The following is a 57,671-nucleotide window of genomic DNA, read 5'->3' on the forward strand; positions in this document are numbered from 1 at the left end:
CGCGTTATTATCCGCGACAGTGAGAACCGCCAGATGTTTCAGCGTGGTCAGGTGGAAATGACCCCCTATTTTGAAGACTTGTTATTAAAGCTGGCGCCTGTGTTTTCCCGCATCCACAACAGGCTGCTGATCTCGGGTCATACCGACGGTACAGCCTTTAATAGCAGCCAATACAGTAACTGGGAATTATCCGGCGACAGAGCCTTACAAGCGCGGCAGGTCTTAGCCGCTGGTGGTATGCCGGTACAGCGTGTGGCTCAGGTCAGCGCTTTTGCAGAAACTATGTTACTCAACAGAGCTTTACCAGGCGCCAGTGAAAACCGCCGTATCGAAATTCTGATCCTGACCAGCAAAGCCGAACAGCAGTTAAAAGACATGTTCTCCAGCGACAATAAACAAAACGAACTGAACAAGGCCTCTGATGCTGCACGTCAGAATCAGCCTGTGTTACGCAGTAGTTATCAGGATTGATATGCCGTATTTACGCCAACAACCAGGCCGCAATTATTATCGCTGGTATTTTTATGACCCACAGCAGTCGTTGCAAACCCAGACCAAGGGCATAGCAGTGAAATTAAAACGCCTGGGTTGGTTTGGCAGCGAGATTGGCAGCGCCGTAGTGAAAGACATGAGCATGGGTGGTGCCGGTTTGCTGGCCCCGCTGAAAGACAATGTGCCAGACCAGTTTTGGGTGTTGTACGACAAAAATACCAAGGTCAAAGCCAAAGTCTGTTATCGCAAAAGCATTAACGACAAGCTGGAGTTTTTAGGTCTGGAGTGGCACGGCAAAGACAATTCAGTGCGGCTGAAGTTATTACGCAAACTCAGACGACGCGCTTTTGTATTAAAGCAGGACAACTTTCGACTGGTTGAAGTTAACCAACAGCAGAATTTAGGGTAGCGGATGATTCTTACAGATACAGAACAAAAGCTGTTAAGCGGGGATTTGGCAGAGGCCGCAGTGCCTTATGCCTTAACCCGACAGCAACGCAGTTTTGAGGCGGCCAGCCAAAGATGCAAAAGTCGATTGGCTGATCTGAGTAAAGCCCTGCAGGCCGAATTATGCCGGATGCTGACCGATGTGGTTTTTGATCTGGACGTCAATTTATGCAGTGGTGTGGGTTTGGAGAACTGGTTATCAGAGCCAGGTATTTTGTTGCTGGACGCCGCATTACCTCTGGATAAAGACCGGCTTTGTTATATGTCGATTGACCATCAGGCGGTGCATAACATGGCCGATTTATGCCTGGGTGGACAACTGACCGACAAAACACAAATTCAGGAAAAAGTGGAGTTTAGCAGCTCTGAAAACCGCATTTGTTGTCGTTTATTGCAAAAACAGGCGCAAGCCCTGATGCAATTGCTGTTTAACCAGCATTTACCGCTGACCGCGCATTTGTATAAGCAAAAGCTGCAACTGGATGCTTTTAGTTATTTACCGCTGAAAGTGCGTTTGATTCTGGAGAAAGAAGCCGTCAGTTGGTTCTTATGGCTGCCGATTGAGTTGTTATTGCAGGAAAGTGATGAGCTATTCAGCGCAGTTGAACCTTTGGCTGGGCCTTTGTCATTGGATTGGCAGCAGGTTCCGGTGCGCTGTACTGTCGAAATGGCGCGTAAGCAAGTCACGGTCAAGCAGTTGCAAGACTGGTTACAGGGAGAACTATTGGCCATAGAGTTGTTTAGTTCTATGCGCTTCCAGTTAGGTAAACAAGTGCTGTTTCACGGCACTGTGGCCGAAGAAGGTCAGGTTTTAATGTTCCAAGTGACTCAAAAACAGGAGAAATGATGATGAGCGAAGTGCAAAGCAATACAGACAGCATGATGGATGACATCACTATGTTGGATATGGGTGAGTTATTTGGTGAAGACAAAACAGATAAACCCCTGGGTGCTATGGGTATGGATATGTTCCGTGATGTACCTCTGACTGTGACCTTAGAAGTGTCCAGCACAGAAGTCACATTAGGTGAACTGAGTGGCGCCGAAGCGGGCGATGTATTGCCATTGGATAAACCTATTGGTGAGCCTCTGGATGTCAAAGTGAACGGCGTACTATTTGCGAAAGCCGAAGTGGTGATGGTGAATGGTAAATACGGCCTGAAGTTTGTGTCCACGCAAAATAGCCCAACCCGTCATGCCTAAGGTCTTACTGGCTCTGGCCGCACTGCTGTTGCCATTGGGGTTATCAGCTCAGGATCTGACGTTGTTGTCTGTTACCGACAGTGCAACAGGGCAGGATTACAGCGTCAAACTGCAGATTTTGCTGTTAATGACGATATTGAGTCTGATCCCCGGCATAGTGCTGATGATGACCTCTTTTACCCGCATTATTATAGTGCTGGCGATTTTGCGTCAGGCGCTGGGCTTGGCCCAAAGCCCACCCAACCGGATACTGATAGGCATAGCGCTGATGCTCAGCCTGCTGATTATGAAACCTGTCTGGCAGGATATTTACCAGAACGCCTTTAAGCCTTATCAGGCGCAAAGCATGACACTGGAACAGGCAATAGCACGGGCTGAACAGCCGGTGCGGCAATTTATGCTGGCGCAAATTCGCGAAAACGAACTGCATCAGGTATTAAAAATTGCCAATGAGCCTGCCACCAAATCCGCAGCAGATTTAACTTTTGATGTGTTGTTACCGGCTTTTGTGCTAAGTGAACTGACCACAGCTTTTCAGATTGGCTTTATGTTGTTTATTCCGTTTTTAATCATCGATCTGGTGGTTGCCAGCGTGCTGATGTCTATGGGTATGATGATGTTGTCACCGCTGATTATCAGTTTGCCCTTTAAGTTGATGATTTTTGTGTTGGCTGATGGCTGGTCCATGGTGGCAGGTACTCTGGCCGCAACCTTCGGAGCAGCTCCATGAATCCGGGTATGGCGACACAGCTGATTAGCGACGCCATTTTTACCATTATCGAAATTTTACTGGTGCTGATAGTGCCAGGTCTGGTGCTGGGTATTTTGGTGGCGGTGTTTCAGGCGGCAACCTCTATCCAGGAACAAACCCTGACCTTTTTGCCCCGTATGTTGCTGACGCTGTTGATGGTGGTGTTTGCCGGACATTGGCTGATCCAGAAGTTACTCGACTGGTTTGCCAATTTAAGTCAGATGATCCCGGCCATGTTGGGATGAACAGCTAAATGAGTTCGTTATTAAGCCTGACAACAGATCAGCTGATGGTTTGGTTTGGCACCTTATGGTGGCCTTTTGTCCGGCTGGCTGCATTTTTCTGGGCTTTACCTGTATTTGATAACCCTGCTGTCGTGCCAAGAGCCCGTATTATTCTGGCGCTGTTTTTAAGCTTTTTGCTTGCACCTTCAATTGAGGTGAAAGCCATAGATCCGTTTTCACTGGAAGGTGCTGTGGTGACACTCGAACAGGTGATTTTTGCTGTCATTATGGCAGGTGCAGTGCGGATGTTATTTGAAGTACTGGCCTTAGTGGGCCTGATGATTTCAATGCAGATGGGTTTATCGGCAGCCATGATGAATGACCCCGCCAGCGGTGATGCGGTGTCGGTGTTGAGTCAGTTATTCTGGGTGATGACAGCCTTGCTATTTTTTGCGTTAAACGGCCATCTGATCAGCCTGCAAATTATGGTCGACAGTTTTAGTTTGTGGCCAGTAGGCGCCAGTTTGTACCAGCTGGATCTAATGCTGCTGGTGAACTTGTTTGGCTGGATGTTTGGTGCTGCTTTGCTGGTCGCTTTACCCGCCATTATTGCCATGCTGTTGGTGAACTTAACTTTTGGTATCGCCAGCCGCTCCGCTCCAAGTATGAACGTGTTTTCTTTAGGTTTTCCAATGACGCTGCTGTTGGGTTTTGTCTGTGTATTTTTAACTTTAAGCCAGATGGGTAATCACTTTTCTGTTGTAGCCGAGCATGTGCTGGGCGTGATGCAACTAGTGATGAGCTAAGGGGCTAAGCCGTTATGTCAGAAAATACCGGTCAGAACAAAACCGAACTACCCACAGAGCAGCGACTCAAAAAGTCTCGTGAGGAGGGGCAGGTTGCCCGCTCAAAAGAGCTCAATACTGCATTATTGCTGTTGCTCGGCAGTGCGTCTTTATTGTGGTTTGCCGACTTGTTTATGCAGCTGTTTTATCAGTTGGTACAAAGCAGCTGGCAACTGGATAAAGACTCGTTAAAACAAGGTGATTTAATGACGGGGGCTTTGGCTGACGCCTTGTTGGCGATGCTTGGCGCAAGTATGCCCTTTTTACTGACCTTGTTTATTGCCAGTTGGGTCGCGGGCATGCTGCCGGGTGGGGCTGTTTTTTCCGGCAAATTACTGGGGCCCAAATTCAGCAATATGGATCCTATTGCTGGTTTAGGCCGGATGTTTGGCAGCGAAAGCCTGGTTGAGCTTTGCAAATCCATTTTAAAAGTGCTGCTGCTGGGTTTGTGTTTATGGGGCCTGATGAGCCATCTGGCGACCCGCCTGTTGTTTTTACAGCGTATGGATTTAGCCACAGCGGCTAAAGACGGGCTGGAAGTATTGTCCTTCAGTCTGATGATGCTGGCGCTGGTGCTGTTAATAGTGGCTGCTATCGACGTGCCATTTCAGCAGTTTAAAGTAGCCAGCAAGCTGAAAATGACCAAGCAGGAAGTCAAAGACGAACGCAAATCCACAGATGGTAATCCGGAAATTAAAGGCCGGATCCGGCAAATTCAGTACCAGATTGCCAACAGACGTATCGAAGACCGAGTGCCCACTGCCGATGTGATTATTACCAACCCGACTCATTACGCTGTTGCGTTGAAGTACTCAGAGCAAAAAGCCAAAGCACCTTATGTAGTGGCTAAAGGGGTCGATCAGATGGCACTGCGTATTCGTGAGCTGGCAGCGACCCATCAGCTGGAAGTGATTGAATTACCGCCTTTGGCACGGGCGATTTATTTCTCCACCCGCGTGGATCAGGAAGTGCCAAAAGGCCTCTACACAGCTGTAGCTTATGTGCTGACTTATGTAATGCAACTGAAAGCTTATAAACAGGGGCGGGGTCAAAAACCTGCTCCTATTCCCGAAATTTTTATTCCGTCCAGCCTGCAGAAACAGGCCAATGAGCGAGGAAGTACATTGTGAACTGGCGTTCTTTAACTCAACCTTACACCGCAATTCCTGTGTTATTGCTGGCTATTCTGGCCATGGTGGTGTTGCCTTTACCGGCCTGGCTGCTGGATGCGTTATTCACTTTTAACATTGTGCTGTCGATCATCGTACTGCTGGTGGCCGTGTCGAGCCAAAAGCCGCTGGATTTTTCTGTGTTTCCGACCGTGTTATTAGTGGCGACTTTAATGCGTTTGACGCTGAACGTGGCGTCGACCCGGGTGGTGTTATTGCACGGCCATGAAGGCACTCATGTGGCTGGGAATGTGATCCAGTCTTTTGGTGAAGTGGTGATAGGTGGCAACTATGTAGTAGGTATGGTGGTCTTTATCATTCTGATGATCATCAACTTTGTCGTGATCACCAAAGGTGGTGAACGTATTTCTGAAGTCGCTGCCCGTTTTACCCTGGACGCTATGCCGGGTAAACAAATGGCGATAGACGCTGATTTAAATGCCGGTTTAATAGCACCGGAGCAAGCCAAAGAACGTCGTCAAACTATAGCCAAAGAAGCCGACTTTTATGGTTCTATGGATGGTGCCTCTAAGTTTGTCCGCGGTGATGCGATAGCGGGTTTAGTGATCTTAGTGATTAACCTGTTGGGTGGTGTGGCCATAGGCGTCTTTATGCATGGCCTGGGCTTAGGTGAGTCTTTCCAGCGTTTTGCCTTATTAACCATAGGTGATGGTTTAGTGGCTCAGGTGCCTTCGCTACTGATGTCTGTCGCTGCAGCTATTATTGTTACCCGGATGAATGACGAAGGCGAAATGTCGGACGAAGTAGGTCGTCAGTTGCTGGCGTCCCCTCGTGTTCTGCTGACTGCTGCCTTGATTATGACAGTACTGGGTTTAGTGCCTGGTATGCCAACTGCCGCTTTTTTAATTTTCGCAGCCCCTTTGTATTTTGCCGCCTGGCGTCTGCAGCAAAAAGCTGATGGCCGCAGTTATACCGAAGTGGAAGCGCTGACTGAAAAAATCAGTCAGGAACCCGCAGCTTTAGTGTGGGAAGATCTGCCTTTTATCGACCGTATTTCGGTGGAACTGGGTTTCCGTCTGGTGTATCTGGCTGATAAAGATCAAGGCGAAAGCTTGCTGCAAACCTTGCGGGGCGTGCGTAAAACCTTGTCTGAACAGTCCGGATTTTTATTACCTGAAGTGCGGGTACGCGACAGCTTAAAGCAGAATCCGCAGGAATATCGCATTAAGCTTTCCGGAGTGCCGCTGGTGTCGGGCAAATTACAACCGCAAAAGCTACTGGCATTGAACACTGGCGATATTTATGGGCAGATGGATGGTGAGCTGACGGTCGACCCGGCTTATGGCTTAGAAGCAGTCTGGATTGAACCGGAACAAAAGGCCAAAGCTCTGAATTTAGGTTATTCAGTAGTAGATGCGGCCACTGTCATAGCTACTCATGTCGGCAAAGTGATTAAAGAAAATCTGGCCGATTTGTTTTTATTTGAAGATATTAAACAATTTAACAAGCGCCTGTCTGTTGTTGCGCCGACTCTGGCTGAGAGTTTGGAAAAAGCACTGACGCCTAATCTGCAGTTAAAAGTCTATCGCTTATTGCTCAAAGAGCAGGTCAGTTTAGGTGATGTGGTGACCATAGCCACAGCCTTGGTTGATAGTGCCGAGGTGACCAAAGATCCAATCTTACTGACCAGCGATGTGCGCTGTGCCTTGCAAAGGGTGCTGGTGAAACAAGTGCTGGGAGAGCGTGAAGAATTAGCGGCATATAGCCTGGATGAAAAGCTGGAGCAAACCTTACAGAGTGCGTTAAATCAGGCGATGCAAGCAGGTAAAGTGGCGCTGGATAGTTTCCCTGTGGCACCAAATTTATTGAGTCAGTTCCAGCGCGCTATGCCACAAGTAAAAGAACAAATGCAGCGACAGGGTTATCAGCCTGTGCTGGTTGTTTTACCACAATTACGGCCTTTACTGGCGCGTTATGCCCGTACTTTTACCCAAGGATCTCTGGTTGTGTTGTCTTATAACGAAATTCCAGAGCAAATACGGGTCAATGTATTAGGAACTTTGGGATAAAAAGCGACTAAATAACAACAAAAAAGGATCTGGCGTTGATCCGTTCGTCGCTTGAAAACTGAATTTTAACGCAATTCAGCCTGAATTCAGACTAAGGTCTGATTTTGTCACCAAAAGGTCATGTACTATAGTTACAATTCGCATGTTATTGAACTGTAAATGTTTTTTGAACATGCTTTTACAATAAACCCGACTGCAGACCTATGCTTATTTTTTGACTAAACGATTGAAGGTCATGAAATAAAGCTTGCAGCCAGTTTTTTTTTGTTTATTGTAGAGTATTAAGTGAGAGTTCATTTTTGTTCTGAACCTCATTTTTCTAACAAGCTTAGAAATTAAAAGGCAAACTGGCTTAAAGGTCAGGACGCAAAGCCTCCGGTCTAAGGATCCGCAAGGATCTACGATAGCGGGGTTGCATTAGCAAGCGGTCACCCAAAAGGTGGACCTGAAGGTTGATCTATGATGGTCAAGCCTTGGTTTCGCCTGTTCAGGTGGATACAACACAGATCCGTCCAGGATTTGGCTGTATGCCTGTCTGCTTTTTTTGCCTTTTAATACTGTTTGTGGTTGGCGTTTTGTCGATTGCGGTTATGCGGTTTAAAAGGATGAACCTGTGATTACTTCGTTATTAGGTCTTTGGCTAACATCGGCTGTAGCTACTGCCCCGCAGTATACGCCCGCTATGGATCAATCGCAGTGGCGTATCAGTGGTGATCAGTTTCAGTGCCGGATGGAGCAGGATTTAGGCGCTATGGGCACGCTGGCTTTTAGCAAAGAGCCAGCCCGTGCTATTGAAATGCAGCTAACCATGCATGCGGCTCATCTGGAATTACAGGATGTGCAAGGCCATGTAGTCACTGCTGGCTGGCAACCTGAACAACTTGCTCCTGCAGTACAGTTTTCTCCCACTTTTATTAACGCCAAAGTAGCCCGTTTTATTGAACAGGTACCTGTTGTAATGCAGCAATTACAGCAAGGTTATTGGCTACAACTGATACTGGATATGCCAGATCAGGAAATCACCCTGACAGTTCCTAATATCAAATCCTCAGCAGCCTTAGCTGAATTTCAGAGCTGTATCGACGCTTTATTGCCTTTGTCCTGGGCCCTGGCCCGCGAATTTCAGTTGTTTTATCCGGTGAATCAGCGCCAGCCTTCAGCCGATGATGCGGCTTTCCTGAAAACTCTGGCGCTTTATATTCAGCAGGATAAAGCTGTAAAAAAAGTCTTGATAGACGGATATACCGACGATATGGGAACCAGCATCGCCAACAGAGTGATGTCCGAAGAACGCGCAGATGAAGTCGCGTCACATTTAATTGAATTTGGCGTTAGCAAAAACAAACTGGAAATCCGTGCCCATGGCAACAGATACCCGGCTGGTGCTGGCAACAAAACACAATCGCACAACAGGAGAGTACTGGTCCGTTTGATTCGTACTCAAAGCTGAAAGACAAGAGTGAACCCATGAACATGAAACATTTACTTTGGATTGAACAATGCCAGCCAGGACAGGACCTGATGCTTTGTGTCAAAGCTGAAGGTTTTCAGTTAAACCACGCCACCAATCTGAGTGCCGTGCTGAACTCTTGCTCTGTGCATCAACCGGATATAGTGGTGATGGCTGCTGAACTGGCTGAGATGCGTACAAGAGACTTAATGGTTCTGCTGAAAAAGCAGCACCCTTCTTGCCAAATCATAGTGCTGGTCGAAAAAGATCAACATGCAGTGGCCGCTGAGAGTCTGAACTACGGCGCTATTGATTATCTGCTGAAACCTTTTAACCAGCAGCAACTGCAAAACACCATCCGCAATGCGTCTTCAATCAGCCGTGGTTTAAAAGACTTAGTAGCTGTGTCTCTGGGTAGTCGTCAGGTGTTGCAACTGGCCAATCGCGCAGCACAAACCGATGCCACAGTGCTGTTGCATGGTGAGTCAGGCACAGGTAAAGAGCGTTTGGCTCGTTATATCCACAATGTCTCAGCACGCCGTGACCAGACCTATGTGGCAGTGAACTGTGCCGCTATCCCGGACAATATGCTCGAAGCCATGTTGTTTGGTTACAACAAAGGCGCTTTTACCGGTGCGGTCAGCCAGCAAATTGGTAAGTTTGAATCGGCTAATGGTGGCACTTTGTTGCTGGATGAAATTTCAGAGCTGCCACTTCCGTTGCAGGCCAAATTACTGCGGGTATTGCAGGAGCGTGAGTTAGAGCGTTTAGGCAGCAACAGCAAAATTAAACTGGATGTGCGTGTGATTGCAGCCAGTAACAAAGATTTACGTCAGTTGGTTGATCAGGGCCTGTTCCGCCAGGATTTATTTTATCGCCTGGATGTATTGCCACTGAGCTGGCCTGCACTTAGAGAACGCAAAGACGACATAATTCCGCTGGCTGAGTTTTTTGTGCAGAAGTATGCCGATGGCAAATATGTACTAAGCAAAGAAGCTAAAGCGGCGCTGTGCCACTACCACTGGCCAGGCAATGTGCGGGAACTGGAAAACGTGGTGCAGCGTGCTTTGGTGATGGCGCGGGGCATTGAAGTACAGGCCATTGACCTGAACTTACCTCTGCCAGCAGTGACAGCCCCGGAATCAGCCAGCATTAACCATCTGAAACTTAACAAAAAGAATGCCGAATTTGATTACATCCTGGGTGTACTGAACCAATTTAATGGTCACAGAACCCGGGCTGCAGAGGCTTTGGGCGTCAGCACCAGAGCTTTACGTTACAAACTGGCCGCTATGCGTGAGCATGGTGTCGATATTGATGCAATAGCTTAAGCAGCAGGAAGGATTAGCTATGATTTCTCCGTTAAATACCCAAGATGTGTTACTCAGCCAGTTTAGCCAGTTGCAACAAATTGCCAGTAATGAGCAAGTGATGCCAAGCAACAATGACAGTTCGGTGTCGGGCGATTTTGCCTCTGCTTTACGCTCTATCAACGCTCAGCAAAATCTGTCGTCTGACATGATGGCCGCCGTAGACGCTGGTCGCAGCGATGATGTGGTGGGCGCTATGGTTGCCAGCCAAAAAGCTGATTTGAGTTTTTCGATGTTGCTGCAAATCCGCAACAAAGTGATGAATGGTGTTGATGACATCATGCGTATGTCTCTGTAAGGCGGGTTTTGAATGAAAACTGAATTGGCAAAAGCTCTGCCTGTGGCGGCTTCAGACAACAGACTGCGGGAAAGAGTGATTAACTTATCCAGCAAAATGAACTGGTTACCTAATGGCGATAAGAGCCTGGCGTCCATTGCACTGCTGGCGACTTTAGTGGCGGCCACTATAGTGGTGATCCTCTGGACTTCGGCTAAAAACTTTGTGCCTTTGTACGGCAATCAGGAGCATTACGATAAAGCCGGTATAGTGGAAATTCTGGATAAAGAGCAGTTTCCATTTCGTATCGATACCGACAGCGGCAATATTATGGTGCCACAGGAACGCTTAGCCGATGCCCGTATTACGCTGGCGGCCCGCGGTATCAAGGCTGCAATGCCTGAAGGTTTGTCTGCTATGCAGGACAAAGTCACCATGGGCACCAGCCAGTTTATGGAGTCGATGCAATACCAACACGCCTTAGAAGGTGAACTGGCCCGAACTATTATTACTATGGATGGAGTGCGTAATGCCAGAGTGCATTTAGCTATTCCTAAACGTAATTTGTTTGTTGGCCGGCAGGAAGAAAAATCTGCAGCTTCTGTGATGGTGGATTTAGCTCCTGGTTATAACCTCAAACCTGAACAAGTCGAAGCTATTGTCAGCCTGGTTGCCGGCAGTATCCCTGGCCTGGATAGCCGCAATATTTCTGTTGTGGATCAACGCGGTAAGTTAGTCAGCGGCGATCTGTTTGATGAAACTCCGGTCGGTAAAGAAACCGACAAAAAACTCGCCTTTATTGAAAAAGTGGAACGTTCTGTCGAAGAGCGGGCCTCTATTATGTTGCTGCCTATTTTAGGCGATGGCAATTACCGTATTCAGGTGTCTGCTGATGTCGACTTTAACGTGGTGGAAGAAACCCGTGAAGCGCTGGATAAAGAAGGCGTTTTAAAAAGTGAAAACAGCAAAACCGACTCGATGTTGGATCAATTGGCGATGGGTATTCCAGGCTCTTTAGCCAACCAGCCGCCTGTGCCAGCTCAACCTGGTGCTGCCGCAGCACAACCTGATAACAATGAACGTACCTCACAACGTAATGAAATGCGCCGTGAATTTGATACAGGCAAAGCCATTACCCATACCCGCTATGAAATAGGCCGGGTGCGCAGTCAAAGTGTGTCTGTGCTGGTGAATGAAGCCGCAGCAGGTGCAACACCATGGACTCCGGAGCGTTTAGCCCAGTTAGGTGAAATGATTAAAACTGCGACTGGCCATCAGGCCGAACGGGGTGATCAATTTAATATCACCAGTTTTGGTTTTGTGCCCAGTGATGCGGCAACTCAAATGGAAGGCATGGCCTGGTGGCAAATGCCTGAAATGAAAGAGTATTTACGGTATCTAATCGGCGCCATTATTGGCCTGGCTCTGGTGATTTTTGGTGTCCGTCCTTTAGTCAATCATTTGGTCAGCCGTAAAAACAAAGAACAACACAATGCCGCAGGGTTCCAGGGCATGGCTGGGGCACAGAACCTGACGCAGATGCAAAACGCTGATGCCGCTTCAGGACCTGCAGTCCTGGATGCGAAGGCAGACCCTGCCTTAACCAACGCAACATCCAACGGGCCACAACATAATATTCATTTACCTGAAGTGGGTTCTGAATTTGCTCAGCAAATCAACCACCTGCAATTGCTGGCCAACCGTGAGTCTGACCGGGTGACAGCGGTAATCAAATACTGGATAGAACGAGGAGTCAGCATTGAATCCGTTAAGAGCTGAACAAAGCAAGCAGATCTCTGATCTGGACAGAGCCGCTATCCTGCTGCTGAGTATGGGCGAAGAAAATGCAGCCTGCATTATCAAGAAGTTAGGCCGTAATGAAGTACGGGCTTTGTCGGAGCGTATGGCAAAAATTGCCAATGTAACTCAGGACGATGTGGCCACTATTTTGACTGACTTTTTTGATCAATACCGCACCGAAAGTGGCGTCAGCGGTGCTTCACGTGTTTATCTGGAGCGGGCTTTGGATAAAGCTGTTGGCCGTAAGTTGGCCCGTGGCATGCTGGATGATATTTACGGTGGCGCTTTAGCCGATGACGTACGCCGGCTGGAATGGGTGCCTGCTGAGCTCCTGGTGCGTTTTATGGAGCAGGAACATATTCAGATGCAGGCGCTTATTCTGGCCTTTTTACCTGCAGAGCAAGCCAGCACTATACTGAGTTTATTTCCGGCGCAAAAACACGATGATATTTTGTTCCGTATTGCAAATATGCGGGAAGTCAGCGAACACGTGATTGAAGATTTACGTTACACGCTGGAGCGTTGTATTGAGTATGTTGGCGAACAAGTGGGCGCCCGTATCAACGGCGTGCAACAAGTCGCTGACATTATGAACAGATACAGCGGCAATAAATCTGAAGTGATGGATCTGCTGAAAAAACACGACATCACTATGGCCGATGCTATTGAAGACAAGATGTATGACTTCTACAGCTTAAGCCGCCAAAGCGAAGATGTGCTGAATCAACTGCTGACGGATATACCGGACGAGCTTTGGGTGACTGCACTCAAAGGCGCCGATGTGTCGCTGACCGAAAGCATTTTGGCTGTGTTGCCAAAACGTCTGGCTCAGGTTTATCGCCAGCAAATTGAGACGATGAAACCTCAGCCTGTGCGTAAAGTTGAAGCTGCCCGCGCTGAAATTATGACCATAGTCAAACAAATGATGGCGGCAGGACGACTGGAGTATCGCCTCTATCCTGAAGAGACGGTAGGTTGATATGAGCGCCGTGTTGCAGCAGGACCAACAATTTCGCTTTCCCGCTTTGCAGCGCAAAGATGGTAATGCCACAGTGCAGCAATTGAGTGAGCAGTTTTATCAGCAGGGCTTTCAGGCTGGTGTTGCGGCGACTGAACAAGAGGCTTATCAACGTGGTGTCGCCGAAGGTCAGCAGCAATTAGAGCAGTTCTGGCAAAAAGAGCTGGAAAAGCAGCAAAACGAATTGGCGCAAAAACAGCAACGTGCTTTGGATTTTTTAACCGAACAATTTAATCAGCAGTTGCAGCACAAAGAACAGCAACTGGGGCAGGAATTGTTATTGCTGGTGCAACAGCTGGCAAGCACAGTGCTGCAAACTGAGTTGGTGTTGCAACCTTCGTTGTTACAACTGGCTATTGATCAGTTATTACCGCAACTGGGTGCTACAGATCCTCTGGTGTCCATTCAGTTGTCCCAGGCCGATGCGCCGCTATTTAACGGTATCCGCCATATTCAGCAAATTCCGTTGCAGTTTGATGCGGCCTTGCCTTCAGGCCGGGTGCAGTTTAATGGTCGTCAGCAATTGCATCAGCTGGATTTTCAGCAGCGTTTAGAGCAAGCCATGTTGCCTGTGCGTCGCCAGTTGTTGGGCGAAGATGCGTAAGTCATTTAGCGACAGCCTGAGTCTGGCGAGGGCACAAATTCAGCCACCGGATTGGGTGCATAGTTACGGCCGTTTGTTGCGCGTCAACGGCATGATTTTATCTGCCGCTGGTCACAGTTTTACTTTAGGTCAGCGTTGTCAGATTGAAAGTGAAGATGGCCATTGGTTTGATGCTGAAGTGGTAGGTTTTGACACCGATCAGGCGTTTTTAATGCCGCTGACTGCTGTGGATGGTTTAAGAGCAGGCGCCCGTGTTCGTACTGTAGCAACAGCCAGTCAGTTGCTGGTTTCCACTGAGCTGTTAGGCCGGGTGCTGGACGGGCTAATGTGTCCGCTCGATGGCAAAGCAGCCATTAAAACCGGCGATCGTATCAATGCGGCTTTACCCGCTGTTAACCCTTTGCAGAAAAAAGGCGTCAGTGCCCCCCTGGATGTAGGCATCCGTGCTATCAACTCGCTTTTTACTGTAGGTCAGGGCCAGCGTATGGGCTTGTTTGCTGGTTCAGGCGTAGGGAAAAGTAAGTTGCTGGGCATGATGACCCGCTATACCCAGGCCGATGTGGTGATCGTCGGTTTGATAGGGGAACGGGGCTGGGAAGTAAAAGATTTTATCGAACACAGTCTGGGCCCTGAAGGGTTAAAAAAGGCCATAGTCATTGCAGCACCGGCCGACCAGTCGCCTTTGCTGCGGTTAAAAGCGGCAGAGTTGAGCCACAGACTGGCGGCTTATTATCGTGATTTAGGTTTTAACGTCTTGCTGCTGGTCGATTCATTGACCCGTTACGCCCATGCGCAGCGCGAAATAGCTTTGTCTGTTGGTGAACCTCCTGCGACTAAAGGTTATCCGCCTTCGGTCTTTAGTAAGCTGACGCAATTGGTTGAAAAAGCAGGTAACAGTGCAGATAGCAAAGGCAGTATGACGGCTATTTATACCGTATTGGCTGAAGGCGATGATCAGCAGGACCCAATAGCGGACGCAGCGCGCGCTATTCTGGATGGTCACGTGGTATTAAGCCGTACTCTGGCTGAACGTGGGCATTATCCGGCCATTGATATAGGTGCTTCGATCAGCAGGGTCATGCCACAAATAGTGCCGGATCAGCAGCTGAAGCATGCTTATGCCTTAAAACGATTGTATTCACGGTATTTACAAGTGCAGGAATTGATCCCTTTAGGTGCTTACCAAATGGGTAAAGATCAGGAGCTCGACAGAGCGGTGCAACTCTATCCGGCCATCGAACATTTTTTATGTCAGGGTTTACAGCAAAGCTCTGATTTTCAGCAATCCCAAGCCGATTTAACTAAATTGTTGAGTTAAGCCTATGTTGAAAAAATATCTGGAACAACAGCAAGCCAATTTAAAGCAAATGGGACAACGCCAGCAGCAACTGAATCAGCAGGCGGCCAATGAAGAACGGCGTTTGCAACTGCTGACCGAGCATATTTCTGGTATGGAACGCAGTTACCAGATGAAATCGGCTTTGAGTTTACAAAATCTGGCGTCAATGAAAACAGTGTTGCAGGACATGCAACAGCAGCAGCAGGAAAAAGTAGGGGCTGCTTTGTCTGAACTGCAGCAGCAACAACTGGTGTGTCAGAAACAAGTGGCTTACAGCAAAGGCATAGAAGCTGTGATCCATAACCGTGAGTACAGTGCGCTACAAAAACAGCAAAAAGCTGAGCAACAGCAGGCCGATGAAATTGCGATGCAGCTGTTTCAGTTGAGGCTGAGAAAGCCAGCCTGAAAAATAGCATAGGTTAAGTCACTCTTTTCTAAATCAAAATTTTCGGGCTACACTGGTGAAAGGCTGCGTTTAGCCTTTATAACCAGAAGAGAGTCCTTATGAAACTTATAAAAATAATACTAATTGGTTTTTTACTGGCTGTTGCTGTGCTGCTGCTTGCCGCTTTGGTGTTGCCTTCGTCTTATCAGGTCGAACGCAGCGTCAGTATCAATAAACCCAAAGATCAGGTGTTCAGTTATCTGGTGCTGTTAAAAAATCAGGATAACTTCAGCGTCTGGATGGCTTTGGATCCGAATGTGAAAAAAACCTACCAGGGTGAAGATGGCACTGTAGGTTTTGTGTCGGCATGGCACAGCGAAAAAGAGCAAGTCGGTACAGGTGAACAGGAAATTACCGCCATCAAACCCGGTGAACGTATTGATTACGAACTGCGTTTTTTAAAGCCTTTTGCCTCGGTATCTCCGGCTTATCTGCTGCTTGAACAAAGCGCTGCCACCGAAACAAAAGTCACCTGGGGTTTTCAGGGCGACATGCCTTATCCGATGAACCTGTTATTGCTGGTGATGGATATGGAAGGGCTGATAGGTAAAGATCTGCAACAAGGTCTGGATAACCTCAAAAATCTGCTGGAACAACCTGCGGCAAGTTAAAAAAGGGGGACTGTTCCCCCTATTTTTGGTCAAATGTTGTGATAAGTGTCGATACTTCACTGATTTTTTGCAGCAGCAAAGCACGGTCAGCTCTGGTTTCAATATTCAGGCGCAGTAGAGGCTCAGTATTGGAGCTGCGTAAACTCAGGCGCCAGTCTTTAAAAATTAAATCCAGACCATCTAATAGGTTGATCGTCAGCAATTCTGCCTGATAATGCTGCTGAATATGCTGCATCACTAAAGTGGCATCTTTGACTTTAAAGTTGATTTCATCACTGCACGGGAATTGCTGTTGCAGCTGTTTAACCATGGACGAGAGCGGCACTGACTGTTGCGACAATAGCTGCGCGACCAGCAACCAGGGAATGGTGCCGTTGTCGCAGTAAGCGAAGTCACGAAAATAGTGATGTGCACTGATTTCTCCGCCATAGAGTGCATTTTCAGCGCGCATTTTTTCTTTCATATAGACATGACCGGTCTGACTCAGTACCGCAATACCACCACTTTGGGCGACACTTTGCTGCGTTGCCCAATATAAACGGGGGTCATGCACTATTTTTTGCTGTGGATTGATGCTCAGCAAAGCCTGAGCTAACAAACTGACCAGATAATAGCCATCAATAAACTGGCCCTGTTCGTCAAAGAAAAAACAGCGGTCAAAGTCACCATCCCATGCCACACCAAAATCGGCCTGATGATCAAGTACAGCCTGGCTGGTCACAGCGCGATTTTCCACTAACAACGGATTTGGTACTCCGGTTGGAAAAGTGCCATCAGGTTCAAACTGCAGTGGAATAATCTGTAATGGTAACAGCGGTGCTAATGCATTGACCACCAGCCCTGCACCACCGTGGCCTGCATTCATCACTACTTTTAATGGTTTTAGCTGGCTGACCTGAATGTAAGTCAGCAGATGCTGGAGATAAGCGGGCAAGGTTTGCTGCTGCTGATAAACGCCAGGCGAAATGCCTGATTGGGTAAAGTCAGCACTGGCGACTAAGTGTTTAATCTGCTGCAGTTCGTCTTGCGCATTCAGTGGCACTGCATCTTTACCCACCAGCTTCATACCATTGTAATTGGCTGGATTATGGCTAGCAGTGATACAAATACCGGCGTCTGCATTCAGGTGAAAGACTGAAAAATACACTTGTTCCGTGCCGCAAAGGCCTATATCAATGACGTTGGCGCCACCTTCGGTTAAACCTTTGGCTAAAGCTGCGCTTAATGCCGGGCTAGACAGCCGGATATCATGGCCTATGACTACAGTTTTAGCTGATAACACCTGACATAAAGCTCTGCCAATACGCCAGGCTAACTCTTCATTGAGCTGTTCTGGCACAGTGCCACGAATATCATAAGTTTTAAAACAAGAGACAGGCCACATAAGCTATTTTCTTTTGAAGCAAATAATGCCCGAGTATACCGCTTTTAATACCTACAGACATCACCAGGCACTGATACCAAACTGATGCGGCACTGAGACTGACCTTTTTTATGGAGTGAGTAAGCTCTTTGTACCCAAAAATATCAGCCATTCAGGCCGACATTTAAGGGATCAACAGCAACTCACCTAACTGTCTGTTTAACTATGAAAAAGGAATAATCATGTCTCTTATCAATATTCTTGTCGCAGTGAACGCTTCTGAACTGGCTGAACGTTTAGGCGATGGTTCTATGAAACCTGGCTCTGTCAGCAGCCCAACCAACTTAGGTGCATGGGGCGGTTCTGATGTGTTCGTATCGATGATTGCTCAAAACAGCTATGTTTCCAGTAATCAGGGTGGTTCTGAACTGGATGTTAAAGCCAACTCAGGGGATACAGTGCGCTGGACCGTCAGTACTTTTGATGGTGACACAGATTACACAGCGTTTTTGTACAGCGGCAGCTTTAACCCATCCGCCAGTATTACAGCGTTAAGTTACTTTAATATGCATACCAGCGTGTATCTGCCAAGCGGTTCAGATCCGGTCAATGGCACTTTGCAGTTGTTCCACAACAATGCCTACGCCACTCAAGGTACTGTGATTGAACCTGGTCAGAAAATTCAGTACACCCTGAGCTTTAAACTGGTCAACAACAGCACAGGCGCCATTATTGGTTACTTCACCTGGGATCCGTTTATCAGTATCTCCAACTAAGTTTTCTCCTTCTGACACAGGCCTGAACTTCAGGCCTGTTTTTTTATATTTACTCCATACCCTATACTTTTTTGTCATGATTTTGAGTGTCCACCAGGCTTCAGTGCTGAAATGGCGGTATCAATTTAGTATCACGTTGGTCTCTGGTTAATCATTTGTAAATTTCGAACTGGACTAAAAATAGTACCAGGTTCATAATTTTGTCTCTTTTTTGAAAACAAAACCGTCTAGACTCAAGGCTGGTTTTGCTGATGCCATTCTCTTTTTCAATTCGTGGAGTGAACGCCTTATGCAAGAAGCTCTGGTATTAAAAGTTGAGTTGCTTAAATCACTGCGGCAACAACGTTTTCTGAGCCAGGAAGATTTGTTTAATGCCTGCCAGCAACGTTCATTACGGGTGTCGCTGGCGACCATTAAAAGAGCGGAAACAGGTAAAAAAGTGAGTTACCGCACAGTACGGGAATTATCCGCTTTTTATGCAGTGCCGGCTTTGTCTTTGGTGATGCAGGAATCAGCTGACTCCGGTTTAGTCTGACCGGAGTCTCTGATTTATTTTTCAGGAAAACGTTGTTTCTCGGCCATACATTTTGCTTGGGTCAACGCAAAAACCTGTCCTGATTTATTGTGTTTTAACTGACATTGCCCTTGCTCAATCTGCAGGATAAAGAGGTTGGCTAAATCCATATGACGACCATCTAAAGGACGGCCTTTGTCATCTTTTAGCACTACGGATTCGACCCAGATCTGGCTTTCAAACAAATAAGCATTGTCTGCCAGCTTCACCAAAGGTCCGCCTACGGCTTTTTGGATTTGTTGTTGTAGCTCCAGCTTCACTTCTGGTGATGTTTCTGTCAGCACAGCAGGTTCTGCAACCGCCTGAACCTGCTGACAAGCACTGATAATCAACAACATGCTTCCTAAAGTGGCATATTTTAAAAACAAGCTGTTACTCACTATTGTTGGTCCCTGATGGGTTGACGAATACTGTTGGTTAATGTCCTGTCAGACGGATCTTTAACTGCTAAGCCGTCTGTTTTGGTAGAGCCTGATACACCAGCAGCAATGCCGGATCTCGCCCCCAAAGCTTTATTTACTCCTGATCCTGGCAAAGTCAGGCAGCTGTTATTATCCACATAATACAAAGCAGCTTCCAACATATCTTCTTCCGGATCACCCAGGGCTTTAGAGAAATCATCAGCAACAGGGCAGCCTTTTACATCTGCAGCAAAGACAGGGCTGTTGGTTGGATTAAAACCATCAGCGTAGTCGCCAAATCCTTTGAAGTTAATTCCACTGAACTGGATAGTAAAGTAGGTGGTGCCGCAGTTATCTTGTGGGTAAAAACCATAAGGTTTACCACAGGTTTTGCCGCCTATCTGGATCACTTCTACATCTATGCCGCGAAGACCATTCATAAAAGCTTCGCTGGCGGAACAGGTATTGTCTGTGGTTAACACATAGATCCGGCTTAAATTTAAACTAGGCAAAGTAGTGTTAGTTAAAGTCCCCGTTTCATAGTTGATTTCACGGCTATAAAAAGGCGTTGGGCTTAAGCTGTCACCTGTAATAGGATTGGTATTAGGATATTTATCATTAAACTGCAGGCGCTCGAAATACCGGCCCTGAATAATATCCGGACCCGTCACCATATACCCCAATTGTCCGGCCAAGGCTAATAAACCACCACCGTTGTAGCGCAAGTCCACCACCAGTTCTGAGATGGCTGCATCCCGGAATAATTCAACAGCATCAATCAATTGCTGCTGAGCTGGCACTATATAACTATTAAACTGGACATAACCGACCGGGCCTGAGTCCGTAGTGATCACCTTCGCATTCTGCACAGGGGTGGAAGCTACATCCGCTGATCTGAGCTGATAGCTAACTTCGGTATTTTCAACAGTACGGAATTTAAAACTATGTGTTTCACCGGCATTGGCAGGGAACAGGCCTGCATTTAAGGTATTGACGCCGCTGCTGGTGCCGTCATTCACAAAATCTATACCATCAACTTCAAGTAAAAAGTCACCTCTTTTGACTCCCGCTAAGGCAGCAGGAGAATTGGGCTCGGTATACGCCACTGTAAAAGAACGTGGTGCGCTGGTTGATACAACAGACCATTCAATACCATAACCTGAACTGACACCGGATTGGGATTGTTGCTGGTATTCAGCTGTGTTTTCTGTGAAATGAAATTGGTCTTTAGCGACACCTGAATCAGTGACAGCTGTGGTTTTTAGCAGGTTAAAATAGGCGGCAATGCTGTAACTGGTTGGATCCAGATCGGCAACTTCGCTATACCAAAGATAAGTTCTGTTGTTCCAGGACCTTAGCCACATTTTTTCATGCATAGCTGTACCGGCTTTATCCGGATAAACACCACCATTAAATGGATCAGCGCCTGAACGAGGGGCTACGCAAAAGTTTTTGAATTGAGATTCGTTGTTGAATTGGCCTGCTGTCCAGACTGGTGCTGTCGGAGCTCCGCCTCCTGTTCCACCTGTTCCACCTGTGCCGCCTGTATTCCCTGTGCTACCGCCACCACCTCCGCATGACACCAGGGTGACCAGAGTAATAAAAAGGGGCAGGGTTAATTTGATAGTCTGCTGCATCACATCTCTCCATTTGACTGCACTATAAGGCTGGCGCTAAACGCCTTATTCCTCAGAGGATCTTTCGCCAGTGTAAGCTAAGTTTGTCATTTTGGCTTGTTCAGTTAGAGCAGGTTTTCAACCTTTTTGTGTCGCTATATTTACATCAGACTGTATATACGTCAAAAAGGCTTAGCAATTTGTCTCCTGATATCTTTACATCAGGCGCTATTAAGACGAGCTGTGTGACAAAAAGTCTTAGCGATCTGTACCCGGATACTTACGTTTTGCCGCACAAACAAATGCAAAATTTCCGGGCATAACTAAATCCGGATGGCGGATTTTATTAAATAAAGCCCATCCGCCTTTGTAGCGACCAGGTTCAATACGATGCATATACTGGCCGCCTTTTTGGCCATCCAGCATGGCAATAACCCTGTTGCCTTCGACGACAAAACCATCACCAAACTGATCGACAAAATGCCCTTTGGTCAGCAAGACTCTGTCATTGCAAAGCTGAGCGGTAAACTGTAAGCGGCGTTGTTGGTCTCTGATCTTCAGGGTATTCACTTCATAGCTGTATTCCCAGTGTTCAGGGCTTTGTTGCAGCTCGCCTTTTTCTACTTTGATAAGCGTCTGTCCTGAGGCATCGGACATCATAAAAGAAAAACATAACCAGCCTGATTCAGAGTGCAGCGTAAAAAACTCCTGCCCATTGACCCAGATACAGTGCTGTTCACTATCGCCAGGGACGAAGTCAGCATACACAGTGTTCATCCCGACAGACACCTGTACTCTGCGGTTTGGATCAAAACTAAAACCGGGTTTATTGATACGTTGTTGGTTAAAAGGCTGATTGATACGTTCCACTAAGGTATTGCGGCTGAGTAAAGCACTGCGCAATTGTTTGGCGTGTAAGGGGCAAATCAGCACTGCAGAGGAACTAGTGGGCTGCTGACCAGGCTGATCACTGGGCTGAGCATAGTAGCGAAACACCGGACTGCCGCAGAACACACAGCCATAAAAACACTGCTGGCGTGTTTGCAATTTTTGTTGTTCTGTTAAATCTGCTGCCAAAGTTAATTCTGGTCTATGTTCCTCAACTGGCTGCATATCGATAAAACCTGCATAAATAGTAATGTAAAACTCAAGTCTCTAAATTAACTGAGGATCACGAGCTTTCACAATGCCTGAAAAGGGAAAAAACACAATAAAGAGCGAAAAAATGAAAAAAAGCTGAGCTATGTCAACTGCGGCGGTTTTCAGCCTGCAGTGCTTTTGATCTGATCAAAATAAGCTGGATGCTGGCGCCATAACTCTTTAGCAGGTTGTTGTTGGTATTTCCGCAGTAAAGGGTCGAATACCGGAATCTTCAGCAGTGCATCCAGTGAGCTTATTAATTGCTGCAGGTTTTTATCTTTCAGGCGATTCTGCCGTTGATAACGCTGTATCAGCTCGGGCAGGTTGGTGTTTTGTTGTTGCAGTTTCTGGTTGGCCTCAATAAAAAACAAGGTGCTGCCCCAGTAGGCTGCTTTATAACGTCTTTGTTGTAGCCAGAGTTTTAACTGCGCCACCAACGCCAGCTCTGAAACCTGCAGTAATGGTGCGACCTGCTGTAGTTTTTGCAGATACCAGGACGCCGGACTGCCCGTTAATTGTTGCTGTTGCTGCAGCACCTGATATTGCATATAACTGGCAAAACCTTCGGCAAACCATAAGTCTTCTCTATCCAGTAAGGGCAATGCCAGATGACTAAACTCATGGGCGGCTGTCCAGTCTTGCTGAAATGCAGTCAAATCAAAACTGCTGTCCACCTGAAAAAACACTTTCTGCTTGTCCATACGTTGGGTATAAGCCCAGGGCACAGGTTCTGATGCTGTGCGGCGCGATAAATAGACGTGAGTGAGCAATGGATAAGGGCCCAGTACCTGATGAGCAGCGTTAAAGCTTTGATCCAGCCAGAGTCTGAGTTTCTGCTGCTCTGCTTTGGGGAATTCTTCAATGCCATTAAGCTGCATAGCGCCATTGGCCCAGGCAAAGTTGGAAATCAGTAATAACACCGCCAGTAAACGCATACCACTCCACAAAAGTCAGAACGAGGTGCCAAATACCTGATTATAGAGTTCAGTCAGTTGAGCCCGGTCAGCAGCATCAACCCAGCCTAAATGTGCATCCAGATAACTTTTCTGCTGCGAGACTTGCTTCAGGCGCTGTTGGAAAAACTGAGCGAGCTGCTGGCCTTCCGGTGTTTTAGCACACAGGATATAGCCCAGCATATAAGGTTCTGCTTCTTCTATGCTAAAACTTGTCAGCTCCGTATGCTGACTGTGCTGTGCCAGATAGTGCTGCATCACATTAGGGTATTCAATCAGCAAATCGACTCTGTCTTGCACCAGCATATCAATCAGCCCGGCAGACATGTCGACAGAACGGCGTTGCCAAAACTTATCTTGCCATTGGGGTTGTTTAAGCAATGTATCCAAATGGTCGCCATAAGAGCGGCCCCCACCTACTGCAAAATGCAGTTTATTGTCGTTTTCAAGCAACTGCTGCAAACTGATTTTTTGCTGCTCATTTAGTTGTTGTTGCAGATACTGCGTTGTTTTGGATGATGTTTTGCTGTAAAGCCGCAACCCTGGAAAGACAGTATGAGGAATAGCAGTCGCATAGCTGAAGGTTAAACGTTCAGTGTTTTTGACTCTGTTGCCAGCGCAGGCTGATGCTTCTGTTTTTAACATCGCCATAGCTCGATCTGTTGTAGTCTGGACTGGCTCAGCCTGAAAAGCAGTCACATCCTGCATCAATAGCTTTAACGTTAAGCCATTGACATCCAAAGCCTGACGGTATTGTTTAGGGTTTTGATGGATGCTGCTGTCCGTTAACCAGATAAATTTCTGCACTGCCGCACAAGGAAAAGCCAGCACCAATCCGAACAAAAGAATAAACAGCGATTTTTGCATCTACATCATATCCTGCACTACATCTGAAATTCAGCATAGAGCAGGATCTGTTGGAATCACAATGCTATTTTATGAAGCTACTTTTTATGAAACCAGTTCTGTTACAGGTTTTTTCCCTGCAGTCAGGCTGCTGCCCAGGGATGCTGCTATCACAGAAAAGATGGCCAGCCACTGTAAAAGACTTAATTGTTCGGCCAGAATAATTAAGCCAGCCAAAGCAGCGATAGCTGGTTCTAAGCTCATTAATATGCTGAAACTCTGAGCCGGTAAACGTTTTAACGCCACCATCTCGAGGCTGTACGGAATAGCACTGGATAACAGCGCTACAGCAAAAGCAAAAGGCAATACACTCCAGCTAAAGAGTGTGGTACCTGCAGAAACTAAACCTATAGGAAACAAAAACAAAGCGGCCACTGCCATACCTAAAGCCACAGCTGTTCCGCCATGCAAAGCACCACCTGTTTTCTGGCCAAAGATAATATAACCAGCCCAACAAGCACCAGCCCCTAAAGCTAAAGCTACACCTAAGGGATCTAAAGCGCTGGCTTCGGTTTGCCATGGCAACAACAGGGCTATGCCCGCCATCGCCAAAGCAACCCAGAGTAAATCCAGTTTACGTTTAGACGAGAGCAGCGCCACAGCCAAAGGACCGGTGAATTCCAGCGCTACTGCTATACCCAGAGGAATTCGTTCAATTGCCAGATAAAACATCAGGTTCATGCCACCCAGACTAACGCCATAAAGCCAAAGCGCTTTTTGGTCCTGTTTAGCTGGCCAGTTTTTCCAGGGCTGAAAGACTAAAGACAAGATCAAAGCCGCAAAACCCACCCGCAAGGCCGTAGTGCCTTCTGGCCCAATCACAGGAAATAAGGTTTTAGCTAAAGATGCACCGGATTGGATCACCACCATAGCAACTAATACACTGGCAATGGCCCACCAAAACGAAGCATTACGGCTTTGTGGCATAAGATTCTCGTAATAAGGATAAAAAGGACGCTATTTTACCACTCAAGCTCAGCTGGTAGCGACAGGAAAAATTAGCTATTTCAAAGCCTTTGGCTGGTGAGCTGATTCAGTTTGCGCTAGTCTGCTGCATTAATTTTTGGGGTTTTCAGGACTGTTATGAAGTTATTTCGTATTCCGCTCTGGCTTTGGCTGTTATTTGTACTTGCAGGCCTTGGTTATGCTTTTCATCCTTATCTGTTAGAACAACTGAACCAAATGGAGCAAAAACGCCTGTTGGCTCAGCCTCAGCCTGTGGTGGCTCAGATGCCGCAGCGACTGGACTTTGTGCAACAAATGGCTGATTTAAGTTATTTAGCATCCACCGAACTGGCGGGTCGTGGCACAGGGCAAGCTGGCGGCGCAAAAGCTCAGCAATGGCTGGTCACAGAGTTCACTCAAATAGGTTTAGTTGCGGCTGGCACAGAAGGTTATTTGCAGTCATATCAACCGACCACAGGCAAAGCTCAACTGATGAAGGGGGCTGCTAATGTGTTGGGCCGGATTGAAGGCTCGGATCCTAGCTTACCTATGCTGGTGCTGACAGCGCATTACGATCATTTGGGTTTGCACCAGGGAAAAATTTATTTTGGTGCTGACGATAATGCGTCAGGTGTTGCCGCTTTGTTGGCGATGGCGCGTTATTTTAAGCAACATCCACCCCGCCATACTCTGTTGTTTGCCGCGTTGGACAACGAAGAAACCGGCATGTGGGGTGCCCGCATGTTGTTTGAGCAAGAGCTGCTGGCACCACAACGCGTGAAGCTGAATATCAATATGGATATGCTGAGCCACGACACCAATAAGCAGTTAATTGCTGTGGGTTCTTATCATTATCCGGAGCTGGAAAAGCCATTGCAGCAACTGCAGCAACAAAGTTCAGTGCGTTTATTATTGGGTTATGACAGACCAACATGGTTGGTTGGCACGCATCAGGACTGGACCTTAAGTTCAGACCACAGAGAGTTTCACAAAAGAGCAGTGCCTTTTGTCTATTTTGGTGTGCCGGATCACGCCGATTACCACCAGCCAACGGATACAGTGGAAAATATCGATCAAGAGTTTTACCGCGAAGTCAGCGAAACAGTGTTGGATGCGGTGCTGTTATTTGATGCTGGCTGATGAATATTATATGCCTGTGGTATGCTGAGTTCATTCCGGCATACCGCGGCGTCTCTAAGTTTTTATGCGTATTCTTCATAGCTCCGACTGGCATTTAGGTCAGCATTTTATTGGCAAAAGCAGAGCAGACGAGCACAGGGCTTTGTTTGGCTGGCTGAAGCAACAAATTGAATTGCATCAGGTCGATGCCTTGATAGTGGCCGGAGATATTTTTGATACCGCCACTCCTGCCAGTTATGCCCGCGAGCTGTATCATCAATTGATTGTTGATTTGCAATCGACAGGCTGTCAGTTGGTGATGCTGGGTGGCAATCACGATTCGGTGGCTGTGCTGCAGGAAGGCAAAGAGTTACTGGCCTGTTTACATACCCAAGTGGTACCAGGCTGGTTGGGCGCTGCAGAATCTCATCTTATCGTTCTGAATACTAAGCAAGGTGAGCCCGGCGCCATTTTGGCTGCCCTACCTTTTTTACGTTCCCGCGATCTATTACAAAGTCAGAGTGGTCAGCAGGCCAGTGATAAACAGCAGCAGTTACAACAAGCCATAGCAGATTGTTATCAGCAGTGTTTTGTTAAAGCTCAAGCGCTCAAAGCTGAACTTGGGCTGGAACTGCCGTTGTTAGCTACAGGGCATTTAACCACAGTGGGGGCCAGTAGCAGTGAGTCGGTGCGGGAGATTTATATTGGCTCTTTAGAGGCCTTTCCTGCCAGCGCTTTTCCGGAATTTGATTACATCGCCCTGGGTCACATTCATCAGCCGCAATTGGTGGCTGGCAAAAAGCATATTCGTTACAGCGGCTCGCCTATTCCATTAAGTTTTGATGAAGCAAAACAGCAAAAATCCATGGTGTTGCTGGATTTCACCACTGCTGAAGGTGCGATTGAATTGTTGCCTATCCCTTGTTTTCAGCCGCTACTCAGCCTGAAATGCAGCTTACCTGAACTTCATTCCTTGTTGCAGCAACCATTGGCAGAGCTTAACCCAGAGCAAAAACTCTGGCTGGAGCTGGTGTTAACCGGCAGTGATGGCTATCTGAGTGATTTACAAAGCCAGGTACAGCAGCAATTGGATGGATTACCAGTGGAGCTGTTGAAACTGCGTCGCGCCAGACAAGCTGCAGTTGGAATTTTAAGTACAGAACAACAAGAGTCTTTGCATGAAATGACACCGGATTTGGTGCTGGAGCGCAGACTGGCAGCGGAAGATCTCACTGACAGCGAAAAAGCAGAATTTCAGCTGATGCTGCAACAGGTTATGACGCAGTTAGAACAACCTGATCCGCAGGTGCTGCCATGAAAATTTTATCGGTACGGCTGCAAAACTTAAATTCACTGAAAGGTGAGTGGAAAATTGATTTTACTCAGCCACCTTTTGATCAAAGTAATCTGTTTGCTATTACTGGTCCAACGGGCGCAGGTAAAAGCACTATTCTCGATGCGATTTGTCTGGCTTTGTATCACCAGACGCCGCGCTTAAAACTCTTGTCGCAAAGCAGCAACGAGCTGATGACCCGCCATACCAGCGAGTGTCTGGCTGAAGTAGAGTTTCAGGTGCGCGACCAGCGTTATCGCGCCTTTTGGAGCCAGCGTCGTTCCCGTGGTGCAGTGGACGGCAATTTGCAGGCCGCCAAAGTAGAACTGGCCAAAGCCGATGGTGAAATACTGACAGATAAAAGTAACGAAAAGCTGAAGCTGACTGAGCAGATCACAGGCCTGGATTTTGGTCGTTTTACCAAGTCGATGCTGTTGGCTCAGGGTGGTTTTGCCGCCTTCTTAAATGCCCCTGCCAATGAACGGGCTGAACTATTGGAAGAGCTGACCGGTACTGAAATTTACGGTCAGATTTCGATGCAGGTGTTTGAACAAAACCGCCAGCATAAAACGGCATTGGAATTATTGCAGGCCAAAGCGTCGGGTGTGGTGTTGCTGGATTTAGAGCAACGACAGTTGTTGCAGCAGCAGTTGGCAGAGTTAGAGCAACAACAGCAGCAATTGAAAATAAAACAGCAGCAACAAGCTCCTTTATTAGCCTGGCGTCAGCAGCAACAGCAGGCAGCGGTGCAGCTGCAACAAGCAGAGCTGAAGCAGCAGCAATTTGAGCAAGAACAGGCCATGCAACAAAGTGCGTTGGTCAAATTGCAAAGTTATCAAAAAGCCGCAGTGCTGTTGCCTTTGTACAAAGAGCTGCAGCAGCAACGCTCGGCTGTAACAGAAACACAAGAACAGCAGCAACTTCAATCCCGCCAGGTACAGGAGTTAAAAAATCGGCAGCAGCTGCAATTGCAGCAAGGTCAAGGCTTAGCTCTGCAAATACAGCAGCAGGTGCAGCAACAGGTTCAGCAACTGCAGCAACATTGTCAGACCTTAACAGCGCAACTGGCACAGCAGCCTCAGGGTGCAGACCTCGCGGCAGCAGTCGCTGGTTGGAAACCTTTATTGCAGCAACGTCAGCAGGGCTTAGAGCAGCAGAAAAATCTGCAGGCGCAAGTTGCGAATAATCAGACTCAGGCTTTACAGCAGCAGTTGCAGCAAATCAGCGCTGAATTACAGCGACTGGATCTTCAATTGCAGCAGAGCACTCCGGCTTTCGCCATTGAACTGCCACAATTGCAACAGCAAATACAGCATTACAAAACTCAGTTGCAGACCTATCCATTGTTACTGAGGGTGGCTGCGGCTTTACAACAAAAACAGCAGCAACAGCAAAAAGAACAACTGGAACTGCAACAAAAACAAAATGACAGCAAGCAGCTGCAGCAACAGGTTGCGGGCTTGCGTGAGCAGTTCAGGTTGTATAGCGACAGAGTGTTGGATAAACAAAAACTGGTGTTGCAGGAGCGGCTGATTGCAGAGCTCAGCAGTCACAGAGCCAAACTGCAACCAGGCGACGAGTGTCCGCTTTGTGGCAGTACCACACATCCTGCTATCACTAGTTATCAGGCACTGGATTTAACACAAACCGAAGCAGAGCTGGCGACCTTAACGGCTGAACTGAAGCAAGTCGAAGAACAGGGTAAGGCTTTACGCGAAAAGCAGCTGCAGCTGGAAGAACAACAAAAAGCTCAGCACTATCAGTTGGAACAGCTGGCTCTGGATATTAAGCAGCAAAGCGAGCAATGGACTGAGTTATTGCAGAACCTGCCAAATGTAGAGCAGCAACAACTGCAACAGGCCAGCTTAAAAAAAGCTTTATTGCAGCAATTTCAGCAGCAGACTCAATTGGAGCTGGAGCAGCAGCAACAACTGGAGCAGCAGCTGCTACAGCGCCAGCTTTGGCAACAACAGCAGCATGAACTGGCACATCAGCAGCAATTGCTGCTGCAGCAACTGTCTGTGCAACAACAGCAACAGCAACAGCTAGGCGAGGCTTTGCAGCAAAACCAAACCTACTTGCAGCAACTGGAACAGCAGTGGCAACAAGAGCTTCGGCCCTTTGGTTTTGTGTTGCCCACAGTGGCTCAACAGCAGCAGGCTTGGCAGCTTTGGGCGCAGCAGGCACAGCAATGGCAGCAGTGGCAACAGGAGTTGCAACGACAGAGCCAGCAGTTGGATAAAGCGCTGATGCAGCAGCAACAGGCCGATGTGCAGTACCAAAGCTGGTTAGATAAGCTACAACAGGCAGGTTTAGCGCAAGTATCGGCCAGTCAGAGTGCAGCGCCAGAGCAAGAACTTGAGCATGTGTTGCAACAGCTCACGGTCTTAAGCAATGAACTGCAACAAAAAACCGGACAGCAGCAACAAAGCGATGCGCAGTTACAGCAGCTGCAATTGAAGTTAACGGCATTGCAGCAAGACTGGCAAAAACAGCTGGAACAGCAGCAGTTTGGCAGCGAAACCAGCTTTTTAGCTATGTTACTGACCGAACAACAAGTACAGCAATTGACAGAGTTAAAAGACAAGCTGGCGAGCGAAAAAATTCGTTGTCAAAGCCAGTTAGAGCAAGCCCGGCAGCAGATTGAGGCTTTAGCTAAACAACAACTGACAGAACAAAGTCTGGAGCAATTACAGCAGCAAAGCACAGAGCTTGAGCAGCAGTTATTTAGTGCACTGGAGCAGGCTGGCCAATGCCGGCAGCAGTTGCAAAGCGATCAGCAGCATCAGCAGCAGCAACAAGAGTTATATAGTCAGATTGAACAACAGCAACAGCTGGTGCAGCAATGGCATAAGTTCAACAGCTTAATAGGCTCAGCCGATGGTGCTAAATTCCGTCGTTTCGCTCAGGGTTTAACTTTATTGCAGCTGGTGGGACTGGCCAATCAGCAGTTGGATAAACTGCACAGCCGTTATCAACTGGCTCGTAAAGCCGATGCTGAACTGGAACTACAAGTACTGGATAGTTGGCAGGCTGATACCACAAGAGACACAAAAACTTTATCCGGTGGGGAGAGCTTTTTAGTCAGTCTGGCTTTGGCTTTAGCTCTGTCGGATTTAGTCAGTCATAAAACCCGCATTGAATCCTTATTTCTGGATGAAGGCTTCGGCACTTTGGACCCGGACACGCTGGAAACTGCGTTGGCGGCTTTGGACCAACTGAACGCCAGCGGTAAGATGATCGGTATTATCAGCCATGTGGAAGCATTAAAAGAACGGATTCCGGTGCAAATTAAACTGCAGAAGCAGCAGGGTTTGGGGTACAGCAGTTTAAGTTACTGACCATACCCTTCGTACTTGAAACTGCAGCTTTGTTGACTGCGTGCTCTCGCCCCAGTCACATAGGTGAACTATGCTCCTGGGGTCTCACGCTCTTGTCGCCTCCCTGCAGCTCCAATTACTTTGGGTATGTATTGCAGTTAGTTGGGTGACAAAAGTCATGCTCAAGTCATGACTTTTGTGTCTGATGTTTTTTTAGTGATTCTCCGATACTGATGTCACACCACTGAGGTGAAACAGCACAAGGACTATCAAGATGAAAACTTTACTGATTGCTTTAAGCGCTTTAACTTTTAGCCTGGCTCAAGCTGCAACTATTGAACAAATTGATGCAGCCTCTAACAGCATGGATCTGAAACAACTGGCTGTTTATGCTGCTGAAAATCCGGCAGATTACAACAAAGCCTATGCCAACTACCGCTTGTCTATTATGGCTGGTTTAGCAGGTCAAAAAGATCAGGCAGAACAAGCTTTAGATGTGGCGCAGTCGACGCTGGAACAGCTAACCGCAGCCCAGCCTCAAGCGGATAGCTTTGCCTTATTAGCCGGCGTTTACGGTATGCAGATTGGTAATAATCCGCTAAAAGGCGCTTTGTATGGCCCTAAAGCCGGCATCGCCATGAAGCAAGCGACAGAACTGGAACCAGCAAATCCCCGGGTCGTATTAATCAAAGCCATCACAGCTTACAACACACCGGCGGCCTTTGGCGGCAGTAAACAAAGTGCTGTTGAGCTCAGCAGCAAAGCCATTGAGCTTTATGCTTTGCCTTGTCAGCTGATTTGCTGGGGCCATGCCGAAGCCTATACCTGGCGTGGTTTAGCCAAGCAGGAACTGGGAGATAAAGCTGGTGCTATTGCTGATTGGACTAAAGCGGTGGAGCTTGACCCTTCCTACGGCTGGGCTAAGTTTCTGCTGACGCAGCAACAAAGTTATAGTCAGAATCGTTAATTTTTCTCTGACTGGGGCTCTTTTGAGCCCTGGTTTTAACCTGTTGAGGCTTTTATGTTAGAGCTGGAAAAGCGCCTGTCCTGGGTCTATCTAATCAATCTGGTGTTCTATATAGCGCCATTTTTTTACATCAATTACAGCCCTGAGCAGTATCTTTGGATGACGCTTGCTTTAGTGGCCTTTATTGGTTGTTACTACTGGATTTACCGCAGTCCCCCTTCACGGATGTTCTTGCCTATCCTGCTGATGGCTTTCATCGCCAGCGCCATTACCCCGCTGAATTATGGCTCTATTTCGATGTTTGCCTATGTCAGTTTTTTTATTGGTTTTGCTTATAATTTCCGCCAGTTTTTAGCTGGTGTTACTGCATTGATCTGTGTGCTGGTGCTGCTGGATCACTTTTTTGTCAAAGGTGCGCCTTATTTCCTGTTGTATGGTTCTGCTTTGGTGATGGCTATAGGTGTATTTGGTGTACTCGACAGAGCCAGACGAGCCAGTCTGTTAAAAGAACAGCGCAGTGCAGAAGAAATTAAACAGCTTGCGACCATAGTGGAGCGCGAACGAATAGCCCGCGACTTGCACGATATTATGGGCCACAGTTTATCCGGTATTGTGCTCAAAGCAGATTTAGCCGATAAGTTATTGCAACAGCAGCAGTATCAGGCTGCCAGTCAGCAATTGCAGGAACTGGCTTTTATTGCCCGCGAAAGTTTAAGTCAGGTACGCCAAACGGTTTCAGGATACAAACACAAAGGTTTAGCTGGTGAAGTACAGGCCTTAAGCAACAAATTACGTGAGGCGGGATTTGGTGTGGACGTTCAAGGCGAAATACCGACTCTTTCGGCCAGAGAGGAAACTGCGGTGGTATTGATCCTGACCGAGCTGGTAACCAATGTGTTAAAACATAGCAATGGCGATGAAGTGAAAATCTGTTTTAGCGAAAATCAGCAAGGACATCAACTGATGGTGTCGGATAACGGCAAAGTCAGCGAGTTGCATCAAGGCCATGGTTTAACCGGCATTCAGGAGCGCCTGGCGGCGCTGAACAGCACTCTGGAATGGCAATTGTCACCCAGTTGTTTTAGTTTCATTTTGCCCAGGGAGGCCTGATGCGTATTTTACTGGCGGAAGATCAGGCTATGGTACGAGGCGCTTTGGCGGCTTTGTTAGGCTTAACTGGCGAGTTTCAGATCACTCAGGCGGCTGATGGCGATCAGGCTTTTGCTTTGTTGAAACAGCAGGACTTTGACCTCTTGTTGACCGATATAGAGATGCCGGGCCGCAGCGGCCTGGAACTCGCGCTTTATCTGCAACAGCAACAAAGCCAGATTAAAGTGATAGTGATCACCACCTTTGGCCGCTCTGGTTATATTCAGCGCGCTATTGCCGCTGGGGTGCAGGGTTTTTTACTGAAAGACGCGCCGTCAGAGCAATTAGTGCAGGCTATTTATCAGGTGATGGCTGGAAAACGAGTGATAGATACTGAACTGGCATTGTCTGCTTTAGGTCAACAGGACCCTTTAAGTGACAAGGAACGCCGGGCTTTACGATTAGCCTCTGAAGGCAAAAGCACAGCTGAAATTGCAGCAGCACTTTATATCGCTGAGGGCACTGCACGGAATTATTTGTCGGAAGCTATTAGCAAACTAAATGCAGCGAACAGAGTTGACGCAGCCAGAATAGCTAAGCAAAAAGGTTGGTTGTAACTTAGCCGTCGTACTTGAAGCTGCCGCTTTGTTGAGACAGAGGGCGCGGATTAACCGCGGCCCATGCGAAAACAGACAGATTAAAACGAATAGACAAAAGTTAAGGACGTTTGTGTATCGGTTTTCTTTTTGCCTACCGGTACTTTCGAGTCGTTCTGCACTAAGAATGCAGCTTTCATTTGCATCCGGCCATTAATCTTGGCGGTTAAAGACGATTCGGCGATAGAACGTTTATTGTCTTCACCATATTCCAGACTGACGGTTTGTTTAAAGCGGGCTGACTCACTGATCTGCCAGCGATAAGTCGCAGCACTACGTAAAATCATGCCATTTTCAGTTTCTTCTAAATCCGTTTTGCCTCTGTAGTAACCCGGACCTATTTCACCTTCCAGCGACATGGTGTCAGTTTTAAACAGCTCATCACCGTAACCAATAGCGACGGTGGTGTATTCAGTGTAAGCACCAAAACGGTCGTCGACATGAGAGCCAAAGACAAACAAGCGGGCTGTGTCTTTATTCAATTTATAACCACCTTTGGCCGAGGCGGCATATTTTTCGGCTGAGGTTTCTACTATGGTTTGGCCATCATCTGCTTCGGTTTCGTCGCGCTTAAAGAAAGCGCTGAAGGTGTAGTCGTTTGACCACTGTTCCAGCTCTTGTTTTGAGTCGATTTTACCGGTAATGGACGTACCCTTAGTGTTACCCGAGGTAGTAATGGCGCCTAATTCAGCGGATGTGCTCCAGCCCAGTTTGGTCTCATTCGACGTACTTTCTTCGGCCTGTACTGTCAAAAGGCCGCTTAAAACCAACAGACTGCCCAGAGCTGACAGAGAGCAGAGAGTTTTTTTCATACCTTACTTTTCCTTTTTGAAGTGCAGGTCCATTTGTGGAAACGGAATCACAATCTGGTTCTCGTCAAAGGTCAGTTTGATTTTTTCCAGAGTGTCCCAGTACACAGGCCAGTAGTCGGCCGCATTTACCCATGGACGTATTAAAATATTGACTGAACTGTCGGCTAAAGCGCCAACAGCTATGACAGGGGCGGGTTCTGCCAGAATACGACTGTCTGCTTTGAGTATTTGTTCCAACAATTGTTTGGCTTTTTTCAGATCAGATTCGTAACTGATCCCTACTGTTAAATCCACTCTGCGGGTTTTTTCGGCAGAATAATTAATGATGGCAGAGCCTGTAATTTGCGAGTTCGGCACAATAATGCGTTTGTTATCTGCACTTTTCATCACTGTCTGGAAGATTTCAATTTTTTCCACAACACCTGAAACCCCGGCTGCGTCTACAAAGTCACCAGCGCGGAAAGGGCGGAATAAAATAATCAGCACGCCGGATGCAAAATTGGATAAAGAACCTTGCAAGGCCAAAGCTATAGCCAGACCTGCTGCACCTAAAATAGCGATAAAAGACGCAGTCTGAATACCCACTTGTGACAAGGCAATCAGAATAGTCGCGACCATAATAGCTGCCTGAATGATGCCACTTAAAAAAGACACTACGGCTCTATCCACTTTACGGTGGATTAAGGCTTTTTCCAGCATGCGGGTCAGACTTTTTGATAACCAGCGACCCAGGTATAAAATGACTAAAGCGACCAGTACTTTGACGCTATAACTTAAAATTAATTGCTGATTTTTTTCCAAAAAATCCAGGAATTGTTGCATATCTTTCTCCATTTTCGAGCCACTGGTCTGATGAATGTCAGTTAATCTGACGGCCATACCCTAGCATAACCAGTGTCCTGACCCAAGCCAAACGCGGCTTCTGGCTTAGTTTTGTAAAAAATAACTTTGCTTCAGCACAGAATTTCGCTAGAATCCGCGCCGCTTGTGGTGACTGTAGCTCAGTTGGTAGAGTCCCGGATTGTGATTCCGGTTGTCGTGGGTTCGAGCCCCATCAGTCACCCCAATTCCTCTATTATAAAAACCCAACTCTGGTTTCGAGCTTCGTTAGTCACCCCAATTCCTCTATAAAAAAACCACTCTGGCTTCGAGCTTCGTTAGCCTCTCAATTTCCCCTAACAGTCTTCTGTTGTTATGCTCTGCAAGTCTCTCGCTTATTAGTTGCGCCATCATGGATTTAAAACAACTGCAGCTGTCTTTACAGCAGCCTCATTTAGCCCCTGTTGAACTTTGGGATCCAGCCTTTTGCGGTGATATCCCCATTCGCATCGATCGACAGGGTGATTGGTATTACCTCGAATCTAAAATCCAGCGACCACAATTGGTTCAGCTTTTTGCTTCAGCACTAACCCGGCAGCAACAGGAGTATTTTTTACTGACTCCGGTTGAAAAAGTCCGCATTCAGGTTGAAGACGCCGCTTTTATCATTGTGGCTATAGAACAACAACGAAGTGCAGCTGAACCTGTTCTTATCGCGACCACTAATTTAGGTGAGCAGGTATTAATTGATGCTGAATATCCTTTGTTTTTACAGGCTCAATCGGATGGTCAGTTGTTACCTTATTTGCACTTATGGCGGGGCTTAACGGCTAAATTCGGCAGATCGGCTTATTACCAGCTGGTTGATTTGGCGTTGACTGTTCAGGTTGAGGGAAAAAACAGGCTGCAAGTTTCTTCCGCCGGGCTACATTTTGAGCTTGGTACGCTGGACTAACCATTGGTCCCGGATCTAAGGCTCTGTATCGCATTCATTTTTTCTGCCCTTGCCGCTTTGCAGTTCCTGTTTCATAGTCGATACCAATCAGCTGGAAAAAGCTGTGCTCATCCAACAGGAGATAGAATGAAACTGCAACTAAGCCTTATCGCCAGCGCTGTACTGCTAGCAGGAACAGCCCAGAGCGCGACCTTAATTCATGCCGGAAAACTGATTACGGCTGATAGCGACAAAGTGCTGACACAACAGACTGTTGTTGTTGAAAACGACAAAATTATTGCCGTCGAATCTGGTTATAAAACTCCGGCCAACGGGGATCAGGTTATAGATTTAAAAAACCATACACTGATGCCTGGTCTGATGGATATGCATACCCATTTCTCCACTCAGATGAGCCCGGGTACTTACACTGAAGACTTTTTCCTGAATGAAGCCGATGTGGCGCTACGTGGAGCTACTTTTGCAGAGAAAACCCTGATGGCAGGTTTTACCACAGTGCGGGAACTGGGAGATATCCATCACACCAGCACAGCGCTGCGTAAAGCTATCACAGCTGGTTATGTCAAAGGCCCTCGTATTTATACGGCGGGTAAATCTATAGCCACTACAGGGGGCCATGCCGATCCAAGCAATGGTGTTGCTTATGCGCTGATGGGCGATCCTGGTCCAAAAGATGGCGTGATCAATGGCCCTGAAGAAGCGCGTAAAGCGGTGCGGCAGCGTTATAAAGAAGGTGCAGACCTGATTAAAATCACCGCCACTGGTGGTGTGCTGAGTGTGGCTAAAAGCGGTTCCAATCCGCAGTTTAACAGCGAAGAGCTGAAAGCTATTGTAGAGACGGCTAAAGACTATGGCATGACAGTGGCTGTGCATGCGCATGGTAAAGAGGGCATGGACAGAGCTATTGAGGCAGGTGTTGATTCGATAGAACACGGCACTTTAATGGATAAAGCCACGATGAAGCTGATGAAAAAACATGGTACTTATTATGTGCCAACCATCAGTGCCGGCAAGTGGGCCGCAGAAAAAGCCGCTATGCCTGGTTTTTTCCCTGAGCTGGTCCGTCCTAAGGCTCTGGCTATAGGCCCTAAAATTCAGAAAACTTTTGCTGATGCTTACAAAGAGGGCGTCAAAATTGCCTTTGGTACTGACTCCGGCGTAGGTGCTCATGGCGATAATTGGCGTGAATTTGTGTTTATGACTGAAGCTGGTATGCCGGCTATGGAAGCTATTCAGTCCGCCACTATTGCTTCAGCACGTTTATTAAAAGTGGATCAGGAGCTGGGTTCTGTCACTCCGGGTAAAATTGCTGATTTAGTCGCAGTACCTGGTGATCCGCTGCAGGATATTCAACTGATGGGGAAAGTTAGTTTTGTGATGAAAGCCGGGGTTGTGTACAAAGAGTAACAGCAGTTCAAAAACAACAAAGGCAGCCGTGGCTGCCTTTTCTATTGCTATTTTGAGTTCTGGAAAAACTCCAGCAACTTATGTACGTCGGCCACAATTTCAGCCTTTAAATCAATTTCAGCTTGTTCGCGCAGGTGATCCAGATGGCGGATCTCCTTTTTATCCCGCTCTTTACGAGCCTGATGGGTCGGCATATCTTTAACTACGTCATACATCTTAAATAAGCCAGGGTAAGTCTGAACTGCATTGGGTTTATTGGGTAGCTGCAGATGGTCCAGCAATACCCAAATCCTTAAAGCACCTTCAGACAACTCACATTGCTCTTCACGCATGGCTTTGGCAATTAATACTATGCTTTGCGTCAGGTCAGCGTTTTTAGCGTCAACCACCTGTTGCTGCTTTAACTTTTGTTGTTGAATGAGCCACAACAAACGACCGAGGTAAAAACTCAGGCCAGCAATAATCAAAACGGCAGCTAAGGTGGCCAGTATCCAGTTGAAGGTCAAACTTTATCCCCTATTCGCCTAAAAACTCTTTACGCCAATCAGTACGTTCTAATTTGGCTAACGGATCCTCGTCTTCCTCTGCTTCGTTTTCCTGATCTAAACCTAACAGGGCAACAAGCTCCGCATGACGTGCCGTTTTGGCATTAAAGTACTTCGCGTCTTTACCCGTCAGGATTTCGCCTTTATCGACCAGATCCAGTAATTCCAGCAACTTCTCATCGTTTTCGAGCAGCGCTAATTCCTGTTCAGCTGGCATTTCCGGCTCTTTGGCTTTGCTCAGTTGTACTACTGGCTTGAACTGCTTTGGCTGAGCCATCAGCTTTTGTTCTGCTTCTGTCACTACTAAAGCAATAGGCTTCTTACTGCCATGGCGCGGATCTTTAGAGCCTTTGCCTGATTGCTTTTCCTTATCTTCAGCGGACGGAGAATGGCGACTACCGGATTTTAAGCCTGCACCTTTCTTTTTGGTTTCAGGCGCGCGCGTGCGATCCTGACGGGCTTCTTCAGCCGGTCTGTGCCTGGTACCAAGTGGGCCTGAGGTGCGAGTTTTTTTAATCCGGGTCATTATGTGTTACCTACAAAAAAGGGCGCGTATTTTAACCAGTTTATGCCAGAAAACCTAGGTATTTCGTTTTTTAAATAGAACTACGTCATCGGCCGGAAAATTCACAGTGAAATTATCCCGTTTCGCCAAAAATTCAAAAGTGTCCTGGTGGAAAAAACTGATATGGGTGGGGTCGTTTTTATAGTGCCAGTTGCTGAAGCTGCTTTGGTCTGTGTAACGTTTGGTCATTAAGGCCAGCACAGCTTCCGGCAATAGTAAATCCAGCCATAAACTCCATTCTTTCGCCGGATTAATGAAATGTTCTATGGCTTCAGTGCAACTGACAAAATGATATTTTTGCTGCAAAGCTTGTGGCTCTGCTGCATAAAAAGGATCCCAGACTTGCATCTGTTTACCTGCTTCGCTGAGCATTTGCGCTAATAAAGGCCCGGGGCCACAACCGAAATCTAATCCGGTGTTTTGTTCAGGCGTGAGGCTGCTCAGCAGAGGCACAGATAAGCGAGATAAGAATTTGCGGTAGCCTGGGTCGTCTAATTGATTTTGATGTAAATCGTATTGAGCTTTTTCCTGTTCGGCAGTCAACAAGCTAGTGCGATCAGCAAAGACTAAAAAACACTGCTGGCATTGAAAATAAGCGCGTCTTTTGTCGCTGCAAAAAATCTGGATTTGTGAATGCTGGCATAAAGAGCAAACTGAATTCATGGTGAGGATAAATAAAAAGGGCGGTGTAAGATGTTACCGCCCTCTATATAAGGTGTCTAGCGCGACACATAATCTGCTTTAAGTCGTCCTGACGGGAGTTCAACACCCTGTCTGCACAAATTCCCTATATTTTTACGCAAATTCCCTATATTTTTACGCAAATTCCCTATGAAAATAATTATTCGCGATCATCCTGATACTTAGTGGTCCTTCCATGCGCTGTGTAAAATACACATTGTCATCATCTTGATGCTGAAAAAACGTACCGATGCACTGCTGCTTTCCGTGCCTGCTTTCCGTGTTTTTAAACGTTACTAAATGTAACGGACTTAAATCTACTCCGATTTTTCAGAATGGCAATACAACGGTATAAAAAAAATACAAAAAAATTGAACTTTTTTGTAATATGATTATAAATCAATTGGTTAGGTTGTTGTTTTGTGGTTTTTAGGTCGCGTGAGTCATATCTTACAAGGTTGTGAGATATATCTCACAAATAGAACATAATCAGCTGGTGATTGGTGCGGATGGCGTTGCACAGATAAAAAAACCAGGCATGGAGCCTGGCTTTATGCAGAGTCAAAGAGCTGTTAGTGTAAACCGCCCACATATTTAGATAATATTTCGATATCTTCGTCAGTCAGTTTTTTCGCAACATCACGCATCATGCCATTCATGTCGTTGGCACGTGAACCATTACGGAAAGACTCCAGCTGAGTTTTAATATAAGCCGCATGCTGGAATGAAATTTTCGGGAAGCCAGCCAAGCTGTGGCCTACACCCCGTGGACCATGGCAAGCGATACAGGCAGCAATACCTCGCTCCAGATCACCACCGCGGAATAATTTTTCACCTTTAGCGACCACATCTTCCGGCGTGCTGCCTTCTTTCATGGTTTGGCTGGAGTAATAAGCCGCCAGATCTTTCATGTCCTGCTCAGATAAAGCTGCAACCATGCCTGCCATCACAGCATTGTTACGGCCTTCTTTGCCGCCGGTTTTAGCACCTAATTGAAATTCTTTTAATTGCTTAAAAATATAACCAGCATGTTGACCAGCAATTTTCGGATATAAATCTGTTGGGCTGTTCCCGTCCATGCCATGGCAGGCAGCACAAGTCACGGATTTAGCTTTACCAGCTTCTGCATCCCCATCGGCTGCATAAACTGAACTGATTAACCCTAAAAAGAGCGTGAGTGGAAGTGCGAATTTTTTCATTTTTTTTCCGTCTCTGTCCGCGTTGAACCGCCAGTAATCTGGCAACCAAGTTGAATAACCCTATATTTTATGTCTATTTTACACGAATCTTGCACAGATAGAATCCCATAAATCACAGTAAAGCTTCTGTGGATCTTCAGGATCCGTTACACTATAGCCAAATTTACAGCCGGAGCTGACAGTGTACAAAGCGATCATCAATTATCAGAAAGCAACTTTTCTGACCAGTGCCCCTGATATTAAGGCTCTGCCCGCAGATACAGGTATCGAAGTTGCCTTTGCTGGTCGTTCTAACGCCGGCAAGTCCAGTGCGTTAAATACGCTGACGCGGCAAAATGGTTTAGCCCGTACCAGTAAAACACCAGGTCGTACTCAGTTAATTAATACTTTTGCTTTAGCTGAGAATCAGCGCCTGATCGATTTACCTGGCTATGGATTTGCCAAAGTGCCTTTAGCCGTCAAAGAAAAATGGCAAAAAGCCCTGAGTGAATATCTGATGAAACGCGAAAGCTTAAAAGGCATAGTGATTTTAATGGATATCCGCCATCCACTGAAAGATTTGGATCAGGATTTAATCCATTGGGCAGTGCAAAGTGATTTGCAGGTTTTATTGCTGTTGACCAAAGCTGATAAATTAAGCCCTGGGCCACGTAAAAAAGTATTGCTGGAAGTAACAGAAGCTTCTATGGCGTTTATGGGTGATGTAACAGTTCAGGTGTTCAGTTCACTGACTAAATTGGGTTTGTCTGAGTTAGAACAAAAACTGGACCAATGGTACAGCGCAGAACAAGAATAAGTTTTTACCAAGTCTTAAATTGAGAAAAGCAGAGCATAGTCTCTGCTTTTTTTATTCGCACTATTTCTGGCTCTCTTAGGTCTCAATCATTTTTTTCATAAAAATCAGCGCGCACAATAAGCAGCACCCTGGCTAATCAGCTGGAATTGGGTAATGTTGAACATTTTTGCTTGGTCAGAAAAAAGAAAACCGGCCCTTTTTGAGGAGGCCGGTCATAGCAAACGGGGAGAAGCTATTCAATAATTTCAAATCAACAGGGTGTCTTGGATTAACAAGACAGAGCCATTATACATGGAATTATGAATGTTTGAAGTATTTGCTCTAAAAAATCTAGTTTTATTTCAGTTTTTCTGATCAGCAGACAAAAAAAACGCCCCACTGCAAGCAGTGGGGCGGCTAAATAAGCCTTTCTTTCTGGCCACTAAACAAGCGATTAAGCTGATTAGTGCTGAAAGATAGAACATCTTACCTCTGTACCCTACGAAATTGATTCTACAAGTGTTGATTAAAAATGCAAGTGAAGAGCTGTAATTAAACTACAAATATTTAGTGAAACCTTCATTAATCTGAAAAAATGTAGCTTAATTACCAAAAGAGATTGGTTTTTTTTGCATAGAAATCATACAGATTAGAGTGGAAGTTGCAGGATTTGTGTAATTCAGCACTGTTTTACATCGAAGCGATACGACTATGACCGAAGTGATAAGTATGAAGAAAAAAGCCCCAAGCAAGTTGGGGCGAAAAATCAAACTACCAGGAATGGGCATTTACACGCTTAGTAAGACTGGGTGTTTTTTACTAAGTTCAGCACAATTCCATTTTTTTTAATGAGCCTGATCCCAGTTGGGGCCAGAACCAGCTTCTGCCAGTAAAGGCACATCCAGTGATGCTGCAGATTGCATGATTTCAACCAGTTCAGAACTGACCCGCTCCAACTCTTCAGTTTTCACTTCAAACACTAGTTCATCGTGCACCTGCATAATCATGGCAACGACACCCTCAGGTTGTTTGTCCTGCCAGGCTGATACTTTAATCATGGCCATTTTAATAATATCGGCTGCAGTACCCTGCATAGGTGCATTGATGGCCGCTCGTTCGGCACCTTTTTTCCGGGCCATGTTTTTGGCATTAATTTCAGGCAAATACAAACGACGACCAAACAGAGTTTCAACATAACCTTGCTCATGCGCCTGAGTGCGGGTGCGTTCCATATAATCCAATACGCCAGGGAAACGTTCGAAGTACAGATCAACATACTGCTGTGCTTCCCCTCGACTAATGCCTAACTGGCGTGCCAGACCAAAAGCTGACATGCCATAAATAAGGCCGAAGTTGACGGCTTTAGCGCGACGGCGTTGTTCTGAACTGACCTGGTCCAGCTCTACACCAAAGACTTCAGCTGCTGTAGCTCTATGGATATCTTTGCCTTGCGCAAAAGCATTGAGCAGAGCAGGGTCACGTGATAAGTGCGCCATGATGCGTAGTTCAATTTGTGAATAGTCGATGGCCAAAATGGTTTTACCCGCTTCAGCAATAAAAGCCTGACGAATACGGCGACCTTCTTCACTACGGATCGGAATGTTTTGCAGGTTAGGCTCAGTGGAACTTAAGCGGCCAGTGGCAGCAACAGCCTGATGATAAGAGGTATGTACCCGGCCTGTTGCTGGATTGACTGACAACGGCAGTTTGTCGGTATAGGTGGATTTGAGCTTACTTAAACCCCGGTGTTCCGTAATAAGTTTCGGAAACTCATAATCAAGCGCCAGCTCAGCCAGTACTTCTTCTGCGGTGGACGGTGTGCCCGTGGGTGTTTTTTTCAGTACAGGTAAACCCATCTGTTCAAATAAGATTTCCTGCAATTGTTTAGGAGATGACAGGTTAAATTCTTTACCAGCCATCTGATAGGCTTCCTGCTCTATCTCGCCTATACGTTTGGCTAAATCCAGACTTTGTTGCGCCAGCAGCTTGCCATCAATTTTTACCCCAGTGCGTTCCATTTTGGACAAAATTGGCACCAATGGCATTTCGATATCACGGAATACTTTCTGCAAGCCTGAATGTTGCGCAAGCATCGGCCATAAGGTTTGGTGTAACCGCAAAGTCACATCCGCATCTTCTGCTGCATAAGGCGACGCCTGTTCCAGCGCAATCTGGTTAAAGGTGATTTGTTTAGCGCCTTTGCCTGCGATGTCTTCAAAGCCTATGGTTTTATGACCAAGGTACTTCAGTGACAAGGAGTCCATATCGTGGCGGGAGGCAACACTATTTACAATGTAAGACTCGAGCATGGTGTCAAAGCGAATTCCGCGTAGAGTTATGCCATGGCGCGCCAGTACACTTTGATCGTACTTCAGGTTCTGACCTACTTTGGTTTTGCTTTCATCTTCCAGCCAGTCTTTCAACTGAGCTAACACCCATTCACGGTTCAGCTGTTCAGGCGCGCCGACATAGTCGTGTGCCAGTGGGATATAACAAGCGTCACCGGCTGCTAAAGCCAGAGAAATACCCACCACATCGGCCTGCATATAATCCAGACTGGTGGTTTCGGTATCAAAAGCCACCAGTTCCACTTCTGGTAGGCGTTTTAACAGTTGCAGAAAATCAGCTTCGGTTAAAATGCATGGGTAGCTGCTGGTATCAATGCCGCTGGCAGGGATTTCCGCTGGGTGCTCTTCATTAGTTTTTGCCGCTTCTGTCGCTACTGCTGTTGCAGTATCTTTGCCTGCTAACACTTCACTTAACCAGCGTCTGAATTCACAGGCTGCAAACAGCTCGGCCAGTTTAGTCTGATCCGGTGTTTTGATATCCAGGCTGTCTGGCTTCAGCGACAATTCGACATCGGTTTTGATGGTGGCGAGCTGATAAGACAGCATCAACTGATCTTTAAATTCTTCCATTTTGGCTGCTATGGTTTTGCTGCCACGGAAGTTCAGCGCTGCAATCTGATCCAACTGCTGATATAGCTTCTCTATCGAACCAATACCTTGCAGCAAAGCCATGGCAGTTTTTTCACCTACACCTGGCAAACCCGGAATATTGTCGGCTTTATCGCCCATCAATGCTAAATAGTCGACAATCAGTTCTGGCCCTACACCAAACTTTTCGGCAACTCCTGCAGGGTCCAGAATGGTATCAGTCATGGTGTTAATTAAGGTGACATGTTGATCAACCAACTGTGCCATATCTTTGTCACCTGTGGATATCAACACATGACGGCCTTGTTGGCTGGCCTGCACTGCCAAAGTACCGATGACATCGTCTGCTTCAACGCCACTGATACAGATCAGCGGTAAACCCATAGCCTCAATGATTTGATGTAAAGGTGCAATCTGGCTACGCAAATCATCCGGCATTGGCGGTCGATGGGCTTTGTATTCGCTGTACATTTCATTACGGAATGTCGGACCTTTGGCATCAAATACCACTACCATCTGACTGGGTTTATATTGGCGTAATAAACTTTTCAACATGTTGACCACGCCATAAATAGCGCCGGTTGCTTCCCCTTTGGAATTGGTCAGGTGTGGTGGTGAATGATAAGCACGAAATAAATAAGAAGAACCGTCGACCAGAATAAGAGGATTGTCCGGTATAACAACCATGATAAGGATCCCTAAATGTTTTGCTTAAGCATGCCACAACAGGCCAGGTTCAGCCAGCTGTAGCTTTATTACAGACGTGTTCGGGTGATACTTTTTTATACGAAAAAGCTGTGGATAACTTTGTGGATAGACAATAGGTTACAGCCAGAAAATCTCGGTGAAGAGTCCGGTGCTAATTGGTTAAGTTACTGTATTCAAAAGAAAAAGAAGGGTAATGCTACAGGTTCCCTTATTGTTTTTCTTATCATTCCATTTTGTGGAAAATTATCTCACTTTGGTTTCCTGTCAAATAAGGCGACAGAGTAAGACAATCAAAGTGGGAAAACAGACTACCACAAAGATTTTCTTTGCACAGTCCTGATTTGAATTTTTTTTAACTGAAAAAAAATGCCTTTCAGATTGATCAGTTATAAGGCGATTTGGACTGCAAATTTTACCCAACTTATTCTGGATTATGGGCTAAGTTAAAAGCCAACAAATACAGGGGCTTCCACTATGGAGCATCCGGGCGTTATAATACCTTAACTTTTGTATGGCTTATTGACAGGATTATCCAGATGAAAAAACTCACTTTTGCCTTAGTGCTGATGACAACTGCTGCAATAGCCAACGTTGCTGCACAGGAAGCAGACAACGAAGCAATTAAAAAACGTCTTGAACCCGTAGGTCAGGTCTACCTGGCTGGCGCAGAGGCAGCAGCGGATACTGGTCCTAAAGGTCCACGCACTGGCGAGCAAGTGTATCAGGGCGCATGTTTTGCCTGTCATGGTACTGGTGCTTTAGATGCGCCGAAAAAAGGTGATGCCGCCTGGAAACCTCGTATAGCTCAAGGTATGGATATATTGAAGAAACACGCTATTGAAGGTATCCGTTCTATGCCTCCTCGTGGTACCTGTGGCGATTGTTCTGATGATGAAATTGAAGCAGCTATCAAGTTTATGACCGAAGGCGTGTAAAGTTTCTGTTAGCAAAAACGCTGCTATGGCAGCGTTTTTTGTTTCTAATGCCTTATAGATCTAATTGTTATCTTTATAGCTCAATTGCTTATAAGAAGATCTGACCAGCTAACTCATTTTGCCTTCCATCTGGTTAAGCTTTGTGCATAATAGAGGTGCTTAAACATCAGCCAGTTTTGGTTGCCTTGCCTTAGATAAGAATAAGAGAAAAAGTTGAAGGATATAACAACTCTGAATAAAGCCCATCACCTTGTGATTAGTCAGTTGCGCCGTTTGCGTAAGCTGGCCGCAGGCTATAAACAGGCTTATATCATTCAAGGTGCTTTACTCAAGTTGTCAGAATTAGCTTCTGGCATCAAAGACATGCGCGAGTTTTATCCTGCGATTCACCGTTTATTAAACCAGCAACTTAAAGCCGATAATTTTTATGTAGTGCTCTGTGATCAGGATCAGCAGTTTTTGCTGGAATACTTCGCGGACGAAAAAGACCAACAGGTTTTGTTAGATGCCCCTTCCGACGCTTTTGCTTCAGGACTGACCGGTTATGTTGCCCGCACTAAACAAGCGCTGTTGTGTGATCAGGACGGCTATCGCCGGCTGGTTGAAACAGGCGATATTACGGCGCAGGGTACGGCTTGTCATTACTGGTTAGGCGTGCCTTTGTGCCGTGGTGAAAAAATTATCGGTGTGATGGCGATTCAAAGTTATGACCCGGAATGCCATTACAACCAGCATGATTTGGCCTTGATCAGTAGTATTGCTGTTCATACTGTCACAGCTATCGACAGAGTAAAAAGCCGTGAATTGCTGGAGCAAACCGTACGTGAGCGTACTCAGCAGTTACGTAATACCAATCAGTCGCTGGAAAAAGAAATCCGCGAGCGTACTAATGCCGAACAACTACAGTCTGCTTTGTATAAAATTTCCGAAATGACAGCAAAAAGCACCGACATGATGAGTTTTTATCATGAAGTGCACCAGATTTTGTCTGAATTGATGAAAGCAGATAACTGCTACATTGCGTTATTAAATGAAGCGGCTGACCGCTTACATTTTCCATTTTATCTGGACCAGTACACTCCAACGCCCAAAGAGCGTGCTTTGCAAAGTGGCTTAACTGAGTATGTGATCCGCTCTGGCGAAGCCAAACTCATCAGCCAGACACAGTTATTGGACTTAATTAAAACTGGTGTGGTAGACAGGGTGCAATCCAGTCTTGGCCATCATGCCATGTCAACCAGCTGGTTAGGTGCACCTTTATTGGTAGGTGAACAGGTGCTGGGTGTCATTGCACTACAGTGTTATGACAATACCTACAGCTACAGCGAGCAAGAGCTGAATCTATTACGTTTTGTGTCGCAGCATATAGCTGTGGCTATCTCCCGCAAACTGTCGACAGAGCAACAAAAACAGCAGCATGAAGAGCTGGAAAAACGTATTTTTGAGCGTACCCGCGAATTACGCCAAACCAATTTATTTTTGCGTTTGCAGGTGGAAGAGCGGAAAAAAGCCGAAGAAAAACTCTTTCACGAAGCCAATCATGATGCGTTAACAGGCCTTGCGAACCGTCAGATGTTTTTAATGCAGTTGCGCCAGCGTTTTTCCTATCGGAACCGCGAAGCCAACCCGCGTTTTGCTTTGCTGTTTATTGATTTAGACCGTTTTAAACTGATCAACGATACCTTGGGCCATCATATTGGCGATTTGTTTTTAATTGAAGTTAGCCAACGTTTACAACAAACAGTGCGTGAACATGATTTAGTGGCTCGTTTAGGCGGAGATGAGTTTGTCATTTTATTAGGCCAAATCCAAAGTGATTTTGATGCTGAAGAAGTGGCAGAACGTTTGATTGAATCTCTGCGCCAGCCGATGATGCTTGAAGGTCAGCAAGTTTGCTCAGGTGCCAGCTTAGGTATTGCCTGTTATCACCCTGAATATCAGAATGCCGACGAATTATTACGTGATGCCGATGCGGCTATGTATCAGGCCAAGTCTTTTGGCCGTAACCGTTTTGTGATTTTTAATGATTCGATGCGTCAGCAAATGCTGCAGGAACTGGGTCAGGAGCAGGCCTTACAGCAGGCTGTTGATCAACAACAGTTTGCGCCATCCTTCAGGCCTTTATTACAAGCTGATGCACAAGTCTTGGGTTATCAGGTGCTGTTGAACTGGCAACAGGGTGACGCGGAACAAAAGGCTGAATTAAGCCGTCAGGCCACTCAGGCCGGTTTAATGCCTGATATTGAACTTGAACTGGTTCGTCAGCTTTGTCAGAAAAATGCCAGCGCAGAAATATTCAGTATTACCCTGGGCAGCGGCCATCTGAATAATACCTTGCTGTTTGATAAGCTCTGTAATGTATTACGCCATTCGGTCTTGCCTTTGCATCAGTTGTGTATTGGGTTTAACGAAGCGGATTTATTGCGTTTAACCACCACTCAACTGGCGAATTTGCATCAATTAAAGCGACTAGGTATTCGCTTGCTACTGGATCAGTTTGCTGCCGAAGTGGCTGCTTTGGGGTTACTGGTACAGTATCCATTTGATTTTGTGGTGTTAGACACCGCCTTTAGCCGTAGTTTACAGCGCAGTGATCAGCGTAAACAGCTGCTGCAGGTGCTGTTAAGTCTGGCGCAAACCCACAAATACCGTCTGGTTGCTGCTGTGGCCGAAAATGACGAAAGCCGCACTTACCTGACTCAGCTGGGATGCTGCTATTTTGCCGATAGCAGCCCGGTCAGTGAAACCCAATCAGGGCTTTTTCAACAACTGGCGTAATCTGTCAATGTGCGCCAGGCCTGTTTCCTGTCGTTGCTGTTCAGTTTTGACTGGCGCAGCTTTGCTCCATTCCAAATCATCCGCAGGCAATTCATATAAAAACCGGCTGGGTTCAGGTTTGATGATTTCACCATACTGACGGCGTTCGCGGGCATAGGTAAAAATCAGCTCACGTTGGGCTCTGGTAATGCCTACATAAGCCAGACGGCGTTCTTCTTCAACATTGTCTTCATCTATGCTGCTTTGATGCGGCAACAAACCTTCTTCCATGCCCACCATAAAGACATAAGGGAATTCCAGTCCTTTAGAAGCGTGTAACGTCAGCAGTTGCACCTGATCGGCTTCATCTTCCTGCTCCTGACGCTCCATCATGTCCCTTAGTGTCAGTTTGGTCACTACTTCGTTTAAACTCAGTGGCTCCTCATCGTCTTTGCCTTCGAGCATTTCACTGATCCAGCGATACAGCTCATTGATATTCTTCAGTGCCATTTCAGCCGCTTTGGGGCTGGCACTGCTTTCGAATAACCAGGCTTCGTACTGGCTTTGCCGGATCAAATCTTTGACTGCTTCTTTCGGATCAGCACGCAGCGCGTTGTCTGCGACATGATTAATCCAGTTGGCAAAGTTCTGCACCGCCTGCAGACCACGGGCTGGCAAACGTTCTGCCAGTTCGGGTTCAAAACAGGCGGCAAATAAGCTGATATGTTTTTCGTTGGCCAGACTACCCACTCTTTCCAGCGTAGCAGCGCCTATTTCACGTTTTGGCGTGTTGATAATACGCAAGAATGCATTGTCATCGTCCTGATTCACCAGTAAACGTAAATACGCCATGATGTCTTTAATTTCAGCACGGGAAAAAAACGAAGTGCCGCCTGAAACTTTATAAGGAATTCTGTTGGTGATCAGTGCCTTTTCAAATACCCGCGCCTGATGGTTGCCGCGATACAGCAGCGCATACTCTTTATACTGAGTGCGGTTAATAAAGCGGTGCGAAATAATCTCGGCCACTACTTTTTCGGCTTCATCTTCTTCGTTACGAGTCGGTAATACCCGTAAAGGCACACCATAACCCAGCTCACTGAAGAGTCGTTTATCGTATTCGTGTGGGTTATTGGCGATCAAAATATTGGCCGCTTTCAGAATACGTTCGGCTGAGCGATAGTTTTGCTCCAGCTTAATGACTTTTAAATTCGGGAAATCTTTGCCCAAGAGCACCAGATTTTGTGGTTTGGCACCCCGCCAGGAATAAATCGACTGGTCGTCATCTCCAACCACAGTAAAGCGCTGACGCTCGCCGACCAGCCATTTCACCAGTTCGTACTGACTGGTGTTGGTATCCTGATATTCATCCACCAACAAGTACTGGATTTTTTGCTGCCACTTTTGCCGCACTTGCTCATTGGAAGCAAACAGCAGGGTGGGCACCATAATTAAATCGTCAAAATCCAGAGCGTTATAGGCCCGAAGCTGCTGGGCGTATTGCTGGTAGAAGTTAGCAAAGCTGATACTTTGTGCGTCTGTGGCGCGCGCAAGGGCTTGACCCGGCAGGGTTAAATCGTTTTTCCACGAAGAGATTTTGCTTTGCAAAGCTTTCAGTAAATCTTTATCACCTTGCAGCTCGTCATCGGTCAACTCTTTGAGTAGCGCCATGCTGTCCTGATCGTCGAACAGCGTGAAGTTAGGCTTATAACCAATAGCACGATATTCCTTTTTCAGGATCTCTAAGCCTAAGGTGTGAAAAGTGGAAACAGTTAAACCTCGGAGCAAAGGCCGAGCCAGCTGATGTTTAATCCGCTCTTTCATTTCGCGGGCGGCTTTATTGGTAAAAGTCACAGCCGCTATATGTTTGGCAGGCATATCACATTGCTGAATTAAATACGCAATTTTATTGGTGATGACCCGGGTTTTGCCACTGCCAGCGCCAGCCAGAACCAGGCAAGGCCCGCTGATATAATGCACCGCATCGTTTTGTTGAGAATTAAGTTTCATCAGACACCTTTTACAGAAGGAAGCTAGTTTAACTCAAATTTACCGGGCAGAGGCGCGCTGATTTCTGCACAAAACGAGCAAGTCCGGCAAATATGCGGCAGAATGGATCCACCTTGAGCCTGAAGGCTCGTAGAATAAAATGATGCTACAGGAGCTAGACCATGATTGATCCAAAAAAGATTGAAGAAATTGCGAAACAAATTGGCGCAGCTATCCCACCTAAAATGCGTGAGATGGCCGATGATGTTGAAAACAAAGTAAAGCAGGTATTGCAGCAAAAGCTCAGCCAGCTGGATTTTGTCTCCCGCGAAGAGTTTGATGTGCAAACTCAGGTGCTGGCTAAAACCCGTGCCAAACTGGATGAACTGGAACGTCGTGTGGCTGAACTATCGGCGAAAGACGAGTCAGCTAGCTAAAAAGTGAAGTAAATAAGGGTGATTATGAAGTTAAGTCAGGTATCGGTGCTGCTGGCTGGGTTAGTCAGCTCTGTGGTTTTAGCTCAGGTGGAACAGGTGATCCAGGTCGGGCATTTGCTTGATGTGCGCACAGGGAACTACCAGAAAAACAAAGCTATTCTGGTTGAAGAGGGTCGCATCAGCGCTATTGTTGATGCAAAAGATGCTCCCAAAAACGTACAGATGATTGATTTATCCACCCATTATGTAGTGCCTGGCCTGATTGATATGCACGTGCATTTAACTTCAGATCCACAAAAACATGGGTATCGTGGTTTAGTCGAAACCCCAACCCGTGAAGCCATCTTTGGGGTCAGTGCAGCCAAAGCCACCTTAAAAGCAGGTTTTACCACAGTGCGGAACTTAGGGGCCGCAGGTTACGCCGATGTGTCTTTGCGTGATGCCATTGACGATGGCGAAATTCAGGGACCACGGATGCGGGTGGCTGCTAATACCATCTGTATTACAGGCGGACACTGTGACAATAATCTGCTGCCACATATCTATAACTCCAGAAGTGCAGGCGTCGCCAATGGCCCAGATGAAGTTCGGGCTAAAGTGCGGGAAAATATCAAATACGGCGCCGATGTGATTAAGTTTGCGGCCACTGGTGGTGTGTTATCTAAAAATACAGACGTCAATGCCAGTCAGTATAACTTTGAAGAAATGAAAGCTTTAATAGACGAAGCTCACGACAGAGGTCGTATAGTGGCGGCTCATGCCCACGGTTTGCAGGGTATTAAACGCGCTATTGAAGCTGGGGTGGATTCGATTGAACACGGCAGCTTTATCGATGATGAAGCCATTAAACTGGCGAAAAAACACGGCACTTATTTAGTGATGGATGTCTATGTCAGTGACTTTATCTTAAGCGAAGGCGAAAAAGCCGGCATATTGCCTGAGTCTTTAGCTAAAGAGAAAAAGGTAGGCTTGTTGCAACGGCAAAATTTCCAGAAAGCAGTCAAAGCTGGTGTGAAGATGGCTTATGGCACAGATGCAGGCGTTTACACTCATGGTTTAAACGGCCGTCAATTTGCTTATATGGTGCAGTGGGGTATGACACCTTTACAGGCGATTCAGGCTGCCACAGTCAATGCTGGTACTTTGTTGAACTGGAAAAATGAGCAAGGCCAACAAAATGTCGGCGTGTTGGAAGTCGGTGCTTTTGCTGATTTAGTAGCAGTGCCTGTTGACCCTCTTACTCAAGTCAAAGCGCTGGAGCAGCCAGCTGTCGTCGTGAAAGCCGGCCAACAAGTGCTGTAAACTTTCTGACAGTAGCATTAGATATTCTAATGTTACTGTCACACTTTTTCTCGTCTTTCTTACACAGTGTTGTCATGGAATTGCTGAATAATTGCGCACAGTGAAATGACTTAACCCCCAGGAAGACTTATGAAACTTATTACTGCTGCTGTATTTACTGTTGCTACTTTGTTAGCTAGCCAGGTTCAGGCTGCGTCGAACTACACTTATTCAAACACTGAGTACTGTGAGCTTGTTGCGCAAAATGCTGTAGACAACTTATTAAAAGCTTATGCGAAAAAGTTAGGTTTTACTCCTGCCCGTAGTGCTTGTGTTCAGTTGCTGAATCCTATGACGGCGCAGTTAACACAAGATGCTGAAGCGCAAATTCGTGCTTACTCTCGTGGCTCAGCCCGTAAGTTACCCGCTTCAGTGGTTCAGCAGTTAAAAGCTATGCCAGTGGAACAACGTCGTGCTGCTTTGGTTCAGATCTACGGTTAATTCGTCGCTTTCAGTTGTGCTGGTGCTTGAAAACTGCGTAAAGTAGCCCAAGTTAACGGCTATACCCAGCAAGGCGGAGCACACAATGAGCGAATTTGACTTTGATTTAGACCACCTGGATTTTGATGGTGCTGAGAAAAAAACGGCGCAGCAACAGCTGGCTGCCGATCAGTTGGCCGCAGAACAGGCTGCGATGCAAGACGATGATTCAGATGATTGCGCTGGTGGCGCCTGTAAAATCTGAAGAAAATTTTGTATCAGCTTTATAGCTAAAACCTAAGGGTCTGAGTTTATCACTCAGACCCTTATTTGTTTTTTAGATTGATTCGATTGTTTTATTTTGTTTTTTAAATTGACCCTGAGCCTCTACTCTGTGTTTGCAGGATAGAGCGAACTCCAAAGAGGGTCATAATAATGTTTAATAAATCAGCCTTAGTCGTAGCTTTAGGTTTGTCTTTAGCGGTACAAGCAAATACTTTAACCAGAGACAATGGTGCTCCGGTGGGTGATAACCAGAATTCCACTACATCAGGTGCTAACGGCAGTGTGTTACTGCAGGACGTGCATCTGATCCAGAAATTACAACGTTTTGCCCGTGAGCGTATTCCTGAACGTGTTGTGCATGCCCGTGGTACCGGTGCTCATGGAGAGTTTGTCGCCACTGACGATTTATCCGATTTAACCATAGCTGCTCCTTTTGCCGACCAAGGTAAAAAGACGCCGGTTTTTGTGCGTTTCTCCACTGTTATCCATGGCAATCACAGCCCTGAAACTTTGCGTGACCCTCGTGGTTTTGCCGTGAAATTCTATTCTGATCAAGGCAACTGGGACTTAGTGGGTAACAACCTGCCGGTATTTTTTATCCGTGATGCGATTAAATTCCCGGATATGGTGCATTCATTAAAACCTTCGCCTGTCGACAATATGCAGGATCCAAATCGTGTCTTTGACTTTATGTCGCACGAACCGGGTTCTACCCAGATGCTGACTTTTGTGTATTCAGATTTAGGCACGCCAGCCAGCTACCGTGAAATGGATGGTTTTGGTGTGCATGCTTACAAATTCATCAATGACCAAGGTCAGGTGCATTACGTCAAGTTCAACTGGAAAAGTCAGCAGGGCGTGAAATCCCTGGACGCGGACCAGGTCACTAAAACTCAGGGTATGGATTTTAACCACCTGACCCGAGATCTGTATCAGAACATCAATGCCGGCAATAACCCGAAATGGGATCTGTATGTACAGGTGATCACACCGGATCAGCTGGATGATTTCGACTTTAATCCACTGGATGCCACTAAAACCTGGCCTGGTGTGAAAGAACGTAAAGTCGGCACCATGACGTTAAACCGTATGCCAAAGAACTTCTTTGAAGAAACTGAGCAATCGGCTTTTGCGCCAGCCAACCTGATCCCAGGTATTGAGCCGTCTGAAGACCGTTTGTTGCAAGGCCGTATTTTCTCTTACTCCGATACGCAACTGTATCGCTTAGGAGCAAATCACAGCCAGTTGCCGATCAACAAAGCCAAAGTGATGGTGGATAACCACAATCAGGATGGCGCTATGAATTTTGGCAACAGTACATCCAATGTTAATTACGAGCCAAGCCGCATTGAGCCAAAAACTGTGGTTGCAGCCGCCCGTGCTGTCGAAACAAAACTGGATGGCACTGTGATGCAAAAGGCTATCAGCAAGCAGGACAACTTCAGCCAGGCTGGTGCTTTGTACCGCAGCTTTGATAAGCAACAACAAGCCAATCTGATCCGCAACTTGTCCGGTGATTTAGGTCAGGTCAAAGATGCAGTGACTAAACACAAAATGCTGGCGCATTTCTACAAAGCTGACAGCGACTATGGCACTCGTTTAACCAAAGCCGTTAATGGCGATTTAAAACAAGTGCAGCAAATCGCTAAATCCCTGTAAGCCATTCCCTGGTGCAGGTCGGTTGGTTTTATCCCTCCAACTGACCTTAGTTTAAAGCCCTGCGAAACTCGTATGCTCTGTCCTGCACCCAGGGTGAGTTTCGCAGGCACCAATTCCCCTGCGTACTTGAAGCCGCAGCTTTGTTGACTACGCGCTCTCATTCCGGTGCCGGATTGAACACGAGACGGGCAGGGTAAACCCAGCCCCTACAACATCGCCTCGCTGCAACTCCAATTACTTTGGGGAGAATCCATAACTCTATATTTGAGGAGTTTGTCTGATGCGATTACTGCTACTGAGTCTGATGCTGTTAAGTACTATGCTGTACTCTGAAGAACAAGTCCCTGATCCACTGGAGCAACTGACGTCTTACTTTTTTGCCGCTGCCCGCACTGGTGATGTTGTCGTTTTGAATGAGTTTTTACAACAAGGCTTTCCTGTGGATCAGCGCAACAACCAAAGTTATACCGCCCTGATGGTCGCCACTTATGCAGGTCAGCAGCAAGCTGTCGAATTATTACTTCAACAAGGCGCAGATGCCTGCTTACGGGATAAAAGAGGCCATACGGCTATGATGGGTGCCATAGTGAAGGCGGAGTGGAGCATAGGAAAAATTCTGTATCCCATTGATTGCAAGGAAGACAAGTCAGTCGATGCAAAGGCACCAGTGACAGACAAAGAAAAAATGACGGTAGCGCAGTTTGCTGAAGTTTTTGGCCAAAGCGAAAAACTACAGCAACTGGCAAAGGAAGTTCAGGCCACACAAGAAACAAACCAAAATTAAAGTGCGGCTGTAACCTTAATTTCTACTTTCCATAATGGATTGGCAAGGCGGGCTTCCACAGTGGCGCGAGCCGGAGCCTGACCTTCTTCAACCCATAGATCCCATGCTGTATTCATCGCGTTGTAATCCGCCATATCGGCCAGATAAATAGTGGTATCGACAATACGGCTTTTCGTGATGCCGACTTCAGTCAGCAGCATATCAATTTGCGCCAGTACATTAGCCGTTTGTGCTGTGGCGTCAGCATCCAGATTGTCCGGCACCATACCGGATAAAAACACCAGGCCATTGGCGATCACGGCTTCGCTGTATCTTTTGCTGGGTTGTATACGTTGGATCATTAGTTTTCCTTGTATCAGATCACGGGTTTAAAACCTTCACTTTGACCATCGATCAAGTCATAAGGTGACATGGCCGGAATTTGCTGCTGAATTTGTTGTTCCAACTGGTCCAGAGTTTTCAGTTGCTGACAAATCTGCTGGCCACGTTGCTGTAAATTTTTACTGTTTTTTTGCATGTCTGTTTTTAACTGACTGCCGAAGGTTTGCATTTTCGCGCGGAAGCTTTGCATTTTCTCCGTGGCAGAACCTGGGCTTTGCAGTACATTTTGCCCTAAAGTCAGCATCATCTGGCCACTGATTTTAGCCACAGCTTGCTGAATTCGTTGTTCTGCTTCTTTCGCTAAGTTTTTATCTGCTGAGCGCAGCTGACTGCCGTAGACATAAATGGTATCCCCTTGCCGTTGCACTAACTGATTCAGTTGTTGTTCCAGTTCATCCACAGGTTGCTGTAGTTCAGGGTTTTCGGCAAGACTCATACCAGTAGCAGTTTGCACATTTTGATCCAGCACAGTGCGGGCCAGTTGCAGGCTGTCATCCATCAAAGCGGCAGAAGCCGTGACTTGCGTGCGAATGCCTTGCTGATAAGTTTTCAGATGCTGTTGGGTTTCGGTGTTGCTGTTGCTTTTTTGCTGAGCCAGCCACAACTGACCTTTGGTATCAATGCGCCACAGCTCCTGATCACCCCGTTGAATGCTAACGACTGAGGGGCTGACTTTTAAGTCGTCCTGCAAGGTCAAAGCACATTGATCACTGGCATAACTCAGACCACTTACCAGCATCAATGTACTGGCACAGATATACTTCATAACAACCTCAATAAGGTTAAAAAAACCATGCTGCCGGAAAAGTACTGAATCACCCCTGAACCAGCCTTCGTATTTAACGCCGCAGCGCCTGTTCGCCTCTCTGCAATGCCAACTACTTTGGCTTACAGCCTGGGTATTTATCACAGTTTCAGCTGGTTTGATTGTATCGTTCAAACAGCAGTTCAATCACTTGCCTGCTTTGTTGCAGACAAAGTTGTAAGTGGCTGCAGAGTGAGGGTTCAAGTGTGTCTTGTTGCAGTAACTGGTTTTCTGTCAGCCGGCACAACTGGCTTAAACGCATCAGCCCTAACTGGCCCATACTACCTATCATTCGGTGGAATACTTTAGGGTCGGGTTTGTCTTGGGTTAACTCTTGTTGCAGAGTATCAAGCTGCGCTTTGACGTTCGCGCTAAGCGCTTGTCTTTGTTCGGGCTTTAATGCTTGTAAAGCTTGTTTTAAATAATCCGTTTGATACAAAGGGCTTAACGGTGGCAGTTTGGCTAGTTGGGCAATCAAAGCCTGTAGCTGTTCACGCCGCCAGGGTTTAAACAACACTGCACTGAGTTGTGGAGCCAGGTCTTTTTGTACTGAACCACTGACTAAAACAAAACGACTAGTTTCATCCACCTGCCGTTGCAACTGCAGTTGCTCTATAGTCTGGTGTGCGTCAGCGTCTTCCAGCTGACCATCTAAAAAGACCCAGGCCCAAAGCTGTTGAGGTAGCTGTTGCACCTGTTGCAGACTGCTGACAGTAGTCACCACAAAACCCAGTTGAGTTAACGCCTGTTCCAGACTGACCCGGCATAACTCGTCGTCTTCGACCACTAAGGCTTGATTTTGTTCTGTGGTCGTTGGCTGGGTTTCAGGTAATAAAGACGACGCCTGACACTTCAGACTGAAACTCACTTCTGTGCCAAGCCCCGGTACGGACTGAATATCCAGAGCTGAACCCAGCTGCTGCAATAGCTTCTGGCAAACCAGCATGCCAAGGCCAGGGCCCGCCTGTAATGAGCGCTGCTGATTGAGGCGCTCGCCTCGCATTAACTGGCTGATTTGCAACGTAGTTAAGCCCACGCCAGTGTCCCGCACCTTGAACAATAAGTTCAGCTTACCCGCTTGCTGATCCAACAGCTCGACACGCACTTCAATTTCGCCTTGTTTGGTGTATTTGACGGCATTCGAGATCAGGTTCGTTAGCAATTGGGTCAGTAAATTTTCGTCCAGCAATAACAAGGCTGGGACATTGGATGCCACTGAATAGCTTAATTTAAGCCCTTTGTT

The 57,671-nt window shown here is 46.7% G+C and carries 55 protein-coding genes, 1 tRNA gene and 1 riboswitch (2 of these 57 running past the window's edge); of the genes, 38 read left to right on the plus strand and 18 right to left on the minus strand.

Features of this window, described 5'->3' with window-relative positions; translation table 11 throughout:
• From LSG34_RS10460 to LSG34_RS10545, 18 genes are all read left to right on the plus strand, one after another.
• Positions 1-471, plus strand: partial view of a flagellar motor protein MotB gene (locus LSG34_RS10460; protein WP_233009044.1) — the end only. The gene continues 519 nt to the left of window position 1, outside the view; the window shows 471 of its 990 coding nt (coding positions 520-990); its start codon lies beyond the left edge, outside the window; the stop codon is at positions 469-471.
• Between the two features lies 1 nt (position 472).
• The gene (locus tag LSG34_RS10465) at positions 473-901 is read left to right on the plus strand and encodes a PilZ domain-containing protein (protein WP_233009045.1); all 429 of its coding nucleotides are present in this window, start codon (positions 473-475) and stop codon (positions 899-901) included.
• Positions 902-904: 3 nt separating this feature from the next.
• Positions 905-1,786 (plus strand): FliM/FliN family flagellar motor switch protein, encoded by an 882-nt coding sequence (locus LSG34_RS10470; protein ID WP_233009046.1) that lies wholly within the window; start codon positions 905-907, stop codon positions 1,784-1,786.
• On the plus strand, positions 1,786-2,142 hold the full coding sequence (locus LSG34_RS10475; protein WP_233009047.1) for a FliM/FliN family flagellar motor switch protein: 357 nt from the start codon (positions 1,786-1,788) through the stop codon (positions 2,140-2,142). The genes LSG34_RS10470 and LSG34_RS10475 overlap by 1 nt, the downstream gene beginning before the upstream one ends.
• A complete protein-coding gene (fliP, locus tag LSG34_RS10480) occupies positions 2,135-2,872 on the plus strand; it encodes a flagellar type III secretion system pore protein FliP (RefSeq protein WP_233009048.1) in 738 nt (245 codons plus the stop codon). Before LSG34_RS10475 ends, fliP begins: the two co-directional genes overlap by 8 nt.
• Entirely contained in the window at positions 2,869-3,138 is a 270-nt protein-coding gene (locus LSG34_RS10485; protein ID WP_233009049.1) for a flagellar biosynthetic protein FliQ, read from the plus strand. Before fliP ends, LSG34_RS10485 begins: the two co-directional genes overlap by 4 nt.
• An 8-nt stretch (positions 3,139-3,146) precedes the next feature.
• Positions 3,147-3,923, plus strand: a complete 777-nt coding sequence (gene fliR, locus LSG34_RS10490) for a flagellar biosynthetic protein FliR (protein ID WP_233009050.1) — start codon at positions 3,147-3,149, stop codon at positions 3,921-3,923.
• Between the two features lie 14 nt (positions 3,924-3,937).
• The gene (gene flhB / locus LSG34_RS10495) at positions 3,938-5,092 is read left to right on the plus strand and encodes a flagellar biosynthesis protein FlhB (protein WP_233009051.1); all 1,155 of its coding nucleotides are present in this window, start codon (positions 3,938-3,940) and stop codon (positions 5,090-5,092) included.
• Entirely contained in the window at positions 5,089-7,161 is a 2,073-nt protein-coding gene (locus tag LSG34_RS10500) for a flagellar biosynthesis protein FlhA (protein ID WP_233009052.1), read from the plus strand. The genes flhB and LSG34_RS10500 overlap by 4 nt, the downstream gene beginning before the upstream one ends.
• Positions 7,162-7,492: 331 nt before the next feature.
• A riboswitch (cyclic di-GMP riboswitch) is annotated at positions 7,493-7,581 on the plus strand.
• Between the two features lie 193 nt (positions 7,582-7,774).
• On the plus strand, positions 7,775-8,611 hold the full coding sequence (locus LSG34_RS10505) for an OmpA family protein (protein WP_233009053.1): 837 nt from the start codon (positions 7,775-7,777) through the stop codon (positions 8,609-8,611).
• A 17-nt stretch (positions 8,612-8,628) separates the two neighbouring features.
• Positions 8,629-9,942 (plus strand): sigma-54-dependent transcriptional regulator, encoded by a 1,314-nt coding sequence (locus LSG34_RS10510; RefSeq protein WP_269822866.1) that lies wholly within the window; start codon positions 8,629-8,631, stop codon positions 9,940-9,942.
• Positions 9,943-9,961: 19 nt separating this feature from the next.
• A complete protein-coding gene (locus LSG34_RS10515) occupies positions 9,962-10,279 on the plus strand; it encodes a flagellar hook-basal body complex protein FliE (protein WP_233009054.1) in 318 nt (105 codons plus the stop codon).
• Positions 10,280-10,291: 12 nt separating this feature from the next.
• Positions 10,292-12,037, plus strand: a complete 1,746-nt coding sequence (gene fliF, locus LSG34_RS10520) for a flagellar basal-body MS-ring/collar protein FliF (protein ID WP_233009055.1) — start codon at positions 10,292-10,294, stop codon at positions 12,035-12,037.
• Positions 12,018-13,037 carry a FliG C-terminal domain-containing protein gene (locus tag LSG34_RS10525; RefSeq protein ID WP_233009056.1) on the plus strand — a complete coding sequence of 340 codons (1,020 nt, stop codon included), beginning with the start codon at positions 12,018-12,020 and terminating at the stop codon, positions 13,035-13,037. The genes fliF and LSG34_RS10525 overlap by 20 nt, the downstream gene beginning before the upstream one ends.
• Position 13,038: 1 nt before the next feature.
• Positions 13,039-13,680 carry a FliH/SctL family protein gene (locus LSG34_RS10530; RefSeq protein ID WP_233009057.1) on the plus strand — a complete coding sequence of 214 codons (642 nt, stop codon included), beginning with the start codon at positions 13,039-13,041 and terminating at the stop codon, positions 13,678-13,680.
• Positions 13,673-14,998: a FliI/YscN family ATPase gene (locus LSG34_RS10535; protein ID WP_269822867.1), complete on the plus strand. Its 1,326-nt coding sequence runs from the start codon at positions 13,673-13,675 to the stop codon at positions 14,996-14,998. The genes LSG34_RS10530 and LSG34_RS10535 overlap by 8 nt, the downstream gene beginning before the upstream one ends.
• A gap of 4 nt (positions 14,999-15,002) precedes the next feature.
• Positions 15,003-15,425, plus strand: coding sequence for a hypothetical protein (locus tag LSG34_RS10540; protein WP_233009058.1), 423 nt, complete (start codon positions 15,003-15,005; stop codon positions 15,423-15,425).
• A 98-nt stretch (positions 15,426-15,523) separates the two neighbouring features.
• Positions 15,524-16,075: an SRPBCC family protein gene (locus LSG34_RS10545; RefSeq protein WP_233009059.1), complete on the plus strand. Its 552-nt coding sequence runs from the start codon at positions 15,524-15,526 to the stop codon at positions 16,073-16,075.
• A gap of 19 nt (positions 16,076-16,094) precedes the next feature.
• Here the strand turns inward: LSG34_RS10545 and LSG34_RS10550 are convergent, their stop codons facing one another.
• Positions 16,095-17,459: a phosphohexomutase domain-containing protein gene (locus tag LSG34_RS10550; RefSeq protein ID WP_233009060.1), complete on the minus strand. Its 1,365-nt coding sequence runs from the start codon at positions 17,457-17,459 to the stop codon at positions 16,095-16,097.
• Between the two features lie 221 nt (positions 17,460-17,680).
• Between LSG34_RS10550 and LSG34_RS10555 the strand changes: the two genes are divergently transcribed.
• Both LSG34_RS10555 and LSG34_RS10560 read left to right on the plus strand, forming a co-directional pair.
• Positions 17,681-18,214 carry an AidA/PixA family protein gene (locus LSG34_RS10555; protein WP_233009061.1) on the plus strand — a complete coding sequence of 178 codons (534 nt, stop codon included), beginning with the start codon at positions 17,681-17,683 and terminating at the stop codon, positions 18,212-18,214.
• A gap of 289 nt (positions 18,215-18,503) precedes the next feature.
• Positions 18,504-18,749 (plus strand): helix-turn-helix domain-containing protein, encoded by a 246-nt coding sequence (locus LSG34_RS10560; RefSeq protein ID WP_233009062.1) that lies wholly within the window; start codon positions 18,504-18,506, stop codon positions 18,747-18,749.
• A gap of 14 nt (positions 18,750-18,763) precedes the next feature.
• On the opposite strand, the gene LSG34_RS10565 is transcribed toward LSG34_RS10560, so the two are convergent.
• From LSG34_RS10565 to rhtA, 6 genes are all read right to left on the minus strand, one after another.
• Positions 18,764-19,168, minus strand: a complete 405-nt coding sequence (locus LSG34_RS10565; protein ID WP_233009063.1) for a hypothetical protein — start codon at positions 19,166-19,168, stop codon at positions 18,764-18,766.
• Positions 19,168-20,826, minus strand: a complete 1,659-nt coding sequence (locus tag LSG34_RS10570; protein WP_233009064.1) for a S41 family peptidase — start codon at positions 20,824-20,826, stop codon at positions 19,168-19,170. Before LSG34_RS10570 ends, LSG34_RS10565 begins: the two co-directional genes overlap by 1 nt.
• A 237-nt stretch (positions 20,827-21,063) precedes the next feature.
• Positions 21,064-21,918, minus strand: coding sequence for a hypothetical protein (locus LSG34_RS10575; RefSeq protein ID WP_233009065.1), 855 nt, complete (start codon positions 21,916-21,918; stop codon positions 21,064-21,066).
• A 149-nt stretch (positions 21,919-22,067) separates the two neighbouring features.
• Positions 22,068-22,880 carry a hypothetical protein gene (locus tag LSG34_RS10580; RefSeq protein ID WP_233009066.1) on the minus strand — a complete coding sequence of 271 codons (813 nt, stop codon included), beginning with the start codon at positions 22,878-22,880 and terminating at the stop codon, positions 22,068-22,070.
• Positions 22,881-22,895: 15 nt separating this feature from the next.
• Positions 22,896-23,765: a hypothetical protein gene (locus LSG34_RS10585; RefSeq protein ID WP_233009067.1), complete on the minus strand. Its 870-nt coding sequence runs from the start codon at positions 23,763-23,765 to the stop codon at positions 22,896-22,898.
• A gap of 84 nt (positions 23,766-23,849) precedes the next feature.
• Positions 23,850-24,731, minus strand: coding sequence for a threonine/homoserine exporter RhtA (rhtA, locus tag LSG34_RS10590; protein ID WP_233009068.1), 882 nt, complete (start codon positions 24,729-24,731; stop codon positions 23,850-23,852).
• 156 nt (positions 24,732-24,887) lie between these two features.
• Between rhtA and LSG34_RS10595 the strand changes: the two genes are divergently transcribed.
• The 6 genes from LSG34_RS10595 to LSG34_RS10620 all read left to right on the plus strand — a co-directional run bounded on the left by LSG34_RS10595 (position 24,888) and on the right by LSG34_RS10620 (position 33,194).
• The gene (locus LSG34_RS10595; protein WP_233009069.1) at positions 24,888-25,889 is read left to right on the plus strand and encodes a M20/M25/M40 family metallo-hydrolase; all 1,002 of its coding nucleotides are present in this window, start codon (positions 24,888-24,890) and stop codon (positions 25,887-25,889) included.
• A 64-nt stretch (positions 25,890-25,953) separates the two neighbouring features.
• Entirely contained in the window at positions 25,954-27,186 is a 1,233-nt protein-coding gene (sbcD, locus tag LSG34_RS10600) for an exonuclease subunit SbcD (RefSeq protein ID WP_233009070.1), read from the plus strand.
• The gene (locus LSG34_RS10605) at positions 27,183-30,542 is read left to right on the plus strand and encodes an AAA family ATPase (RefSeq protein ID WP_233009071.1); all 3,360 of its coding nucleotides are present in this window, start codon (positions 27,183-27,185) and stop codon (positions 30,540-30,542) included. Before sbcD ends, LSG34_RS10605 begins: the two co-directional genes overlap by 4 nt.
• Before the next feature lie 253 nt (positions 30,543-30,795).
• On the plus strand, positions 30,796-31,488 hold the full coding sequence (locus LSG34_RS10610) for a tetratricopeptide repeat protein (protein ID WP_233009072.1): 693 nt from the start codon (positions 30,796-30,798) through the stop codon (positions 31,486-31,488).
• A gap of 54 nt (positions 31,489-31,542) precedes the next feature.
• Positions 31,543-32,598, plus strand: coding sequence for a sensor histidine kinase (locus LSG34_RS10615; protein WP_233009073.1), 1,056 nt, complete (start codon positions 31,543-31,545; stop codon positions 32,596-32,598).
• Complete coding sequence (locus LSG34_RS10620; protein WP_233009074.1) at positions 32,598-33,194, plus strand: response regulator transcription factor; 597 nt, start codon at positions 32,598-32,600, stop codon at positions 33,192-33,194. The genes LSG34_RS10615 and LSG34_RS10620 overlap by 1 nt, the downstream gene beginning before the upstream one ends.
• Positions 33,195-33,274: 80 nt before the next feature.
• On the opposite strand, the gene LSG34_RS10625 is transcribed toward LSG34_RS10620, so the two are convergent.
• On the minus strand, positions 33,275-34,045 hold the full coding sequence (locus LSG34_RS10625) for a DUF481 domain-containing protein (RefSeq protein ID WP_233009075.1): 771 nt from the start codon (positions 34,043-34,045) through the stop codon (positions 33,275-33,277).
• A 3-nt stretch (positions 34,046-34,048) separates the two neighbouring features.
• Positions 34,049-34,867 carry a mechanosensitive ion channel domain-containing protein gene (locus tag LSG34_RS10630; protein ID WP_233009076.1) on the minus strand — a complete coding sequence of 273 codons (819 nt, stop codon included), beginning with the start codon at positions 34,865-34,867 and terminating at the stop codon, positions 34,049-34,051.
• A 168-nt stretch (positions 34,868-35,035) separates the two neighbouring features.
• Between LSG34_RS10630 and LSG34_RS10635 the strand changes: the two genes are divergently transcribed.
• From LSG34_RS10635 to LSG34_RS10645, 3 genes are all read left to right on the plus strand, one after another.
• A tRNA-His gene (locus LSG34_RS10635) sits at positions 35,036-35,111 on the plus strand.
• Positions 35,112-35,276: 165 nt separating this feature from the next.
• Positions 35,277-35,819: a DUF1285 domain-containing protein gene (locus LSG34_RS10640; RefSeq protein ID WP_233009077.1), complete on the plus strand. Its 543-nt coding sequence runs from the start codon at positions 35,277-35,279 to the stop codon at positions 35,817-35,819.
• 126 nt (positions 35,820-35,945) lie between these two features.
• The gene (locus LSG34_RS10645) at positions 35,946-37,226 is read left to right on the plus strand and encodes a metal-dependent hydrolase family protein (RefSeq protein WP_233009078.1); all 1,281 of its coding nucleotides are present in this window, start codon (positions 35,946-35,948) and stop codon (positions 37,224-37,226) included.
• A gap of 47 nt (positions 37,227-37,273) precedes the next feature.
• Here LSG34_RS10645 and LSG34_RS10650 read toward each other — a convergent pair whose 3' ends face one another.
• The 4 genes from LSG34_RS10650 to LSG34_RS10665 form a co-directional block, all read right to left on the minus strand.
• Positions 37,274-37,732, minus strand: a complete 459-nt coding sequence (locus LSG34_RS10650; protein WP_233009079.1) for a DUF2489 domain-containing protein — start codon at positions 37,730-37,732, stop codon at positions 37,274-37,276.
• 10 nt (positions 37,733-37,742) lie between these two features.
• Positions 37,743-38,297 carry a Der GTPase-activating protein YihI gene (gene yihI / locus LSG34_RS10655; protein ID WP_233009080.1) on the minus strand — a complete coding sequence of 185 codons (555 nt, stop codon included), beginning with the start codon at positions 38,295-38,297 and terminating at the stop codon, positions 37,743-37,745.
• A 54-nt stretch (positions 38,298-38,351) separates the two neighbouring features.
• The gene (locus LSG34_RS10660) at positions 38,352-38,882 is read right to left on the minus strand and encodes a class I SAM-dependent methyltransferase (protein ID WP_233009081.1); all 531 of its coding nucleotides are present in this window, start codon (positions 38,880-38,882) and stop codon (positions 38,352-38,354) included.
• Between the two features lie 707 nt (positions 38,883-39,589).
• On the minus strand, positions 39,590-40,216 hold the full coding sequence (locus tag LSG34_RS10665) for a c-type cytochrome (RefSeq protein ID WP_233009082.1): 627 nt from the start codon (positions 40,214-40,216) through the stop codon (positions 39,590-39,592).
• A gap of 181 nt (positions 40,217-40,397) precedes the next feature.
• On the opposite strand from LSG34_RS10665, the gene yihA reads away from it, so the two are divergent.
• Positions 40,398-41,012, plus strand: coding sequence for a ribosome biogenesis GTP-binding protein YihA/YsxC (yihA, locus tag LSG34_RS10670; RefSeq protein ID WP_233009083.1), 615 nt, complete (start codon positions 40,398-40,400; stop codon positions 41,010-41,012).
• A gap of 824 nt (positions 41,013-41,836) precedes the next feature.
• On the opposite strand, the gene polA is transcribed toward yihA, so the two are convergent.
• Positions 41,837-44,614, minus strand: coding sequence for a DNA polymerase I (gene polA / locus LSG34_RS10675; protein ID WP_233009084.1), 2,778 nt, complete (start codon positions 44,612-44,614; stop codon positions 41,837-41,839).
• A gap of 557 nt (positions 44,615-45,171) precedes the next feature.
• Here polA and LSG34_RS10680 point away from each other — a divergent pair.
• Together LSG34_RS10680 and LSG34_RS10685 are read left to right on the plus strand one after the other, a co-directional pair.
• Entirely contained in the window at positions 45,172-45,570 is a 399-nt protein-coding gene (locus tag LSG34_RS10680; protein WP_233009085.1) for a c-type cytochrome, read from the plus strand.
• 213 nt (positions 45,571-45,783) lie between these two features.
• A complete protein-coding gene (locus tag LSG34_RS10685; RefSeq protein ID WP_233009086.1) occupies positions 45,784-48,348 on the plus strand; it encodes a sensor domain-containing phosphodiesterase in 2,565 nt (854 codons plus the stop codon).
• On the opposite strand, the gene rep is transcribed toward LSG34_RS10685, so the two are convergent.
• A complete protein-coding gene (rep, locus tag LSG34_RS10690; protein WP_233009087.1) occupies positions 48,322-50,337 on the minus strand; it encodes a DNA helicase Rep in 2,016 nt (671 codons plus the stop codon). The two genes, LSG34_RS10685 and rep, sit on opposite strands and share 27 nt — an antisense overlap.
• Positions 50,338-50,498: 161 nt before the next feature.
• Between rep and ubiK the strand changes: the two genes are divergently transcribed.
• The 6 genes from ubiK to LSG34_RS10720 all read left to right on the plus strand — a co-directional run bounded on the left by ubiK (position 50,499) and on the right by LSG34_RS10720 (position 55,242).
• Complete coding sequence (ubiK, locus tag LSG34_RS10695; protein WP_233009088.1) at positions 50,499-50,753, plus strand: ubiquinone biosynthesis accessory factor UbiK; 255 nt, start codon at positions 50,499-50,501, stop codon at positions 50,751-50,753.
• 24 nt (positions 50,754-50,777) lie between these two features.
• Positions 50,778-52,055: a Xaa-Pro dipeptidase gene (locus LSG34_RS10700; RefSeq protein ID WP_233009089.1), complete on the plus strand. Its 1,278-nt coding sequence runs from the start codon at positions 50,778-50,780 to the stop codon at positions 52,053-52,055.
• Positions 52,056-52,184: 129 nt separating this feature from the next.
• Entirely contained in the window at positions 52,185-52,535 is a 351-nt protein-coding gene (locus LSG34_RS10705) for a hypothetical protein (RefSeq protein ID WP_233009090.1), read from the plus strand.
• 85 nt (positions 52,536-52,620) lie between these two features.
• Positions 52,621-52,779, plus strand: a complete 159-nt coding sequence (locus LSG34_RS10710; protein ID WP_164731921.1) for a hypothetical protein — start codon at positions 52,621-52,623, stop codon at positions 52,777-52,779.
• 170 nt (positions 52,780-52,949) lie between these two features.
• Positions 52,950-54,458: a catalase gene (locus LSG34_RS10715; protein ID WP_233009091.1), complete on the plus strand. Its 1,509-nt coding sequence runs from the start codon at positions 52,950-52,952 to the stop codon at positions 54,456-54,458.
• Positions 54,459-54,738: 280 nt separating this feature from the next.
• Entirely contained in the window at positions 54,739-55,242 is a 504-nt protein-coding gene (locus tag LSG34_RS10720; protein ID WP_233009092.1) for an ankyrin repeat domain-containing protein, read from the plus strand.
• Here LSG34_RS10720 and LSG34_RS10725 read toward each other — a convergent pair.
• The 3 genes from LSG34_RS10725 to LSG34_RS20850 all read right to left on the minus strand — a co-directional run.
• Complete coding sequence (locus tag LSG34_RS10725) at positions 55,239-55,583, minus strand: RidA family protein (protein WP_233009093.1); 345 nt, start codon at positions 55,581-55,583, stop codon at positions 55,239-55,241. The two genes, LSG34_RS10720 and LSG34_RS10725, sit on opposite strands and share 4 nt — an antisense overlap.
• A 14-nt stretch (positions 55,584-55,597) precedes the next feature.
• Positions 55,598-56,389 (minus strand): DUF2884 family protein, encoded by a 792-nt coding sequence (locus tag LSG34_RS10730; RefSeq protein WP_233009094.1) that lies wholly within the window; start codon positions 56,387-56,389, stop codon positions 55,598-55,600.
• Between the two features lie 148 nt (positions 56,390-56,537).
• A protein-coding gene (locus tag LSG34_RS20850; RefSeq protein WP_233009095.1) for an ATP-binding protein crosses the window boundary here: on the minus strand, positions 56,538-57,671 show its final stretch. 1,743 nt of this gene lie beyond the right edge of the window; 1,134 of the gene's 2,877 nt are visible here — the last part of the coding sequence; the start codon falls outside the window, past its right edge; the stop codon is at positions 56,538-56,540.

Origin of the sequence: Rheinheimera faecalis, assembly GCF_021290965.1 — a bacterium.
GTDB classification, from domain to species: Bacteria; Pseudomonadota; Gammaproteobacteria; order Enterobacterales; family Alteromonadaceae; genus Pararheinheimera; species Pararheinheimera faecalis.

Coding starts and splice junctions, on each gene's coding strand:
- LSG34_RS10465 (WP_233009045.1), top strand. CDS start 473: ATGCCGTATTTACGCCAACAACCAGGCCGCAATTATTATCGCTGGTAT.
- LSG34_RS10470 (WP_233009046.1), top strand. CDS start 905: ATGATTCTTACAGATACAGAACAAAAGCTGTTAAGCGGGGATTTGGCA.
- LSG34_RS10475 (WP_233009047.1), top strand. CDS start 1,786: ATGATGAGCGAAGTGCAAAGCAATACAGACAGCATGATGGATGACATC.
- fliP (WP_233009048.1), top strand. CDS start 2,135: ATGCCTAAGGTCTTACTGGCTCTGGCCGCACTGCTGTTGCCATTGGGG.
- LSG34_RS10485 (WP_233009049.1), top strand. CDS start 2,869: ATGAATCCGGGTATGGCGACACAGCTGATTAGCGACGCCATTTTTACC.
- fliR (WP_233009050.1), top strand. CDS start 3,147: ATGAGTTCGTTATTAAGCCTGACAACAGATCAGCTGATGGTTTGGTTT.
- flhB (WP_233009051.1), top strand. CDS start 3,938: ATGTCAGAAAATACCGGTCAGAACAAAACCGAACTACCCACAGAGCAG.
- LSG34_RS10510 (WP_269822866.1), top strand. CDS start 8,629: ATGAACATGAAACATTTACTTTGGATTGAACAATGCCAGCCAGGACAG.
- LSG34_RS10515 (WP_233009054.1), top strand. CDS start 9,962: ATGATTTCTCCGTTAAATACCCAAGATGTGTTACTCAGCCAGTTTAGC.
- fliF (WP_233009055.1), top strand. CDS start 10,292: ATGAAAACTGAATTGGCAAAAGCTCTGCCTGTGGCGGCTTCAGACAAC.
- LSG34_RS10530 (WP_233009057.1), top strand. CDS start 13,039: ATGAGCGCCGTGTTGCAGCAGGACCAACAATTTCGCTTTCCCGCTTTG.
- LSG34_RS10535 (WP_269822867.1), top strand. CDS start 13,673: ATGCGTAAGTCATTTAGCGACAGCCTGAGTCTGGCGAGGGCACAAATT.
- LSG34_RS10540 (WP_233009058.1), top strand. CDS start 15,003: ATGTTGAAAAAATATCTGGAACAACAGCAAGCCAATTTAAAGCAAATG.
- LSG34_RS10545 (WP_233009059.1), top strand. CDS start 15,524: ATGAAACTTATAAAAATAATACTAATTGGTTTTTTACTGGCTGTTGCT.
- LSG34_RS10550 (WP_233009060.1), bottom strand. CDS start 17,459: ATGTGGCCTGTCTCTTGTTTTAAAACTTATGATATTCGTGGCACTGTG.
- LSG34_RS10555 (WP_233009061.1), top strand. CDS start 17,681: ATGTCTCTTATCAATATTCTTGTCGCAGTGAACGCTTCTGAACTGGCT.
- LSG34_RS10560 (WP_233009062.1), top strand. CDS start 18,504: ATGCAAGAAGCTCTGGTATTAAAAGTTGAGTTGCTTAAATCACTGCGG.
- LSG34_RS10570 (WP_233009064.1), bottom strand. CDS start 20,826: ATGCAGCAGACTATCAAATTAACCCTGCCCCTTTTTATTACTCTGGTC.
- LSG34_RS10575 (WP_233009065.1), bottom strand. CDS start 21,918: ATGCAGCCAGTTGAGGAACATAGACCAGAATTAACTTTGGCAGCAGAT.
- LSG34_RS10580 (WP_233009066.1), bottom strand. CDS start 22,880: ATGCGTTTACTGGCGGTGTTATTACTGATTTCCAACTTTGCCTGGGCC.
- LSG34_RS10585 (WP_233009067.1), bottom strand. CDS start 23,765: ATGCAAAAATCGCTGTTTATTCTTTTGTTCGGATTGGTGCTGGCTTTT.
- rhtA (WP_233009068.1), bottom strand. CDS start 24,731: ATGCCACAAAGCCGTAATGCTTCGTTTTGGTGGGCCATTGCCAGTGTA.
- LSG34_RS10595 (WP_233009069.1), top strand. CDS start 24,888: ATGAAGTTATTTCGTATTCCGCTCTGGCTTTGGCTGTTATTTGTACTT.
- sbcD (WP_233009070.1), top strand. CDS start 25,954: ATGCGTATTCTTCATAGCTCCGACTGGCATTTAGGTCAGCATTTTATT.
- LSG34_RS10605 (WP_233009071.1), top strand. CDS start 27,183: ATGAAAATTTTATCGGTACGGCTGCAAAACTTAAATTCACTGAAAGGT.
- LSG34_RS10610 (WP_233009072.1), top strand. CDS start 30,796: ATGAAAACTTTACTGATTGCTTTAAGCGCTTTAACTTTTAGCCTGGCT.
- LSG34_RS10615 (WP_233009073.1), top strand. CDS start 31,543: ATGTTAGAGCTGGAAAAGCGCCTGTCCTGGGTCTATCTAATCAATCTG.
- LSG34_RS10620 (WP_233009074.1), top strand. CDS start 32,598: ATGCGTATTTTACTGGCGGAAGATCAGGCTATGGTACGAGGCGCTTTG.
- LSG34_RS10625 (WP_233009075.1), bottom strand. CDS start 34,045: ATGAAAAAAACTCTCTGCTCTCTGTCAGCTCTGGGCAGTCTGTTGGTT.
- LSG34_RS10630 (WP_233009076.1), bottom strand. CDS start 34,867: ATGCAACAATTCCTGGATTTTTTGGAAAAAAATCAGCAATTAATTTTA.
- LSG34_RS10640 (WP_233009077.1), top strand. CDS start 35,277: ATGGATTTAAAACAACTGCAGCTGTCTTTACAGCAGCCTCATTTAGCC.
- LSG34_RS10645 (WP_233009078.1), top strand. CDS start 35,946: ATGAAACTGCAACTAAGCCTTATCGCCAGCGCTGTACTGCTAGCAGGA.
- yihI (WP_233009080.1), bottom strand. CDS start 38,297: ATGACCCGGATTAAAAAAACTCGCACCTCAGGCCCACTTGGTACCAGG.
- LSG34_RS10665 (WP_233009082.1), bottom strand. CDS start 40,216: ATGAAAAAATTCGCACTTCCACTCACGCTCTTTTTAGGGTTAATCAGT.
- polA (WP_233009084.1), bottom strand. CDS start 44,614: ATGGTTGTTATACCGGACAATCCTCTTATTCTGGTCGACGGTTCTTCT.
- LSG34_RS10680 (WP_233009085.1), top strand. CDS start 45,172: ATGAAAAAACTCACTTTTGCCTTAGTGCTGATGACAACTGCTGCAATA.
- rep (WP_233009087.1), bottom strand. CDS start 50,337: ATGAAACTTAATTCTCAACAAAACGATGCGGTGCATTATATCAGCGGG.
- ubiK (WP_233009088.1), top strand. CDS start 50,499: ATGATTGATCCAAAAAAGATTGAAGAAATTGCGAAACAAATTGGCGCA.
- LSG34_RS10700 (WP_233009089.1), top strand. CDS start 50,778: ATGAAGTTAAGTCAGGTATCGGTGCTGCTGGCTGGGTTAGTCAGCTCT.
- LSG34_RS10705 (WP_233009090.1), top strand. CDS start 52,185: ATGAAACTTATTACTGCTGCTGTATTTACTGTTGCTACTTTGTTAGCT.
- LSG34_RS10710 (WP_164731921.1), top strand. CDS start 52,621: ATGAGCGAATTTGACTTTGATTTAGACCACCTGGATTTTGATGGTGCT.
- LSG34_RS10715 (WP_233009091.1), top strand. CDS start 52,950: ATGTTTAATAAATCAGCCTTAGTCGTAGCTTTAGGTTTGTCTTTAGCG.
- LSG34_RS10720 (WP_233009092.1), top strand. CDS start 54,739: ATGCGATTACTGCTACTGAGTCTGATGCTGTTAAGTACTATGCTGTAC.
- LSG34_RS10725 (WP_233009093.1), bottom strand. CDS start 55,583: ATGATCCAACGTATACAACCCAGCAAAAGATACAGCGAAGCCGTGATC.
- LSG34_RS10730 (WP_233009094.1), bottom strand. CDS start 56,389: ATGAAGTATATCTGTGCCAGTACATTGATGCTGGTAAGTGGTCTGAGT.